60 protein-coding genes, 2 pseudogenes and 6 riboswitches (2 of these 68 running past the window's edge) are annotated in these 55,485 nt (G+C 43.5%); of the genes and pseudogenes, 21 read left to right on the top strand and 41 right to left on the bottom strand.

Annotated elements, in window-relative coordinates; genetic code table 11:
• A protein-coding gene (gene spo0E / locus ACFVP7_RS08035) for an aspartyl-phosphate phosphatase Spo0E (RefSeq protein WP_003232480.1) crosses the window boundary here: on the bottom strand, nt 1–185 show its 5' portion. It extends 73 nt beyond the left edge of the window; the window shows 185 of its 258 coding nt (coding positions 1–185); the start codon lies at nt 183–185; its stop codon lies beyond the left edge, outside the window.
• Between the two features lie 202 nt (nt 186–387).
• On the opposite strand from spo0E, the gene ACFVP7_RS08030 reads away from it, so the two are divergent.
• Complete coding sequence (locus ACFVP7_RS08030; protein WP_003232481.1) at nt 388–708, top strand: YkvA family protein; 321 nt, start codon at nt 388–390, stop codon at nt 706–708.
• A 40-nt stretch (nt 709–748) separates the two neighbouring features.
• Here ACFVP7_RS08030 and mtnD read toward each other — a convergent pair whose 3' ends face one another.
• The 5 genes from mtnD to mtnE all read right to left on the bottom strand — a co-directional run bounded on the left by mtnD (nt 749) and on the right by mtnE (nt 5,228).
• The gene (gene mtnD / locus ACFVP7_RS08025; protein ID WP_003232483.1) at nt 749–1,285 is read right to left on the bottom strand and encodes an acireductone dioxygenase; all 537 of its coding nucleotides are present in this window, start codon (nt 1,283–1,285) and stop codon (nt 749–751) included.
• A gap of 14 nt (nt 1,286–1,299) precedes the next feature.
• Nucleotides 1,300–1,929, bottom strand: a complete 630-nt coding sequence (locus ACFVP7_RS08020; protein WP_024572992.1) for a methylthioribulose 1-phosphate dehydratase — start codon at nt 1,927–1,929, stop codon at nt 1,300–1,302.
• A complete protein-coding gene (mtnX, locus tag ACFVP7_RS08015) occupies nt 1,887–2,594 on the bottom strand; it encodes a 2-hydroxy-3-keto-5-methylthiopentenyl-1-phosphate phosphatase (RefSeq protein ID WP_003232486.1) in 708 nt (235 codons plus the stop codon). Before mtnX ends, ACFVP7_RS08020 begins: the two co-directional genes overlap by 43 nt.
• Nucleotides 2,591–3,808 (bottom strand): 2,3-diketo-5-methylthiopentyl-1-phosphate enolase, encoded by a 1,218-nt coding sequence (gene mtnW, locus ACFVP7_RS08010; protein WP_339231919.1) that lies wholly within the window; start codon nt 3,806–3,808, stop codon nt 2,591–2,593. Before mtnW ends, mtnX begins: the two co-directional genes overlap by 4 nt.
• Nucleotides 3,809–3,892: 84 nt before the next feature.
• Nucleotides 3,893–3,993: riboswitch (SAM riboswitch) on the bottom strand.
• Between the two features lie 38 nt (nt 3,994–4,031).
• Entirely contained in the window at nt 4,032–5,228 is a 1,197-nt protein-coding gene (gene mtnE / locus ACFVP7_RS08005; protein ID WP_120028032.1) for a methionine-glutamine aminotransferase, read from the bottom strand.
• A gap of 94 nt (nt 5,229–5,322) precedes the next feature.
• Here mtnE and ACFVP7_RS08000 point away from each other — a divergent pair, with 94 nt between their 5' ends.
• From ACFVP7_RS08000 to mtnA, 3 genes are all read left to right on the top strand, one after another.
• Nucleotides 5,323–6,102, top strand: a complete 780-nt coding sequence (locus tag ACFVP7_RS08000) for a carbon-nitrogen family hydrolase (RefSeq protein WP_375060100.1) — start codon at nt 5,323–5,325, stop codon at nt 6,100–6,102.
• An 82-nt stretch (nt 6,103–6,184) separates the two neighbouring features.
• A riboswitch (SAM riboswitch) is annotated at nt 6,185–6,341 on the top strand.
• Between the two features lie 92 nt (nt 6,342–6,433).
• Nucleotides 6,434–7,627, top strand: coding sequence for an S-methyl-5-thioribose kinase (gene mtnK, locus ACFVP7_RS07995; RefSeq protein WP_326147518.1), 1,194 nt, complete (start codon nt 6,434–6,436; stop codon nt 7,625–7,627).
• Nucleotides 7,628–7,634: 7 nt separating this feature from the next.
• Nucleotides 7,635–8,696, top strand: coding sequence for an S-methyl-5-thioribose-1-phosphate isomerase (gene mtnA / locus ACFVP7_RS07990; protein ID WP_338733496.1), 1,062 nt, complete (start codon nt 7,635–7,637; stop codon nt 8,694–8,696).
• A 33-nt stretch (nt 8,697–8,729) separates the two neighbouring features.
• Here mtnA and ACFVP7_RS07985 read toward each other — a convergent pair whose 3' ends face one another.
• The 3 genes from ACFVP7_RS07985 to kinE form a co-directional block, all read right to left on the bottom strand.
• Nucleotides 8,730–8,855: a hypothetical protein gene (locus tag ACFVP7_RS07985; protein ID WP_003232500.1), complete on the bottom strand. Its 126-nt coding sequence runs from the start codon at nt 8,853–8,855 to the stop codon at nt 8,730–8,732.
• A gap of 90 nt (nt 8,856–8,945) precedes the next feature.
• Complete coding sequence (gene ogt, locus ACFVP7_RS07980) at nt 8,946–9,443, bottom strand: methylated-DNA--protein-cysteine methyltransferase (protein ID WP_003232502.1); 498 nt, start codon at nt 9,441–9,443, stop codon at nt 8,946–8,948.
• Nucleotides 9,440–11,656, bottom strand: coding sequence for a sporulation two-component system sensor histidine kinase KinE (kinE, locus tag ACFVP7_RS07975; protein ID WP_003232504.1), 2,217 nt, complete (start codon nt 11,654–11,656; stop codon nt 9,440–9,442). The genes ogt and kinE overlap by 4 nt, the downstream gene beginning before the upstream one ends.
• A 252-nt stretch (nt 11,657–11,908) precedes the next feature.
• Here kinE and ACFVP7_RS07970 point away from each other — a divergent pair, with 252 nt between their 5' ends.
• Complete coding sequence (locus tag ACFVP7_RS07970) at nt 11,909–12,931, top strand: acyltransferase family protein (protein ID WP_015252222.1); 1,023 nt, start codon at nt 11,909–11,911, stop codon at nt 12,929–12,931.
• Nucleotides 12,932–12,971: 40 nt separating this feature from the next.
• Here ACFVP7_RS07970 and ACFVP7_RS07965 read toward each other — a convergent pair whose 3' ends face one another.
• The 4 genes from ACFVP7_RS07965 to htpX form a co-directional block, all read right to left on the bottom strand.
• Nucleotides 12,972–13,148 carry a hypothetical protein gene (locus ACFVP7_RS07965; protein WP_003245411.1) on the bottom strand — a complete coding sequence of 59 codons (177 nt, stop codon included), beginning with the start codon at nt 13,146–13,148 and terminating at the stop codon, nt 12,972–12,974.
• 2 nt (nt 13,149–13,150) lie between these two features.
• A complete protein-coding gene (locus ACFVP7_RS07960; RefSeq protein WP_003232510.1) occupies nt 13,151–13,306 on the bottom strand; it encodes a hypothetical protein in 156 nt (51 codons plus the stop codon).
• Nucleotides 13,307–13,459: 153 nt separating this feature from the next.
• Nucleotides 13,460–14,809 (bottom strand): Ktr system potassium transporter KtrD, encoded by a 1,350-nt coding sequence (ktrD, locus tag ACFVP7_RS07955; protein WP_338733491.1) that lies wholly within the window; start codon nt 14,807–14,809, stop codon nt 13,460–13,462.
• 173 nt (nt 14,810–14,982) lie between these two features.
• Nucleotides 14,983–15,879, bottom strand: coding sequence for a protease HtpX (gene htpX / locus ACFVP7_RS07950; protein ID WP_003232513.1), 897 nt, complete (start codon nt 15,877–15,879; stop codon nt 14,983–14,985).
• 170 nt (nt 15,880–16,049) lie between these two features.
• On the opposite strand from htpX, the gene htpK reads away from it, so the two are divergent.
• Nucleotides 16,050–16,751: a transcriptional regulator HtpK gene (htpK, locus tag ACFVP7_RS07945; RefSeq protein WP_122894600.1), complete on the top strand. Its 702-nt coding sequence runs from the start codon at nt 16,050–16,052 to the stop codon at nt 16,749–16,751.
• A gap of 130 nt (nt 16,752–16,881) precedes the next feature.
• Nucleotides 16,882–17,076, top strand: coding sequence for an acid-soluble spore protein SspD (gene sspD, locus ACFVP7_RS07940; protein WP_338733485.1), 195 nt, complete (start codon nt 16,882–16,884; stop codon nt 17,074–17,076).
• A gap of 10 nt (nt 17,077–17,086) precedes the next feature.
• Here the strand turns inward: sspD and rsgI are convergent, their stop codons facing one another.
• The 4 genes from rsgI to ACFVP7_RS07920 all read right to left on the bottom strand — a co-directional run bounded on the left by rsgI (nt 17,087) and on the right by ACFVP7_RS07920 (nt 20,964).
• On the bottom strand, nt 17,087–18,232 hold the full coding sequence (gene rsgI, locus ACFVP7_RS07935; RefSeq protein ID WP_338733483.1) for an anti-sigma-I factor RsgI: 1,146 nt from the start codon (nt 18,230–18,232) through the stop codon (nt 17,087–17,089).
• Nucleotides 18,229–18,984 (bottom strand): RNA polymerase sigma factor SigI, encoded by a 756-nt coding sequence (sigI, locus tag ACFVP7_RS07930; protein WP_003245855.1) that lies wholly within the window; start codon nt 18,982–18,984, stop codon nt 18,229–18,231. The genes rsgI and sigI overlap by 4 nt, the downstream gene beginning before the upstream one ends.
• Before the next feature lie 263 nt (nt 18,985–19,247).
• Nucleotides 19,248–20,222 (bottom strand): TerC family protein, encoded by a 975-nt coding sequence (locus ACFVP7_RS07925; protein WP_009967096.1) that lies wholly within the window; start codon nt 20,220–20,222, stop codon nt 19,248–19,250.
• Nucleotides 20,223–20,298: 76 nt separating this feature from the next.
• Entirely contained in the window at nt 20,299–20,964 is a 666-nt protein-coding gene (locus tag ACFVP7_RS07920) for a DedA family protein (RefSeq protein ID WP_029726984.1), read from the bottom strand.
• 179 nt (nt 20,965–21,143) lie between these two features.
• Between ACFVP7_RS07920 and ACFVP7_RS07915 the strand changes: the two genes are divergently transcribed.
• From ACFVP7_RS07915 to ACFVP7_RS07905, 3 genes are read left to right on the top strand one after another with little or no spacing between them, the layout of a single operon-like run.
• On the top strand, nt 21,144–23,546 hold the full coding sequence (locus ACFVP7_RS07915) for an EAL domain-containing protein (RefSeq protein WP_375060102.1): 2,403 nt from the start codon (nt 21,144–21,146) through the stop codon (nt 23,544–23,546).
• A 36-nt stretch (nt 23,547–23,582) separates the two neighbouring features.
• Nucleotides 23,583–24,518: a Ku protein gene (locus ACFVP7_RS07910; protein WP_031600437.1), complete on the top strand. Its 936-nt coding sequence runs from the start codon at nt 23,583–23,585 to the stop codon at nt 24,516–24,518.
• Nucleotides 24,519–24,521: 3 nt separating this feature from the next.
• Nucleotides 24,522–26,357 (top strand): DNA ligase D, encoded by a 1,836-nt coding sequence (locus ACFVP7_RS07905; protein WP_396583150.1) that lies wholly within the window; start codon nt 24,522–24,524, stop codon nt 26,355–26,357.
• 25 nt (nt 26,358–26,382) lie between these two features.
• Here ACFVP7_RS07905 and ACFVP7_RS07900 read toward each other — a convergent pair whose 3' ends face one another.
• On the bottom strand, nt 26,383–27,396 hold the full coding sequence (locus ACFVP7_RS07900; protein WP_396583149.1) for a glycosyltransferase family 2 protein: 1,014 nt from the start codon (nt 27,394–27,396) through the stop codon (nt 26,383–26,385).
• 12 nt (nt 27,397–27,408) lie between these two features.
• Entirely contained in the window at nt 27,409–29,103 is a 1,695-nt protein-coding gene (locus ACFVP7_RS07895) for a DUF6044 family protein (protein WP_396583148.1), read from the bottom strand.
• A gap of 192 nt (nt 29,104–29,295) precedes the next feature.
• Between ACFVP7_RS07895 and ACFVP7_RS07890 the strand changes: the two genes are divergently transcribed.
• On the top strand, nt 29,296–30,108 hold the full coding sequence (locus tag ACFVP7_RS07890) for a metallophosphoesterase (RefSeq protein WP_003245342.1): 813 nt from the start codon (nt 29,296–29,298) through the stop codon (nt 30,106–30,108).
• Between the two features lie 27 nt (nt 30,109–30,135).
• Here the strand turns inward: ACFVP7_RS07890 and ACFVP7_RS07885 are convergent, their stop codons facing one another.
• The gene (locus tag ACFVP7_RS07885) at nt 30,136–30,687 is read right to left on the bottom strand and encodes a YkoP family protein (RefSeq protein ID WP_031314982.1); all 552 of its coding nucleotides are present in this window, start codon (nt 30,685–30,687) and stop codon (nt 30,136–30,138) included.
• Nucleotides 30,688–30,778: 91 nt separating this feature from the next.
• Between ACFVP7_RS07885 and ACFVP7_RS07880 the strand changes: the two genes are divergently transcribed.
• The gene (locus ACFVP7_RS07880; RefSeq protein ID WP_396583147.1) at nt 30,779–31,900 is read left to right on the top strand and encodes a glycosyltransferase; all 1,122 of its coding nucleotides are present in this window, start codon (nt 30,779–30,781) and stop codon (nt 31,898–31,900) included.
• A 14-nt stretch (nt 31,901–31,914) separates the two neighbouring features.
• Here the strand turns inward: ACFVP7_RS07880 and ACFVP7_RS07875 are convergent, their stop codons facing one another.
• The 3 genes from ACFVP7_RS07875 to ACFVP7_RS07865 all read right to left on the bottom strand — a co-directional run bounded on the left by ACFVP7_RS07875 (nt 31,915) and on the right by ACFVP7_RS07865 (nt 32,937).
• Nucleotides 31,915–32,379, bottom strand: a complete 465-nt coding sequence (locus tag ACFVP7_RS07875; RefSeq protein WP_003232536.1) for a MarR family winged helix-turn-helix transcriptional regulator — start codon at nt 32,377–32,379, stop codon at nt 31,915–31,917.
• 132 nt (nt 32,380–32,511) lie between these two features.
• Nucleotides 32,512–32,694, bottom strand: coding sequence for a stress response protein YkoL (ykoL, locus tag ACFVP7_RS07870; RefSeq protein ID WP_003245766.1), 183 nt, complete (start codon nt 32,692–32,694; stop codon nt 32,512–32,514).
• An 87-nt stretch (nt 32,695–32,781) separates the two neighbouring features.
• Nucleotides 32,782–32,937: a hypothetical protein gene (locus tag ACFVP7_RS07865; RefSeq protein WP_003232538.1), complete on the bottom strand. Its 156-nt coding sequence runs from the start codon at nt 32,935–32,937 to the stop codon at nt 32,782–32,784.
• A 194-nt stretch (nt 32,938–33,131) separates the two neighbouring features.
• Between ACFVP7_RS07865 and tnrA the strand changes: the two genes are divergently transcribed.
• A complete protein-coding gene (gene tnrA, locus ACFVP7_RS07860; protein WP_003232541.1) occupies nt 33,132–33,464 on the top strand; it encodes a MerR family transcriptional regulator TnrA in 333 nt (110 codons plus the stop codon).
• Between the two features lie 42 nt (nt 33,465–33,506).
• On the opposite strand, the gene mgtE is transcribed toward tnrA, so the two are convergent.
• From mgtE to ykoG, 7 genes are all read right to left on the bottom strand, one after another.
• Nucleotides 33,507–34,862, bottom strand: coding sequence for a magnesium transporter (gene mgtE, locus ACFVP7_RS07855; protein ID WP_003232543.1), 1,356 nt, complete (start codon nt 34,860–34,862; stop codon nt 33,507–33,509).
• 17 nt (nt 34,863–34,879) lie between these two features.
• Nucleotides 34,880–35,002 (bottom strand): hypothetical protein, encoded by a 123-nt coding sequence (locus tag ACFVP7_RS07850; protein ID WP_009967087.1) that lies wholly within the window; start codon nt 35,000–35,002, stop codon nt 34,880–34,882.
• 91 nt (nt 35,003–35,093) lie between these two features.
• A riboswitch (M-box (ykoK) riboswitch) is annotated at nt 35,094–35,259 on the bottom strand.
• A 107-nt stretch (nt 35,260–35,366) separates the two neighbouring features.
• Complete coding sequence (locus ACFVP7_RS07845) at nt 35,367–35,504, bottom strand: transcriptional regulator SplA domain-containing protein (protein ID WP_003218541.1); 138 nt, start codon at nt 35,502–35,504, stop codon at nt 35,367–35,369.
• Between the two features lie 82 nt (nt 35,505–35,586).
• A complete protein-coding gene (locus tag ACFVP7_RS07840) occupies nt 35,587–36,099 on the bottom strand; it encodes a PepSY domain-containing protein (RefSeq protein ID WP_014479606.1) in 513 nt (170 codons plus the stop codon).
• Between the two features lie 91 nt (nt 36,100–36,190).
• Nucleotides 36,191–36,871 carry a PepSY domain-containing protein gene (locus ACFVP7_RS07835; RefSeq protein ID WP_070548873.1) on the bottom strand — a complete coding sequence of 227 codons (681 nt, stop codon included), beginning with the start codon at nt 36,869–36,871 and terminating at the stop codon, nt 36,191–36,193.
• Nucleotides 36,868–38,232 carry a two-component system sensor histidine kinase YkoH gene (gene ykoH / locus ACFVP7_RS07830; protein ID WP_396583146.1) on the bottom strand — a complete coding sequence of 455 codons (1,365 nt, stop codon included), beginning with the start codon at nt 38,230–38,232 and terminating at the stop codon, nt 36,868–36,870. Before ykoH ends, ACFVP7_RS07835 begins: the two co-directional genes overlap by 4 nt.
• Nucleotides 38,233–38,235: 3 nt before the next feature.
• Nucleotides 38,236–38,922, bottom strand: a complete 687-nt coding sequence (ykoG, locus tag ACFVP7_RS07825) for a two-component system response regulator YkoG (RefSeq protein WP_038428855.1) — start codon at nt 38,920–38,922, stop codon at nt 38,236–38,238.
• Between the two features lie 101 nt (nt 38,923–39,023).
• Nucleotides 39,024–39,136, top strand: a riboswitch (TPP riboswitch).
• A gap of 96 nt (nt 39,137–39,232) precedes the next feature.
• Here ykoG and thiU point away from each other — a divergent pair.
• The 4 genes from thiU to thiX are packed head-to-tail and all read left to right on the top strand — an operon-like array spanning nt 39,233 to nt 42,805.
• Nucleotides 39,233–39,835, top strand: a complete 603-nt coding sequence (gene thiU, locus ACFVP7_RS07820) for an HMP/thiamine ABC transporter substrate-binding protein ThiU (protein ID WP_396583145.1) — start codon at nt 39,233–39,235, stop codon at nt 39,833–39,835.
• A gap of 1 nt (nt 39,836) precedes the next feature.
• The gene (locus tag ACFVP7_RS07815; RefSeq protein WP_003232554.1) at nt 39,837–40,436 is read left to right on the top strand and encodes an ECF transporter S component; all 600 of its coding nucleotides are present in this window, start codon (nt 39,837–39,839) and stop codon (nt 40,434–40,436) included.
• Nucleotides 40,423–42,066, top strand: coding sequence for an ABC transporter ATP-binding protein (locus tag ACFVP7_RS07810; protein ID WP_396583144.1), 1,644 nt, complete (start codon nt 40,423–40,425; stop codon nt 42,064–42,066). Before ACFVP7_RS07815 ends, ACFVP7_RS07810 begins: the two co-directional genes overlap by 14 nt.
• On the top strand, nt 42,041–42,805 hold the full coding sequence (thiX, locus tag ACFVP7_RS07805; protein WP_396583143.1) for an HMP/thiamine ABC transporter permease ThiX: 765 nt from the start codon (nt 42,041–42,043) through the stop codon (nt 42,803–42,805). Before ACFVP7_RS07810 ends, thiX begins: the two co-directional genes overlap by 26 nt.
• A gap of 30 nt (nt 42,806–42,835) precedes the next feature.
• Here thiX and rsbRB read toward each other — a convergent pair whose 3' ends face one another.
• Entirely contained in the window at nt 42,836–43,669 is an 834-nt protein-coding gene (gene rsbRB / locus ACFVP7_RS07800) for an RsbT co-antagonist RsbRB (protein WP_003232560.1), read from the bottom strand.
• 222 nt (nt 43,670–43,891) lie between these two features.
• On the opposite strand from rsbRB, the gene isp reads away from it, so the two are divergent.
• Nucleotides 43,892–44,851 carry a serine protease Isp gene (gene isp, locus ACFVP7_RS07795; RefSeq protein WP_014479598.1) on the top strand — a complete coding sequence of 320 codons (960 nt, stop codon included), beginning with the start codon at nt 43,892–43,894 and terminating at the stop codon, nt 44,849–44,851.
• A 132-nt stretch (nt 44,852–44,983) separates the two neighbouring features.
• Nucleotides 44,984–45,139, top strand: a riboswitch (SAM riboswitch).
• A 127-nt stretch (nt 45,140–45,266) separates the two neighbouring features.
• Nucleotides 45,267–47,555: a 5-methyltetrahydropteroyltriglutamate--homocysteine S-methyltransferase gene (metE, locus tag ACFVP7_RS07790; protein WP_375060108.1), complete on the top strand. Its 2,289-nt coding sequence runs from the start codon at nt 45,267–45,269 to the stop codon at nt 47,553–47,555.
• A gap of 38 nt (nt 47,556–47,593) precedes the next feature.
• On the opposite strand, the gene ACFVP7_RS07785 is transcribed toward metE, so the two are convergent.
• The gene (locus ACFVP7_RS07785; protein WP_375060109.1) at nt 47,594–48,220 is read right to left on the bottom strand and encodes a histidine phosphatase family protein; all 627 of its coding nucleotides are present in this window, start codon (nt 48,218–48,220) and stop codon (nt 47,594–47,596) included.
• A gap of 134 nt (nt 48,221–48,354) precedes the next feature.
• Here ACFVP7_RS07785 and guaD point away from each other — a divergent pair, with 134 nt between their 5' ends.
• Complete coding sequence (guaD, locus tag ACFVP7_RS07780; RefSeq protein WP_003245084.1) at nt 48,355–48,825, top strand: guanine deaminase; 471 nt, start codon at nt 48,355–48,357, stop codon at nt 48,823–48,825.
• Nucleotides 48,826–48,874: 49 nt separating this feature from the next.
• Here guaD and ACFVP7_RS07775 read toward each other — a convergent pair.
• Both ACFVP7_RS07775 and ACFVP7_RS07770 read right to left on the bottom strand, forming a co-directional pair.
• Nucleotides 48,875–49,052, bottom strand: a pseudogene (locus tag ACFVP7_RS07775) (hypothetical protein).
• A 26-nt stretch (nt 49,053–49,078) separates the two neighbouring features.
• A complete protein-coding gene (locus ACFVP7_RS07770; protein WP_003232570.1) occupies nt 49,079–49,489 on the bottom strand; it encodes an organic hydroperoxide resistance protein in 411 nt (136 codons plus the stop codon).
• Between the two features lie 142 nt (nt 49,490–49,631).
• Between ACFVP7_RS07770 and ohrR the strand changes: the two genes are divergently transcribed.
• Nucleotides 49,632–50,075, top strand: a complete 444-nt coding sequence (gene ohrR / locus ACFVP7_RS07765) for an organic hydroperoxide resistance transcriptional regulator OhrR (RefSeq protein WP_396583142.1) — start codon at nt 49,632–49,634, stop codon at nt 50,073–50,075.
• 30 nt (nt 50,076–50,105) lie between these two features.
• Here the strand turns inward: ohrR and ACFVP7_RS07760 are convergent, their stop codons facing one another.
• The 7 genes and pseudogenes from ACFVP7_RS07760 to ACFVP7_RS07730 form a co-directional block, all read right to left on the bottom strand.
• A complete protein-coding gene (locus ACFVP7_RS07760; protein ID WP_396583141.1) occupies nt 50,106–50,531 on the bottom strand; it encodes an organic hydroperoxide resistance protein in 426 nt (141 codons plus the stop codon).
• Between the two features lie 126 nt (nt 50,532–50,657).
• Entirely contained in the window at nt 50,658–51,905 is a 1,248-nt protein-coding gene (gene proA / locus ACFVP7_RS07755; RefSeq protein ID WP_396583140.1) for a glutamate-5-semialdehyde dehydrogenase, read from the bottom strand.
• An 11-nt stretch (nt 51,906–51,916) separates the two neighbouring features.
• Nucleotides 51,917–53,014 carry a glutamate 5-kinase gene (gene proB / locus ACFVP7_RS07750; protein WP_396583139.1) on the bottom strand — a complete coding sequence of 366 codons (1,098 nt, stop codon included), beginning with the start codon at nt 53,012–53,014 and terminating at the stop codon, nt 51,917–51,919.
• A 350-nt stretch (nt 53,015–53,364) separates the two neighbouring features.
• A complete protein-coding gene (gene purU, locus ACFVP7_RS07745) occupies nt 53,365–54,267 on the bottom strand; it encodes a formyltetrahydrofolate deformylase (RefSeq protein ID WP_021479442.1) in 903 nt (300 codons plus the stop codon).
• Between the two features lie 70 nt (nt 54,268–54,337).
• Nucleotides 54,338–54,655 (bottom strand): multidrug efflux SMR transporter subunit YkkD, encoded by a 318-nt coding sequence (gene ykkD, locus ACFVP7_RS07740; protein ID WP_014476583.1) that lies wholly within the window; start codon nt 54,653–54,655, stop codon nt 54,338–54,340.
• A complete protein-coding gene (gene ykkC, locus ACFVP7_RS07735) occupies nt 54,655–54,993 on the bottom strand; it encodes a multidrug efflux SMR transporter subunit YkkC (protein WP_003232583.1) in 339 nt (112 codons plus the stop codon). Before ykkC ends, ykkD begins: the two co-directional genes overlap by 1 nt.
• Nucleotides 54,994–55,069: 76 nt before the next feature.
• A riboswitch (guanidine-I (ykkC/yxkD leader) is annotated at nt 55,070–55,181 on the bottom strand.
• Between the two features lie 32 nt (nt 55,182–55,213).
• Nucleotides 55,214–55,485: pseudogene (locus ACFVP7_RS07730) on the bottom strand (GNAT family N-acetyltransferase) (it continues 245 nt past the right edge of the window).

Raw genomic sequence — 55,485 nt, 5'->3', positions numbered from 1 at the left:
ATCCCTTGGGAATGTTCGTTTTCGTGCATAAGCTGGTGATATTCATTTATTAAACAATCCAGCTCCTGACTGTGCCTGATCGTGTCATGCCCTGTAAATCCCTGCTTTCTAGCGGCATCTATCATTAACTTTCTTTTTTCATCAATAGACACCAACAATCTTTCTTGTTCAGAAGAACCGCCCATTCACTTCACCCCTCGCCGCTAAGAAATAGGAAACAAGTTTGATTGGGTTATTGTGCATTATTACAGATTATACTTTATTTGTAAACATATTTTCATTAAATAAGTTAATTTTTCAGGTATAATAGATATATTGATAGGATTAGAAGAACAATACCCAGGTGAAGAGTATCTTAAACACGCCGCCAGGCAGGAGGTATGCCCAATGAAGAAAAAGAAAGCAATTATGCTCGGAGCGGCAGGCGGAAAAGCAATTTTGAAGAGGAAAAACCGAAAAAAATGTATTCAGCACATCACTACTTTTTTTCAGATGCTTCGCGATTGGCGAAATGGCGACTACCCTCGTTCACAGGTTAAAACACTTTTGCTGTTAACTGCCGCAATCCTGTATATCGTCATGCCGCTCGATATCATTCCAGACGTAATCCTCGGTCTTGGATTCATTGACGATGCAGCTGTTTTAGGTTTGATTTGGACACTGATTAAAAAAGAACTGTCACAGTATGAAAAGTGGCGTTTGCAATAAATATAAAAAGCCCCGTTCGATGAACGGGGCTATCTCATGCTTATTGATTCACGCTGTCTTTTTCATAAATCGGAACCCAGCCTTCAGTTGTGACAAAAATTCTCACCGCGACAACTTTGCGGTCCTCCTGAAGCGTGAAGTAATGGCGGATATTCTCAGGCACAGAGATTAAATCTCCAGGGTTTAAACGGACATCAAAAAACGTGCCGTCCTTGCCTTGAATGACAAAAATACCGTGTCCGCTTACAATAAAACGAACCTCATCGTCTGTATGGTGATGCTCTCTTTTAAAGTTTTCAAGCAGTTCATCAAGTTTCGGATTGCTGTCTGACAATGAAATAACATCCTGGGCTTTATAGCCGCGGCGGGTTGAGATATCTTTAATTTCAGTTTCGAAGGTATCAAGAATTTGCTGTTTTTCTTCTTCTGTCAGGTCATATTTCTCTGAGAGATGTTCCGGAAGCTTCGTGATATCCCATTGCTCATAAATAACCTCTTGACTGTCCAGAAAGCTTGCCACTTCCTCTTGATTTTCAATCGTTGTATTTGCCTCATCATGAATTCGAATTGTAGCCATTTCAATTCCTCCTTTTATTTAACCAGCTGATGCTGGAGTGTTTTCAATTTCAAATGGTAGCTGAACAAAAATTCATACGCTTCAAGCACTCTTTTTGCCTCAAATGCTGTTCTCCCCCAAGCCGTAATACCATGATTTCGGATCAGAACAGCTCCTGAATCTTCTGAAATCTCTTCCGCAAACAGTGCCGCAAGCGTCGGGATATGTGCCGGATTTTCTATAATCGGAATGGTCACTTCTGCGTTCTCTTCCCACAAGCCGAGTGCTTTTATAATTTCCTGGCCTTTGAATGTGATTTTCTTTTGGTCTCCGTATAACTCTGAAATCACATTATTGTTTACCGTATGGACATGCAGGCAGCATCCGGCATTGGTTTTATTGTACAAATGTGTATGCAAAAGCGTTTCTGCTGACGGTTTCAGAGAATGCCCGCTTTCAGCAGGCTCTCCGTTTTGATCAACCAGCAGAAAATCTTCAACCGTCTCTTTGCGTTTATCTTTTCCGCTTGCAGTGACGAGAAATGTTAAAGGATCATCTGTAACCTTAATTGACAGATTGCCGCTAGTCGCCGGAAACCAATCTCTCTCTGCCAATTCCCTTTTTACTTCAGCGAGCTCTCGCCAGCGTTCTTGTTTTGCAGCCATTCCTGTACCTCCTTTACATTCTCAATTTCCTTTCTGATCTCATAAAAATCTTGATACGGAAGATGATTGAGGTTTTGCTCCCGGCATTCGTTTAATAAATAATCCCTTGCAAAGCATAGGTCAGACAGCTTTGCTGCCTCCACATCTGTAACCGAATCACCGATCATGATGATATATTGGTTCGGTTCAGAAAGTTCATGGATGACCGACGGCTTACAGCACCCGCATTGATTGCTGCATGTGCCCTTGCAGGAATGAGGCCAGTCAATATGGATATAGTCATTGTCAAATGAAGCATGGTTGCAATAAATGCGGTCTTTCTCCACAATGCCTTCAAGCAAAGGATATACAAAGAAGTCCATTCCACCGCTTATGACATAAAACGGAATCTCGTGCTCATTGATAAATGCTACAAATTCCCGAAAGCCTTCCCTGATTTTTGCATCTTCTAATACAAAACTTGTAATCTCTTCTTTTAAACGGCTGGGCAGAAGGCCGAACATCCGCCCGACACCTTCCTTGATCGACAGCGTTTTGGAAAGTACGCCGTCTTTTAATGCCACCCACTCTGGGGGAGCAAATGTTTTCATGATATTTATAATGTTGTCGTTCATCGTGATGGTTCCGTCAAAATCACAAATAATAAAAGGTTTTCGAGTCGTCATACGGCTTCAACCTTTCCCCATTTATCTAGCGCAAGCTTAAGATCCTTGCATTGTTCGGCTTTTTCATCAATCGGCTGGGCCTCTAGGACCGCATCAATAATGGCTCTGAACGCTCGCCCCCCGCCTTGGGCACCGTTCGGATGTCCATGTACGCCTCCTCCGGCGTTAATAATGTGGTCTATGCCGTAATCACGCATTAATAGCGGAACCATGCCGGGATGAATGCCTGCTGACGGAACCGCAAATGTTTGGTTAAAAGCATCCTCTCTCACACATTCTTCATGAATCGCCAGTGCGTCTGCTCTTGGAAGCGCAACCGAACCATATGGAGACGGAAAGAGGCTGAAGTCAGCACCGCAATATCGGTTTAATTTTCCGAGTAAAAGAGCGTGAGAAAAACCGTAAAACGGAGAAGACGTAAACGCTCCGCTGACCGCTGGATGCGCCATAATCGGAACTGGGATTTCAGGATCTTCCGCAAGGCCTTGCATAACGTCCAAGCCGTAAGCGAAGACATTAAACAAAAGCGCATCCGCTCCCAGCTCGGCGGCGCGTCTCGCTTTGTCTTTCAGATCAGCCGTACGTCCAGTCAAATTCACCGCATACAGCGTTTTATGTCCGGTTTGCTCATACGTTTCTTTCAATATTTGCTTTCCTTCTGCAATTCTTGTTTCAAAAGGCGCTAGACCTGTCTCAAAGAAAATTTCATCGTCTTTAATCAAGTCAACTCCGCCAAGCGCCTGCTGCCGGAGCTGTTCTTTAATATCACTCAGGTCCCTTCCGATTACGCCTTTAAATATGCTCATTAACAGCGGTCTCTCAAACTCTCCCAGCAGCTTCCGGATGCCGTATACGCCAAACTTCGGTCCCGGCAGTACACGCTTAAATGCTTCAGAGAAGTGAAGATCGATTAATTTGATTTTTCCGTCCAGGGACAGCTTGCCAAACACTGTTGTCAGCAAAGCCGGAATATCCTGAGAGAAATTGATTTCAGGATAGGCAATTGTGATGACCGCTTGTTTTTCTGATGCAGGAGTTCCCCCTCTCTCCTCAACTTTTATCACCCGCCCCTTATGCTTTTGCATTTGCTCCTGTTTTACAAGGGGCAGATCAGTCCAGGAGCCTACTGTCAATCCTGTTGCGATTTGTTCTGCTTTCTTCTCTGTATCGGCTCCCGGTTCGGTCAGGAGATATGTCGCTAATAACTCACTCATGCCAGAGCTCCTTTCATTTTCATCCATATCAAAAAACCTCTTCAAACTGCAATCGCGTCTAAAGAGGTTTCGTTTCTCGTCCGAATCTTATCTCTCAGCCGCTAGCTGCAAGAATTAGCACCGTGCTTTATAAGTCGGTTGCCGGGCTTCATCGGGCTCGTCCCTCTGCCTGCTCTTGATAAGAAAATATAGATTTTATAAATTATTTTGAATTATCCCATCGTTATAAGGTCTTGTCAATGCTTTTTTGGGTAAACAGGTTCAGTTTGCCAATTCGATAAGCGGCCTCCTTAAGTCTTTCTTCACTTGTTAAAAGTCCGACTCTGACGTAGCCCTCGCCATATTTACCGAAGCCGTTTCCAGCCGCAACTGCCACATTCGCTTTTTCCAGCAAAAGATCTGAGAACTGCTCAGAAGTATAGCCTTCAGGCACAGGCAGCCATGCAAAAAAAGAACCTGCGGGAGCTGTTACATCCCAGCCGATTTCCCGGCATGCCGTGATCCAAGCGTTTCTCCTGCTCTCATACCTGGCATTTTGCTCTGCCACACACGTCTGATCGGCTAACAGTGCCTCTGCTGCAGCCTCCTGAGTCGCTCTGAAAAGACTGACAAACATATGATCTTGATAAAGATTGATCGCTTCAATGACCGAAGCGTTTCCGACGGCAAAGCCAACCCGCCATCCTGCCATATTATACGTTTTTGACAGCGTGTAAATTTCAATTCCGATATCCTTCGCACCTTCAGTCTGCAAAAAGCTTAAAGGCTTGCAGCCGTCAAATCCTACAGCGCCGTAAGCAAAATCATGAACGACGCAGATTCCGTTTTCAGCCGCAAAACGCACGGTGTCTTCAAAGAACTCAGAAGTAGCAACAGCTCCGGTCGGATTATTCGGATAATTCAAATACATCAATTTCGCCTGTTCCCTTACTTCAGCGGTTATGCTGCTGTAATCAGGGAGAAACGCCCTGTCCTTTACGAGCGGCATCATTTCCATCTTTGCTTTTGCAAGTGTGACACCCGACCAGTAATCTGGATAACCCGGATCGGGAACTAAGATCGTATCACCGGGATTCAACAAGCATTGCGGGAGCTCGACTAGACCGGCTTTTCCGCCGAATAATACAGCGACTTCGGTTTCCGGATCCAGATCAATGCCGTACTCTCTTTTATAAAATGCAGCAGCCGCTGACTTCAGACGGTATGAGCCGCGAAAAGACGAATATTTATGATTCTCAGGATCAGCAACAGCTCGTTTCATCTCCTCAACAATATGTTCAGGAGTCGGCTGATCTGGATTTCCCTGTCCTAGATTGATAACGTCATGTCCTTCTGCGAGCTTTCGGTTCACTTTCTGCACCAAGGAAGCGAAGAATTGTTTAGGCAATTCCTTCAATACATGAGACTGTTCAAATTTCATCTATTCTCACCTTCTAAAAAAATCTTGAAATGATAGTCCATCATCATATATGGTTAAATGAAAAAAGTAAAGAAAAATTTGGGGTGTTAAAAAGATGAAATGGACGATATCTTGTCTTCAATTTGATATTTCATACGGAAAACCTTCGGAAAATATAAAAAAAGCTGAATTTTTCATCGAAAAAGAAAGCAAACATGCTGATGTTCTTGTTCTGCCTGAATTATGGACGACCGGATATGATCTGGCCAATCTTGATGAACTCGCTGATGAAGACGGCCGCTCCGCTCAGAGCTGGCTGAAGAAAACGGCAAAAAAACATGGTGTTCATATTGTCTCCGGATCGGTCGCTGTCAGGGAGAATTCTGATGTTTATAATACAATGTACATCGCGGATAAGAAAGGGCAAATCATTAAAGAGTACAGAAAAGCCCATCTTTTTCAGCTGATGGATGAGCATCTGTATTTATCAGCCGGTTCCGAAGACGGATACTTTGAGCTTGACGGCGTCAAAAGCTCTGGATTGATTTGTTACGATATCCGTTTTCCGGAATGGATCAGAAAACATACGACAAAAGGCGCCAACGTGCTGTTTATTTCTGCGGAATGGCCTCTTCCCCGCCTTGATCATTGGAAAAGCCTGCTTATTGCGCGGGCCATTGAAAACCAATGCTTTGTCGCAGCCTGCAATTGTACCGGTTCAAATCCGGATAATGAATTTGCAGGACATAGCCTGATTATTGATCCATGGGGGCGTGTACTTGCTGAAGGCGGCCGGGAAGAAGGCATAGTCCGAGCGGAAATCGACCTTCAAGAAAGCGCAGAAGTTCGGGAGAGCATTCCTGTTTTCGATGATATCAGAAAAGATTTATATTAAAAATATATTGACAACTAACTAAATTACCTGTTACCATGTTCATCAACTGATAAATTAGAATTGTCAAACAAGTGAATATATTCTTTTATCGAGAGTTGGGCGAGGGATTTGGCCTTTTGACCCCAACAGCAACCGACCGTAATTCCATTGTGAAATGGGGCGCATCTTTTTCGCGCCGAGACGCTGGTCTCTTAAGGCACGGTGCTAATTCCATTCAGATCTGATCTGAGAGATAAGAGAGGCGGACATAGATGTTAAGCCTCCTTCTCTCTGAGAAGGAGGCTTTTTTACGGCCACATATTAAGTGATTACATAATTGGAGGTTATGATGATGGGAGTCACAAAAACACCTTTATACGAAACGTTAAATGAAAGCTCCGCTGTGGCGTTGGCGGTGAAGCTTGGCCTATTTCCAAGCAAAAGCACGCTGACATGCCAGGAGATCGGAGACGGCAACTTAAATTACGTTTTTCATATTTATGATCAAGAACATGACAGAGCATTGATCATTAAACAGGCGGTTCCGTATGCAAAAGTGGTGGGAGAAAGCTGGCCGCTGACAATCGACCGTGCAAGAATCGAAAGCAGCGCTCTCATCCGTCAGGGCGAGCATGTGCCTCACCTGGTTCCAAGAGTTTTTTATTCTGATACGGAAATGGCGGTTACCGTCATGGAGGATCTCTCTCACCTCAAGATCGCAAGAAAAGGACTCATTGAGGGTGAAAACTATCCTCATCTGTCGCAGCACATCGGTGAATTTTTAGGAAAAACACTTTTCTACTCATCAGATTACGCGCTTGAACCTAAGGTGAAAAAACAGCTTGTTAAACAGTTTACAAATCCAGAGCTATGCGACATTACGGAAAGACTTGTTTTTACAGATCCTTTCTTCGACCATGACACAAATGATTTTGAAGAAGAGCTTCGTCCTTTTGTCGAAAAGCTTTGGAATAATGACAGCGTTAAAATCGAAGCCGCTAAGCTGAAAAAGTCATTTTTAACGTCTGCAGAAACGTTGATTCATGGTGATTTGCATACAGGAAGCATTTTCGCAAGTGAGCACGAAACAAAGGTGATTGATCCTGAGTTTGCTTTTTACGGACCGATCGGCTTTGATGTAGGGCAATTTATCGCCAACTTATTTTTGAACGCACTCAGCCGTGACGGGGCTGACAGAGAGCCGTTATATGAACATGTCAACCAGGTCTGGGAAACGTTTGAAGAGACGTTTAGTGAAGCCTGGCAGAAGGACAGTCTGGATGTTTACGCCAACATCGACGGTTACCTCACTGATACGCTCAGCCATATTTTTGAAGAAGCAATCGGATTTGCGGGCTGTGAGCTGATACGACGCACGATCGGCCTTGCCCATGTAGCTGACCTGGATACGATCGTGCCGTTTGATAAACGAATCGGCAGAAAACGCCTGGCACTCGAAACCGGCACAGCCTTTATCGAAAAACGTTCAGAATTCAAATCGATAACAGATGTTATTGAATTATTTAAGTTACTTGTAAAGGAATGATCCATTCATGACCCATTCATTTGCTGTTCCACGTTCTGTTGAATGGAAAGAAACAGCTATTACCATTTTAAATCAGCAAAAGCTTCCTGATGAGACGGAATATTTGGAGCTGACGACGAAAGAGGATGTATTTGATGCGATTGTCACGCTCAAAGTAAGGGGCGCTCCGGCGATCGGCATTACGGCTGCCTTCGGACTGGCGCTTGCTGCCAAAAACATTGAAACAGATAATGTCACGGAATTCCGCCGCAGACTGGAAGACATCAAACAATATTTAAACAGCTCACGGCCTACCGCCATTAATTTGTCATGGGCGCTTGAGAGACTGAGTCATTCGGTCGAAAACGCGATTTCCGTAAATGAAGCAAAAACAAACCTTGTCCATGAAGCCATTCAGATTCAGGTCGAGGATGAGGAAACGTGCCGGTTGATCGGCCAAAACGCCCTGCAGCTTTTCAAAAAAGGCGACAGGATCATGACAATCTGCAATGCCGGCTCAATCGCGACAAGCCGCTATGGAACGGCGCTAGCTCCGTTTTACTTGGCCAAACAAAAAGATTTGGGATTGCACATTTATGCCTGTGAAACAAGGCCTGTCCTGCAAGGTTCACGCCTTACTGCTTGGGAGCTGATGCAGGGGGGCATTGATGTCACTCTGATCACAGACAGCATGGCCGCCCATACGATGAAGGAAAAACAAATTTCCGCTGTTATCGTCGGATCCGACCGAATTGCAAAGAACGGTGATACGGCAAATAAAATCGGCACATACGGTCTTGCTATTTTAGCAAACGCCTTTGATATTCCGTTTTTTGTCGCCGCACCTTTATCTACATTTGATACAAAGGTCAAATGCGGCGCTGATATCCCGATAGAGGAACGGGATCCCGAGGAAGTCAGGCAGATTTCCGGAGTTCGGACCGCTCCATCCAATGTGCCTGTCTTTAATCCCGCTTTCGACATTACACCTCATGATCTCATTTCAGGAATCATCACAGAAAAAGGGATTATGACCGGAAACTATGAAGAAGAGATTGAACAGCTGTTTAGAGGAGAAAAGGTGCATTAAAAAACCGCTGGACTTTGCTCATTTGGAGCCGAGTCAGCGGTTTTTTTGTTTCTTTTTGTTAACATTGATGATTTCATCTTTTTGAGCGCTTGATAAGATATGCAGTTTCACAAACAGTTCGGCAAAAACGGCAAGTTTCTCAGAGCGGCTCGGCTTCAATTGCTTTGTCCTCCTTTTTCATCAGACCAACTTTTTTAACTTAATAAAATGATATGTCGGCCGTGAAAAAAAGGGAACGTGCCATATGTTTTATTTTTCTTTATAGGAGATTCGCTCGATGTTTAGCAAAAATGCTTTGATCTCCGTTTTGCTTCCGGCGTATCCTGTTAACGCACTGTTTTTGCCGATCACTCTGTGGCACGGGACAAAAATCGGCAGGTCGTTACGTTTATTAGCCTGTCCGACAGCGCGCACCGCTTTCGGACTGCCGACCGCAGCGGCAATATCCGCATAGCTTCGGGATTCACCATACGGAATCCTCTCCAGCGCCTGCCACACTTTTTGCTGAAAAGGAGTGCCCTTTTGGCTGAGCGGCAGGGAGAATGTCTTTCTTTCGCCTGCGAAATATTCTTGAAGCTGTTGTTTCGCTTCTGCAAGATTAGGTGTTTCCTTGTGCTCAGTATTCTGAACCGTTTCTTTCCAGTCCACCCAATCTTCCTGACTGAGAAATAGACGAGTGATCCGGTCCTCCTCTTCGGCAATGATAAGTTCACCGAGCGGCGTTTCGGCTGTCGTATAGTAGTTCATTCATCATTCCTTCTTTCTTCAGCATTCTGTCTGACAGGAAGCGTAATATGGAAAACGGTGCCCTTCCCTTCTTCACTTTCTACCATAATCTCGCCTTGATGTTCTTCAATAATTTTATAGCTTACCATAAGCCCAAGTCCAGTTCCCCGTTCCTTTGTCGTATAAAACGGTTCACCAAGGCGCTTTAATTTATCTTCTGTCATTCCGATTCCCTCGTCTTTTAAGGAGATAAGAACATGATCTTGATCCAATGCCTTTATCGTTACAAAAATATTTCCGCCGTCAGGCATCACTTCGATGGCGTTTTTTAATATATTGATAAAAACCTGTTTCAGCTGATTCGGTTCACAGTAAATCGGGGGAATGTCGTCAATTAAATCAAGTTGCATTTGTACATTGCTGAGATTGGCTTGCGCATTTAGAAGGTCTATCGTGTCCCTCATAATTTGGGTAACATGTTTTTCCTCATACATAATGGCCTGGGGCTTGGCTAAAATCAAGAATTCGGTGATGATGGATTCGATGCGCTTTAGTTCTGAGGTGATCACGTTGAAGTAAAGGGCGTAGTCTCCCTCGACACTCCCTTTCAGAAGCTGAATGAAGCCTTTAAGAGCAGTCATCGGATTTCTGATTTCATGAGCAATGCCTGCTGCGAGTTCGCCGACAACATGAAGGGTATCTGATTTGCGCAGGCGCTCCTCCAATTCTTTTCGCTCTGTTACGTCTTTAAAGATAGCCAAGTTCATATTTTGAATAATATTCCGTTTAAATGAGAATTCGAGTTTTCTGTTATCACCGCTGCTCAGCAAAAATGGAATTTCGTTGTCCATTTCATCAAAATTAATCTGCCTTGCCGGTGATGCCAGATTTTCTATTTCATAAGCAGAAATAATGTCTAACAGGCTGTGCTGTTTGATCTCTTCATGTGACAGGCCCAAAATATGGCTTGCTAACGGGTTTGCGTCGATGATCCTGTATTGATTGTCGAACAATACATTGCCGTCCATTGAGCCGTTGAACACTTTTCTGAATTTCAGCTCGCTTTCCCGCAGCTCCTTTTCCATCCGCTTTCTGTCGCTTACATTTCTTAAGATCGTCAAATGCTGATTTTCAAGGATTGTCCGTTTTGAAGTAAATTCAAGCTCTTTGAATTGCCCGTTCCCCATTTGAAACAGCAGCTCTTCTCTGATCTCTCCGTATTTTGCGTATTTCCTTTTCGTTATGCTGTATTTCTGCTGCGAGTCAACGAGAAAATCACACAGCTTTCTTTTCAACAGCAAATTCATCGGCAGCTCAAAAATTTTACAGGCTGATTGATTCGCTTTTACGATTCTTCCGTCATTCGACCAGATGATGATGGCGTCCATTGCATTTTCAAAGATTTCTCTGAAGCGCTCCTCACTTTTAAAGAGCTGCAGCTCCATAGACCGCTTCTCTGTGATATCCCTCATAATGGACATATAAAAACCGCTGATGATGTTTGATGTAATCGTGAATTCAAATAGTTTTTGAACTCCTGAACGAAGCTTGACAGGCAGCTCCCCCTTCGCTTTTCCCTTGCGGTTGAGCGCCTTCCAGATATTGTCGAAATCTTTTCGTGAGCCGCTGTCTATGAACTCATACAAAGATAAATGAGACAGCTCATTATGATTGATTTCAAAGCTTTTACAAAAGGACAAATTGGCATCAATAAAACCGCCATCTTTATCAAACAGGACGATTCCGTCAACTGCTCTGTCAAACAAGTCCTTAAAAAGCTGTTCATTCATAGAGAATTCCCGCTCCAGAATCTTCTTAGAAGATATGTCCCTCATGACAACAAAAAAGAAATCCTCACCAATGCCTCTTTTGGCCAGAAACTCTATGTATTTTGTTGCCCCGCAATCAAGCCTGATCGGAACCTCCTTCCACAGAAAGCCTTTTTTAAAAAACTTCTTTACGGAAAGATTCAGTTCATCCTTTGGGATTGAAAACAAAAAATCCAAAACAGAACGCTTTTTCAAATCTTCCGAGTCAACTTGAAGCATCCTTTCTGTTGCTTCATTTGCCTGAACAATCCGCATTTCGTTATCACAAATAAAAATAGCATCGAGCGTATTGTTGACAATCACTTGATGCTGATTCAATTCCTTTTTCAGTCGCGCGTTTTCTTCTTTGAGGCGATTCAGTTCCTCTCGCAGCTCCGAGTTTGTCTGGACACCAAGAGTTTCCATGCATGTACACTCCTTCTTCAAAACCTATCCCTCAATATTTCTACAAAATGCGGGAACTTCCTTCATTTGCCCTATAAATTTCAGAAAATTTCAGCGCCATTACATTACGAAGACATTTTCTACGATCCTTACCGTCACTTTACATCGACCTAACAATCAGCATTTTTTTAGATTCCTTTTTCATCTTTTATTTTAAAATATGTACCAGCAGGGAATAATCTCTTAGTGACTGATGAAAGAGAAGGTGATGCTATGAGTAAATCGCGGGACAGTTATTTCGATAACGCAAAATTTTTATTGATATTCCTTGTTGTATTCGGTCATATCCTTCGTTCCTTTATTAATGATAATCATTTTATGCTCTACCTCTACAAGTTCATTTACACATTCCATATGCCTGCATTTATTCTTGTATCCGGTTATTTCGCGAAAGGCTTTAAACGGGCGGGATATGTAAAAAAGCTGGCGGTCAAGCTGATTATTCCGTATTTGATTTTCCAAATCATTTATTCCGTCTTTTATTACATTATGCAAGATGAAAGCATGGCAAATGTGAACCCGATTGATCCGCAATGGTCGTTATGGTTTCTTGTAAGCTTATTCTTTTGGAACCTGCTCCTATATCCTTTTTCAAAGCTTTCAAAGCAGTGGGCGCTGTTTGTCAGCTGCGGAATCGCCGTGCTGATCGGTTATCTGGACTTTGTCAGCAGCACGCTGAGCTTGTCACGGACATTCGTATTCTTACCGATGTTCCTTGTCGGTTTTTATTTAAATAAACATCATTTTGATTTATTGAGATCAAAACGCGGCAAACAAATTGCGCTCGGAGTGCTTGCCGCAGTATTCGTCATCTGCTGGGGCATCGATTTTGACTATTCTTTTCTGTTTGGTTCAAAACCGTATTCTTCATTTGGAGACGTTACCCTTGTAAGCGGACTATCCCGAATCGGCTGGTATGTACTCGCCTTTGGGGCAACCTTCAGCTTTTTAGCGCTTGTTCCGCAAAAACGGTATTTCTTTACCAGATGGGGAACCCGGACATTTTACGTGTATCTGCTTCACGGGTTTATTATTAAAACATTACGGCAGGTCGGGCTTGAGGATTGGCTTACTGACTATCAAAGCTTAGTGATCCTCTTGCTTTTAACAGCAGCCCTGACATCAGTCCTCTCCAGCAACTTTGTTAAGACAGTCGCTCAGCCCTTCATTGAGCTGAGGATGACCAGCTTATTGCAATTTGTCAGAGGAACGGGCAAAAATGCTTATTTAAAATAGAAAAGCACCTCTTAAGCGGACGCCGCCTAAGAGGTCTTTTTTATTGTTGTTTTTTGTTTTTTTCTTTTTTCTTTTCAGGCTTAGTGACTTCCAGCGTTTCGATGATCTTTCCGGCATTGTAATCACCAAGTTCACTTGAGAATTCTTCCTCCAGCACCTTTTTATTCATAGGCTTTTTATGATTTTGCATGTCTCTGCTATGACGGTTTTTCTTCACAATTACATGCCTCCCTGCTGGCCCTGTTTGGAATTGCGGTTTGCCCCTCTAAAATTGGGGTCGTCATGATATTGTGTCTTATATGAATTGGGGTCCATGCTCTCGGTAGGTGTATTGTTATTTTTAATGGCTTCATTCACTTCAGCTTTACGCTTCATACGAATCCTCCTCGCCAGTTTTCAGACATTTTACTCACTTCAAGATGCAGGAGCGTTAATTGCACCTGTCGAAGTTAGGTTCTCCAACTGAACAGGAGGCACACATCTTTTTTTTGGCAATCAAAAAACACCGCAAAGTATGCGGTGTTTTGCCTATCCGATAATCACTCTTTCCTTCGGATAGTGATAATTCGCTTCAATTTCCTTTCTTCCGATCAGATACAGGAAGGTCAGGATGCCGATTCGCCCGATAAACATGACAATCATAATGACGCATTTTCCAACACTGCTCAAATCTGCCGTAATTCCAAGCGACAGGCCGGTTGTACCGAATGCCGAGCACACTTCAAACAAAAGCTCCAGCAGGGAATGCTTTTCTGTAATGGTCAGAATGAGGGTCGCGCCAAAAACGAGCAGGATCGCCATCATCGTGACAACAAGCGACTTCATCAAGTCAGCAGGGTGTAGCTCCCGTTTGAATACCTTTACGGCCTTATTACCGCGGGCAAAATGAAACAGCGCAAGAAGGTTCAAAGCAAAAGTCGTTGTCCGTATGCCTCCCCCGACTGAGCTTGGCGACGCTCCGATAAACATCAGCGCACAAATAAAAAAGAGTGTGGAATCTGATAATTGGCTGATATCGATTGTTGCCAGTCCCCCGCTTCGGGTTGCCGTTGATTGAAACAAGGACAAAAACAAAATATCATGCCATGATTTTCCTGCGAACGCATGGTTTGCTTCCAGAGCAAAGATGCCAATGGCTCCAAACAAGACAAGTAAGCCGAACGTAATCGTCGTGATCTTTGTAAAAAGCGTAAATGGATAACGCCGATGCTTTGAAAACAGGAAATCCTTTACTTCAACAAGCACAGGAAATCCAATCGCTCCAAATATAATTAAAAGCATTGTAATAAACTGCACAAAGTAATCGTGGCGAAATGGAATCATCGAATTACCGGTAATATCAAATCCGCCGTTTGTCGTTGCACTGATACTGGCAAAAAACCCGTGTAAATAAGCTTCCTGATAGGAGTCATAGTAGGTTAAGAAATATGTGCCGAGTATCAGCCCGCCAAAAAATTCAATCCACAAGATCAGAAACAGTACTTGCTTCATCAGATTGACAATTCCTGAAAACTGGGATTGGTTTTGATCAACCATAATCAGTTTCCGTTCTTTCAGCCCGATTCGTTTTCCCATGATCAGCCAAATGAACGTTCCGAGCGTCATAATTCCGATTCCGCCAAATTGCAGAACAAATGCTAATATAAAAATCCCTATTGTGCTGAATGTATCAGCTGTATCAACTACCGTCAGCCCCGTTACGCTGACTGAACTGACAGCTGTAAAAAGCGCATCAATAAACGTCCAATCCGCCCCCGGTTTATGGGCCGCCGGCAAACTCAGCAATATAACGGCCACAGTAACTGCAAGAAAATAATATAATGCGATCAGCTGGGCCGGTGACAAGGCCTGTATCAATTTTCCAAACTTTAATCTCATGTAAAATCCTTCTGCCTCTCTTTTTAAGTACGGTAATTATTCTAAAGATATTAGGTCCATTTTTAAAGGCTTTTACGAAACATTTTCTTAACTTGCTTATTTTTTTATGATTTTAGTCAATGGATAAAATAAAAAACCTCTGAGAATTATCTCAGAGGAACAATGTGTTTGTATTATTTAGCTTCCAGCCGTCTGATTCGCTCATCTAAATCAGGGTGAGTAGAGAAAAGTGAAGAGCGCTTCTTGCCATTAATCTTTAACGTTTGGACAGCTGTCTGATCGTCTTCCATAATCCGGGAAGAATAGCTTTTAAGCGTCCGCAGCGCATGAATCATCTTGTCCTTGCCGGCAAGATCCGCTCCTCCCCTGTCAGCATGGAATTCACGATGGCGTGAATACGCAAACACAACCAGGCTGCCAAGTATCGAAAAGACAATCTGAAAAATAATCATTGCAATAAAATGAACGATCGGCGCTAGATCTTCTTTGACAAAACGGCTTGCTATCCAAGCGGCGATACGCGATAAAAAGACGACAAAGGTATTAACGATACCTTGTAAAAGCGTCATTGTTACCATATCACCATTTGTGATATGCGCGACCTCGTGGGCAAGCACACCTTCAACTGCTGCGTCATCCATCTGCTCCAGCAGCCCTGACGATACTGCGACAAGTGAACGGCGTTTTGACGGTCCAGTCGCAAACGCGTTTACTTCAGGTGAACGGTAAATCCCGACTTCCGGCATTTTCGTTAAACCGGCAGAGCGGCTTAATCTGTGAACACGATCAACCAATTGCTGTTCCTCATAGCTGAGCGAGTGTTTTTTCGGATTCAGCACTCTGACGCCCATCATCGTCTTTGCCATCCATCTGGACATCGCAAGAGACGTAAAGGAACCGACAAATCCAACGACTAAACTGAACACAAGAAGCGCCATTGGATCGATACCGCCATCAGCTGTAAAGTACGTCCCGACTCCTGTAACAGAGCTTAAAACAGACAAAACGATCCCGATTGTTGTAAGCACCAAAATATTCGTTAGAATAAACAGAAAAATTCTTTTCGCCATAACAACCTCCGTTATTTTAAGTTCAAAAGAACCCGTATATTTAAATTATAAAACATCCATTTGAAAATGCAAGGAATTCGACGTATGATGTTAATGTAATTTGCTGACGCTTGAATTTTGAACTTATACATAGACCTATATCCGCGTCAAATTGTTTAAAGAGGTGAACAATGAACATTTTTAAACTCTCTCGAACCGATATGGTGCGGCTGCTCTATTCCCTAAAAGGACAAGGAGAACATAGCCCGCTCGACATTCTCGTCCAATCAGCGAACATGTCAGCAGAAAAAGCAGCCAATCATCTAGAAATTCCTGAATTTCTTACAAGATACGAACGAAAAAAACAGAAAAAAGAATACGGTCTTTCTACAAATGAAATCGTAGAGCTTGGCAACTTATGCGAGCTGACTTCGTTAAAGTCAACCGCGATTCAAAACTGGGTAAAGCGTGATATCAAAGATCTGATCGGACACCCTGAGCTAGGCAAAAAATACTCAATTGAACAGGCAGTTATTCTTTTAATTGTACGTGATTTAAAATCCATTTATGACTTTGAACACATACGGGCTATTTTAAAAGTGGCCTTTAACACAATCTCAGACAGATCTGATGATGTCATCAGCCCGATTGCTTATTATGAAAGCTGCGCATATGTGCTTGATGCCATCCATCACCAAGATACTCCTTCTATGAAAGAATCAAATCTGCAGGAGATCGCCGAACAGGAGACAGAGCGTCTCCGTCACCGTTTTGAAGAACTGAATGACAACCAATGGCTTAAAATCAGACAAATTATCGCCATTACAGTCCTCTCCATTTTGACGTTCCATATTCAGGCAACTGCACATAAAATGACAGCAGACATTCTATAGTCTGCGTCACCCCGGCTCAGAAGCCGGGGTTTTATTTTTCTCCACAACAATTGCCAGCATAAATAAACCCCGTATATTTCAAACTAAATACGCGTTAAGAATTTCTTTATCGAAAAAGGAGATGAAAAAGATGGCGAGCAGAAATAAACTCGTTGTTCCAGGGGTGGAGCAGGCACTAGACCAATTTAAACTCGAAGTGGCTCAAGAATTCGGTGTGCACCTTGGTTCTGATACAGTCGCACGCGCTAACGGCTCTGTAGGCGGAGAAATGACAAAGCGGCTGGTACAGCAAGCACAATCACAATTAAATGGCACAACTAAATAAATTCAGGTCTTTATTCGCCGGGGGCACTCGGCGAATCTTCATTTTGAGCTGAATTATTATCACTGCTGTAGCCGTTTGGATTACGTCGGTCTGAAGCGTTATCCCTTCTGGACGAAGAACGGTTCCTGCCTTGTTCACCATTGTTCCAGTCCCTGTGATATTGGCTTTGACCCTTGTCAGCGCCGTTATTTTCATTTCCTTTATCTTGAGGATCTTGTATTGGGGTTTGCTCATGGTCCCCATCTTTTTCGATATTTGTGTTTTCATTTGGTTCCTTTATATTTTTATCTTTGTCACTATCATCAGTCTGGTCATCCGCTTTCTCTTCTTTCTGGTCTCCGGAATCCGCATCATTCAGCTGTTCATTATCTCCTTGCTTGCTGTCCTGGGTGTCAGTTTGATCGGTGTTTTCATCCTCATTTTCATCACTCTTTTGATCCTCTTCCCCGGATGGTTTGCTGGAGTCATCTTTTAAATCTTTATTGTCATTCTTTTCATTTGATTTGATGTAGCTGCCTGTTGAGACGCCTTCTTTCTTCGCTTTTTCCCTCGTTTGCATATCTGACTCGAGAGATTCCATGCGGTATGTTGTTTTATATTTTTCAGTCACATCATTCAGCTGTTTTTTCACAGCCTTTTTATATGTATTGTCTTCTGTGTTTTCATAAACAGTGGAAATCAATATTTCTTTCGATTTCTTTACATACCCGTGTTCACTGCAGTCGGTTATAATATCGTCAATCACCTTTTTAAAATCAGTCTTCTCCCAATCATCTATATCATTCACGACTTTCTGTCCCTCATCGTTTAGAGGCGTCAGTTCAATCACTTCATAATCGCTGTTTAACGCCATTTCGACGCTTGGATTGATATCGATTGTCATATACGCATAGGCCTTATTATTAGAAAAAACGGGGAGAACTATAAAAATAAAAAGCATAATAGCAGTCATCGTAAAAATCCCCATTTTGAAAGGGCGCAGTTTAAAAAAATCAAAAAAGCTGGCCCTTCTGCCCATGCGTGTTTCACTCGGAAGCATGATTTCTTCTCCGATTTCATAGCTGTGTCGATCATTTTTGGCTTTTAAAAATTGTCCGTCAGGGGTCAGCAACGTGACGAATTTTTTATTTTTCTCTACTATAATCCCTCTTCTCATGAGTGCAGCACCCCTTTAAGATAATCTTTTAAATAAATATAATCACCCGTAATGATAATACACATCGCAATAATATATTTTCTGTTTCTCTCAATCGTTTTTCGGCTTACAGAGACAAGCTGTTCCAGCTGTTTGACCGGAAGCTGCTTCTTTGTATACAGGATAGCGGCCAATTCTTCATGTTCAACAAGCGTCATTGCCACCTTTATGGCGTTTTGCCTTGCATCCGTGTGCTTTGGAGAATTTTCAAGCAGTTCTTTAAACGATAAACCATAATCCTTGAGCTGCTTTTGAAAATAGAGGATTTCCTCCCGCCTCTGCTCCTGTTCAATCTGACGACGGTATTCATCTATGGAAAGCTCGGCTTCAATCAGGCTTTGTGATGACTCCTGATCGTCTCCTTCCTGTAAATCGATATTTATATTTTGTGCGCTTCTGGCTTCTTTTCTAATGTAATCAATGACTTTTCTTTTTATAATAAGCTCAGCAAATGCGAGCAGAGAATTTCCTTTTTCAGGTGAATATTTTTCTATAGCTTCATTAAATGCGATCAGTCCAATACTGAACTCATCGTCTTTTTCATCTATATATCGTTTACAAACGGATGAAACCGTCTTTGCGATAAATGGCTTATATTGCTGTATTAATTCATTTTGCAGATCTTTATTGCCTTTTTGTATACTCTCAACAGCTTTTTCAAGTGTTTGCTTCTTTTTTCCCAATTTAAACAAAAGGCTAAGCACTGGTTTCACCTCAGTTCCTCCCTATAACTACTCATTAATGATAGCTAATTTGATAGGGATTCGCAAAGGAGAAAAAGAAATATTGATTTCCAATGTCTCAATTATGACAAACCATTCTGACGTCCTATACATGATTTCGTGCCTTTCTAAAGAATTAAGGGGGTTTTATGCGTGTTTTTTGTAACAAAGATGTTATAAAAATGTTATTTTATTTCGCTTATGAAAACGCTTCAAACACAAAAAGACTCTGCTTTTAAGCAGAGTCTTTCAGATTACGCCCGTTCACGGGTGCTGTTTTTTTGTTCGTTTTGTGCGCCCTCCGGCTGTTTTTTCCCACCTGACATAAACCAGCCGCAAACCGCGATTGCTGCTAAGACACCCCAGAATATCAGCTTCCATGTTCCAGAATGGATAAAGTGCTCAGAAACAACCGCTATGTCGCGATGGGCAAGCGTATATAAAGCAAGCTTCACTCCGACCCAGCCGACTATCACAAAGGCTGCTGTTTCTAGGCTTGGACGTTCCTTTAATAACTTCACAAACATGGAAGCCGCAAACCGCATGATCACCAGTCCGATGATACCGCCGGCCAAAATGACGAGAAATTGTCCTCCGTCAAGTCCGCCGATCTTCGGGAGTGATGTCCCAGGAAGTGTAACCGCCAGCGCTACTGCTGCTAAGATGGAATCAACAGCAAACGCGATATCCGCCAATTCAACTTTTAAAACAGTCGGCCAAAAACCGCTTTGCTTCGTCTCTTTATGTGTGTCTTCTTTCTTAAATACATATCTTTTCAATAAGTGGCTTGCTGAGATATACAGCAAATAGATCGCGCCAATCGCTTGAACCTGCCATACGTTGACCAAAAATGAAATGGCGAATAAAGAGCCAAATCGCAGAACAAAAGCCCCTGCCAATCCATAAAATAACGCTTTTTTTCTTTTTTCCTCCGGCAAATGTTTTACCATTACCGCCATAACCAGCGCGTTATCGGCGGCTAAAATCCCTTCCAGCCCGATCAAGACGAGAAGAACCCAACCATACTCTAATAATAATGCTGCATCCATAAATGATACCCTCCCAAAAAAGTTGTTTTCTTTCTCTTCATCCGATCTTATGCCGGCCGGACCATGCAAAAAAGACCTTTGCCGACATAAGGCAAAGGTCTTGCTAGACATGAATTCAGGCATGCCAACAAAGCCGATGGATACAATCCATGAAATGACGACTTTGTTTCCGGAATACATTCCGGACGCTACTCCCCTTTGGGATTTCAAGAAATATGATTTTATACGTCAATGATATGCGCAGTGCAATGATTTGTCAACGTTTATTTTTCAAAAATACAGATAATTGTTCGGAGTGCGTGCGTTTCTTCCTCTTTTTCATCAGTAAGTAGAGCAGGAACAGCGCCAAAATCGCTATCCCGATCGGAAGCATATATTGATCAAGAATAGAGCCGACTTCCTTCCAATTTTCACCGAGCTTCACACCGAGATAAACATATACAAATGTAATCGGAAGCATAGCAATGAATGTATAAAGCGAAAACACCCAAACATTCATTTTTGCAATTCCGCACGGTATGGAAATCAATGTCCTGATGCCAGGCAAGAAACGGCCGCTGAACGCGACAAAGCCCCCATGTTTTTTGAAAAATTTATCTGACTTATCAAGCGCTTCAGGTTTAATAAAGAGATACTTCCCAAAACGTTCAAGAAACGGCCTTCCTCCGTAACGGCCTATCCAATACAGCGTAAGCGGACCGGCCACTCCCCCAAGCGATCCTGCCAAAACAACGCCGGCAAGTGTCATATCGCCTTTAGATACCCAATAGCCCGCAAGCGGCAAGACGACTTCGGCCGGGATAAACTCAATACTGAGCGCTAGAAATATTCCAAAATAAGATAAGCTTTTAAATGCTTCAATCCATGACATAACCAGCTCTTCGATAGCCACCAACTCCCTTGTTTCATGTTTATGTATCATACATTTTTGTCTTTTCGGAAAACATCAAGATGATTTTAACACATTTTTCACGGTCAGTTGAACTAAAAATAGATCTCCCTCGTATTTCTATCGTCTTGAAGGCTGAAACTCTGCGGTTAAGCAGCCGATAATAAAAAGAGTCAACAAGACTGGAACACACGATACGGGGGAATCTCCATTTGGAAATACACGTTACATATAATACGACGCTCATATGTTTATCTATTCTAATTGCCTGTACCGCCTCGTATATTTCCCTTGAACTTTCAAGGAAAGTCACCATCAATACAGGCTTAAAAAGTAAAATTTGGCTGATCGGCGGCTCACTTATTATGGGATTCGGTATTTGGTCAATGCATTTTGTAGGGATGATGGCCGTCCATATGGAAATGCCGATGGAATATGAATTCATGCCTTTAATGGCAGCCATTGGCGCATCTGTTTCGGGATCATTTGTGTCATTATATTTTGTCAGCCGGCACATTCTTACATATTCCAGACTGCTTACCGGATCAGTTGTGCTTGGCGCATCTATTGCTTCTATGCACTATATCGGAATGTCTGCCATTTCCCGGGTAATGATTATTTACGAACCGATTTTATTTACAGTTTCAATTATCATTGCGATTGCAGCCTCTTTCGTCTCGTTAAAAATATTCTTTGACTTGGCCGTGAAAAAACATTCTGAGCATCTTATATTCTATAAAGTCGTCAGTTCAATTGTAATGGGCATTGGGATTTCGGGCATGCACTACACAGGGATGCTTGCGGCAACTTTCCATAAGGACACGGCTCCGCCCGGAAGCCATATGGAGGTGCAAACGTTTCATTGGTCAATTTTTGTTACTTTAATTATTTTTTGTATCCAAACGTTATTGTTATTCAGTTCCCATGCAGATCGAAAGTTTATTAAACAGAGCGAACGCATAAAGGATAACGAACAGCGATTTCAGTCTTTAATCGTCCACAATATTGATGCAATCTTTATTTTATCATTAGAAGGAGACATAATATCTTCCAATCACGCTGGTGAGGAAATGATCAGCAAATTTGGCTTCAGCATGCATGACTGGAGGAATTACACATCACAGAAGATTAAGCGCCTTTTTGAGCAAGTTAAAAAAGATAAACAAGCGATGAACAGCGATAGCGATCTTATCACTGAAAAAGGCCAGTTTCACTTAAATATTACGCTTATACCTGTTGAGGTCAATCAGGAACTAGACAGCATTTATGTCATTTGCAAAGACATGACGAAGCAGTACAAAGCAGAAAAAGAAATCCATAGAATGGCTCATTATGATTCGCTTACAGACTTACCTAACAGAAGACATGCCATCTCTCATCTAACAAAGGTGCTGAATCGCGAGCATACCTTGCATTATAACACCGTTGTTTTCTTTCTCGACTTAAACCGGTTTAAAGTGATTAACGATGCATTAGGGCATAATGTCGGCGATCAACTGCTTCAGTTTGCGGCTAAACGTTTGTCATCTGTAGTCCCTGATAACGGATTTATCGCCCGTCTTGGCGGTGATGAATTTATTATTATATTAACAGACGCCAATACAGGAACAGGCGAAGCAGATGTTTTAGCAAGAAAAATTATCCAAAAATTCAAAAAACCTTTCAAAATTCAAGATCACACCCTTGTCACATCTGTCAGTATCGGGATTGCGATATCTCCAAAAGACGGGACGGATGGACTTGAATTGATGAAAAAGGCTGATATGGCGATGTATGCGGCTAAAGAACGAAACAAAAGCAAATACAGATACTATTCTTTTTCAATCGGCAACAAAGAAACCATCAAGCTTAACCAAGAGATGGTACTCAGAGAAGCAATCGAAAACGATAGATTTGTCTTGCATTATCAGCCGCAATTCAGTGTGAAAAAACAAAAAATGACAGGAGCAGAAGCACTGATACGCCTTGTGACACCAGACGGGCAACTGCGTCCGCCCGGAGAATTCATCGGTGTTGCAGAAGAAACGGGACTTATTATTGATATCGGAAAGTGGATTATAGATGAAGCATGCAAGCAGGCAAGGATTTGGCATGACAAAGGCTATGATCTTTCTGTCGCCATTAATATTTCCGCCAGACAGTTCCAATCCAAAGATCTGATTCCCCTCATCAAGGATACGCTTAATAAATACCAGCTTCCTCCGCAGCTTCTTGAAGTGGAGGTGACGGAAAGCATGACAATGGACAATCTCGATCACTCCAAAAAGGTTTTGTCATCCCTAACAGAATTAGGAATCAGAATCAGTATTGACGATTTCGGTACTGGTCACAGCTCTCTTAGCTATTTGAAGGACTTCCCGATTCACAGGCTGAAGATTGACAAATCATTTATTGACGATATTCAGACCCATCCTAAATCAGAGCAAATTACCGGAGCTATTATTGCCATGGGGCATCAGCTGTCTTTGCAGGTGATTGCCGAAGGTGTGGAAAATGCAGCTCAAAAGCAGCTTCTTTTTGAAAAAGGCTGCGATCATTTGCAAGGCTTCTTTTTCAGCAGGCCAATACCTCCGGAACAATTCGAACAATTCATTATTGAACAGCCGTCGCAATAACAGCGCCGGCTTTTTTTCACCCATAAGTTACTACACATGAATCGTACTCCTTCTCTTCACACTAAAGAAAAAAAGGGGTTTATCAATATGCATACAATGTGGAAGGGATCGATCAGCTTCGGATTAGTAAACATCCCCATCAAGCTATATGCGGCCACAGAAGATAAAGATATTAAACTGCGCAGCCTCCATAAAGAGGATCACGCACCAATCAAATACGAGAAAGTTTGCACAAATTGCGAAAAAACTCTTAGTCCTGATGAAATTGTGAAGGGATATGAATATGTAAAAGGGAAATATGTAGTGCTGACAGACGAAGATTTAAAAAGCTTAAAACAGGAGCATGAGGAGAAAGCAGTTGAGATTGTTGACTTTGTTCAGCTTCAGGAAATTGATCCGATTTATTTTAACCGCTCCTACTTTGTCGGCCCCGGGGATAATGGGACGAAGGCCTATACCCTGCTGCGTGAGGCGCTGCGCTCAACCGGAAAGATCGGTATCGCCAATATGACAATCAGGTCAAAGCAGCAGCTGGCGATTCTCCGTGTTTATGAAAATTGTATCGTCATGGAGTCTATCCATTATCCCGATGAGGTCAGAAGCGCCGCTCATGTCCCAGGTGTACCTGATCAATCGAATGTAAACGATAAAGAACTGCAAACCGCTATCACATTAATAGATGAACTGACTGCTGAGTTTGAGCCTGAGAAATATGAAGACACGTACCGACAGGCGCTGCTGCAAAGAGTCAACGACAAGCTTGAAAATAAAGAAACAGCCGTCACTCCTGATAAAGCGCCACCACGTGAAGATGTCATTGACCTGGTAAGCGCTCTGCAAGCCAGCATTGACCGAACCAGAAGGCCGAACCGGGAGACACCGGCTGCCGCACCTGCACAAGCCGCTGAACCGAAAGGAGCCGGAGATAAAAAGCGAAAAACAACTAGAAAAAAAGCCTCCGGCACGTCATAGCCCATGGCGTTTACCATGCAGCCGGTCTTAACTTCGTCACCGCCAATCGGAGCAGAATGGCGTTACGAAGTAAAATATGATGGGTACCGCTGTATTCTCCGCATCCATTCTTCAGGTGTGACCTTAACCAGCAGAAATGGTGTGGAGCTCAGCAGCACCTTCCCTGAAATCACACAATTCGCCAAAACTGCCTTTCAGCACATGGAAAAAGAGCTTCCGCTGACACTTGATGGTGAAATCGTATGTTTGGTGAATCCTTGTCGTGCAGATTTTGAACACCTTCAAGTGCGGGGGCGTTTGAAAAGGCTAGACAAGATTCAGGAATCGGCAAACGCGCGGCCGTGCTGCTTTCTCGCCTTTGATTTGTTAGAGCGAAGCGGAGAAGATGTAACGCTTCTTTCGTATTTGGACCGCAAAAAATCTCTGCGTGAACTCATATCCGCAGTAAAGCTTCCTGCATCTCCAGATCCTTACGCAAAAGAAACCATTCAATCCATTCCCTTTTATGATCATTTTGATCAACTCTGGGAGATGGTAATAAAATATGACGGAGAAGGAATTGTAGCGAAGAAAACAAACAGCAAATGGCTTGAAAAGAAGCGGTCGTCCGATTGGCTCAAATATAAAAACTTTAAACAAGCTTATGTTTGCATAACAGGGTTCAACCCTAACAACGGGTTTCTGACGGTATCAGTGTTAAAAAACGGAATAATGACACCGATTGCCTCTGTCTCGCACGGAATGCGCGATGAGGAAAAAAGCGCTATACGCGAGATTATGGAACAGCACGGACATCAAACACCCTCAGGCGAATTTACGCTTGAACCTTCGATTTGTGCAGCTGTTCAATACTTAACAATTCTCCAAGGCACATTAAGAGAGGTATCGTTTATCGGTTTCGAATTCCAAATGGACTGGACCGAATGCACGTATGCGCAAGTCATACGACACTCCAAACCGGTTCACCCAAAGCTCCAGTTCACAAGCCTGGATAAAATCATATTTGAAAAGAATAAAAAAACAAAAGATGATTTTATTCAGTATATGATTGAAGTCAGTGACTACCTGCTCCCATTTCTGAAAAACCGGGCTGTCACCATCATCCGCTATCCGCATGGATCTAGGAGCGAATCATTTTTCCAAAAAAACAAGCCGGACTATGCGCCGGATTTTGTTCAATCTTTCTATGATGGAAGCCATGAACATATTGTCTGTGAGGATATGTCTACATTGCTATGGCTTTGCAACCAGCTTGCTTTGGAGTTTCACGTTCCTTTTCAAACCATTAAAAGCAGGCGTCCGGCTGAGATTGTCATTGATTTAGATCCGCCTTCGCGAGATGACTTTCTTATGGCCGTGCAGGCCGCAAATGAACTGAAGCGGCTGTTGGATTCCTTTGGCATCACATCGTACCCGAAGCTGTCCGGCAACAAAGGCATCCAGCTTTATATTCCCTTGTCTCCCGAGGCGTTTACGTATGAAGAAACACGCCAATTTACGCAGTTGATCGCAGAGTACTGCACCAATGCATTTCCCGAGCTATTTACCACTGAACGCTTGATTAAAAACAGACACGGCAAATTGTATCTTGATTATTTGCAGCATGCAGAAGGAAAAACGATTATCTGTCCCTATTCGACGAGAGGAAATGAGCTTGGGACTGTCGCAGCCCCGCTCTACTGGCATGAGGTGCAATCATCTTTAACACCCGCTCTGTTTACAATTGATACGGTCATCGATCGAATTAAAAAGCAGGGCTGCCCATTTTTTGATTTTTACCGCAACCCGCAAGACGAACCGCTTAGCGCCATATTGCATCAGTTGAAGAAAAAGAGCTGACTAATGAAGTCAGCTCTTTCCGTGTTTAACTGTACTTTTTTTCCAACCGCTCTTTTTCCTGGCGCTGAAGCGGGCTCAGCTGCTCATTATACAAATCAATATCAATCGCGTATTTCGGCCGTCTTTTCACTTCAGAAAAAATCGTTCCAATATACTCTCCGATGATGCCAATTCCCATCAATTGCAGCCCGCCCAAAAACCAAATGGATATGATGAGAGACGCCCAGCCTGCATTCGTATGGCCGAGCAGCTTTTGAATAAACGCGCCAACCCCTGCCACAGCGCTGAGGAAAAACAAAACAAACCCTAAAAGCGTAAAGAATCGAATTGGTGCGACACTGAATGAAGTAATCCCGTTAAAAGCGAAGGATAGCATCTTTTTCAGGGGATATTTCGTTTTGCCGGCAAAGCGTTCCTTGCGATCATACAAAACTTCGGCCGATTTAAAGCCGATCATAGGGACAATACCTCTTAAAAACAGATTCGCTTCCGGATAACGCTCAAGCTCTTCGAGGGACCTTTTATTCATTAAACGAAAATCAGCATGATTATAAATTAATTTAATCCCAAGCTTATTCATGAGACGATAAAACCCTAACGCGGTCGTGCGCTTGAAAAAAGTATCGGTTTTTCTGCTCCGGCGTACACCGTAAACGATCTCGCATCCCTCATGATATTTCAGCATAAAATCCCGGATCACAGAGATGTCGTCCTGAAGATCAGCATCGATCGAAATGACGCAGTCTGACCTATTCTTCGCTTTATGCAGTCCGGCTAAAAGCGCTTTTTGGTGGCCGACATTGCAGGCTAATTTTAAGCCGGTAACCTTCTTGTTTCTAATGCTCTCCATAGCAATTAAAGCCCAAGTGCGGTCTTTGCTGCCATCATCGACAAACAGAATTTTACTGTCTTCGGCAATTAATTTTTCTTCAATTAAATCATCTACAACCTCTGTCAACTGACGGCTTGTTTCTAGAAACACTTCCTCTTCATTGAAACACGGGACGACGATGGTTAATACTGGCTGTGACTGTTTCAATCGATATCCTCCTTATCTTGTTTCATATAAATAAATGCGCCAGGCGGAATCTTTATGGTCAAACGTCTTTACGAGCGCGAGATGGTTTTGTTCAGCATTCATGATCGGAACTGAAGAAAAAATGTACCGTCCGCCCATTTTTTTAAATACATCTGTATTTAATTGAAGGTTGTTGATCGTTTTCTTCGAGTTCTTTTTGAAATCATATCGTTTACCGAGTTCATCGACAAAAAGGTAGCAGCGGCTGCCCCATTCATCAAAATATTGTTTCAGCCGAGCATTTTTTTCCAGCTCTTTTTCGATGATTTTCCTAAATTCATATTTATATGAGAGCGGATATAGATTGTTATACGTATCTAACGTATAAAACCCGTTATATTGGGCGATAGACGGATGCAGTCCGATGCTCGCCACCCTGTACGAATCCTGCGGACGTCCGATATATTCCTTAATCTCTTTGAATTGCTCCGATGCATAAAACTCCCTGAATGTCGGCGCGTTGTAATGAACGCCATACGTATATTCTTCATTAAAAGGCGCCAACACCATCAGCTGTGCAGCGACTGCGGCGTACACAAGCCATTTCCACCCTTTCCCCATCCGCCAAATGAGATATAAAGCAAGCGCAAAGCTCACATATATAACAAGCGGCCGAAGAAAATGAAAACGGGCAAAATTAAATTCTGCTAAAAAGGCAAATTTCTGCTTTGGAACAGCCCAAATTTTGTTGAACCAAAACGCATACCATAATGACAATCCGTAATTAAGCACACATAAAAACAGATAAACATTTTCTGGCTTTGTCCGATTTCGTTTGAACAGCAGAGCAGCAAATACGACCATCAGGATCGGAAGGATGACAACGGTATGAACGGTCATCACATGATTATGGCCAAAGACAAAGTTTTTTACGGATAGCCGAAGAGAATGCCAAACGTCATGCCTGGATGAGATAAATTCGATACGATGCATCGGTGCGTGCTCAAACAGCATCGAATAGACAAGCCGATATTCAACGAAAAGATAGATACTCGTCATAAATGCAATACTGCCTAAGAACATCAAATTCCATCTTCTTTTTGTAATGGCATCATACAGCCAAAAACACGCCATCCCTGCCAGGAAAAAGAAGAAGCCTAGAACAAAGCTTGAGTATAGAGGGAGCAAGCCCAGCGTCAGCCACTCTCTCCATGAGACATCCCCTTTTCGGATATTTAAAAAAGCCCACAGTGCCAAAGGGTACCCAAGCGTACTCAGCATTCCCGAAGGCCAGAACGGTGTTAAGGCAAATGCAAGCGATACGCCAATTCGGATGAAAGCCGCTTTTGGTTCCGGGATTATATGTTTCTTCAGCAGCACATACATTCCAAAAAAAGCGACAACTCTTGTAACCGTCTGGCTTATTGCATAGGCGGTCATGGAAGAAAAGAAAGCATGGAGCCAAACAATTCCGCTCCACTCGGTGCCAAAGGCATCCCGGGGCAGCCCGTTAATGATTTGCGGAATGGCAGCGTCAACCTTGCCGACGATTTCTCCGCTATCGGCCAGAACCTTGTACCAAGCGATGTTGGAATCTAAATTATCGTGGACCCGGATATGGGCATCTTCCTTTAAAATAAAAAGCGGGGATACATACAATAAAAGAAGAAATAATGCGATCCAGAGATAATATGTTTCTTTTTTTTGTTGTCTCATCAATCGTAACATTGCTTACACATCCATTTGTTATTCTGACTCCGTCGGCATGTTCTGCCTCATGTGTCAAAATTTATTATCCCTTTTCCCTTCCAAATCATTCATCATATGACAATCCGTTTTTCAACCTGTCTCTACCCATTAATTCCCGCTATCCATAGGGCTTGATCACTTACTATACTGATAGAAGGGAGGGGATATATTTTGTTTACAATCTTACTTTCATTGGCCATACTCGTATTTGTGCCATTTCTATATAAAGCGAACCGCAATACAAAAGATGTGAAAGTCAACACCATTTCAATCGACCAAAAAGACGGCCTTCCAGCCAGAAAAAAATTAAATATCCTTCATTTATCAGATCTTCACTTGGAAAACATTTCAGTCTCACCTGAGGAGCTGTATCATTTAACAAAAGATCAGCCTGTGGACATCATTGCTCTTACCGGGGATTTTCTTGATCGGAAACGTAATATTCCGAAGCTGGCAGGTTACTTGAACGCCTTGCAAAAGCTAAAGCCTGCATATGGAATGTACGCGGTGTTCGGTAACCACGATTATGTATTGAAAGAAGAGGACTTTCAGAGATTGAAGCGAGTTTTAGAGGAAAACGGCTGTATCACGCTGCAAAATGAACATGTTCGAATCGAGACGGCTGCAGGGCCAGTCAATATTATCGGCATTGATGATTACAGTACGAATCGGAGTAATATCACCGGCTCTTATCAAAGTCTGGAAAATGGCTATCATCTTGTCTTAACACATGACCCAAATATTATTCTGGATATGAAAGATGTTCATTATGATTACCTGCTGTCAGGGCATTTTCACGGCGGGCAAATTCACTGGCCAAAACCGTATCATTTGGTGAAAATGGGAAAGCTCGTGCGAATGAACATGATTAAAGGTCTTCATTATCATCACGATAAACCATTTTATATCAGCGAAGGCTTGGGACAAACCGGCGTAAATATCCGTGTCGGAAGCCGCCCTGAAGTAACATTTCATCAGATTTAATCAAAAAAGACTGTGCTGACCGAGGCATCAGTCTTTTTTTTGATAGGTTTTCTGCAGCTTTTCTTTTGAGATAAACAAATAGGATGAATTCGGTAAATGCCGCAAGCTCACAGGCTTTGAAGTCAAATATAAAATCGGCACATGGGACACTTTTTTAAAGCATCTGTAAAAAGGATTCACCGGGGTGATCACATCAAAGCCGAGCCTTTCCACACCTTTGTCAAGCATTGTAATCCCAATGATTCCTTTGATTTTCTCGCTTTTTTTATGATTGTTAATATAGTCAAGAAGAAGCGGCATCGATTGATATACTTTCTGATAAATAATGATTCCCTTTCTGACTGCGCTCTCAATGCTTTGCAGCTCCCTGATCAGCTTTATGTTATGCAGGTGGATTTTAACGAGCACATCATTTTTTCTTATATGCGTTCCGTCGCTAAGCACGACATGATGTCCTTTGTACTTCGTCAGCCTGACTCGAAAGACGCTTTTACGATCTTTGTCAACCAAGGTCAGTCTTGAAAAAAAGAAATAAATCGGGTCAACCACTCTCCATATGGAAAGGAAACAGGTTTTCATCTTTTCACCTTCCTCATAATCAAAAACACCCTTATATTTTGTGAACGTTCTCCTCAAAATATAGTTGCCATATTTTTTTAGGAGGACTGTCATGAAAAACATTCTCATTTTTCCTTTTTTAAGCATTTCCACCGGCCATCATCATGTGGCTGATGCATTGCAGGCTGAATTAGAGTCTCAAGGGCTGGCAGCTGAAAAGATTGATATCTTTTCACATGCGTATAGCCGGTTAGAAAAATTGTCCTCCGTGGCTTATTTAAAATGGATTCAATATTTCCCGAAAACGTACAGCGGCATTTACAGGCTCCTCGCCTGCGGAGAATTTCAGCATGACAAACGCTATTTCATGTACGAATGGCTGTTCACACAGCAAATGAGACACATCCTCCAAGAAAAACAGCCTGATATCGCCTTCTGCACACATGCGCTGCCTTCTTATCTGCTGAACCGACTAAAGCCTGAATATCCGAATCTGACGGTTGTGAATGTATACACTGATTTTTTCGTGAATCAATTATGGGGACGGAAGAACATTGATTACCATTTTGTTCCGAGCACGGAAGTAAAGAAGCAGCTAATATCAGAGGGGATCGATCAGAACAACATATACTTGACCGGCATTCCAGTTCACCGAAATTTTGAAATGGAATCAGCAGATACCTTGCAGCACCATCCGCCATATACCATCATCATCACAGGGGGCAGTATGGGGGTCGGCGGGATTTTAAAATGGGTGCAGGAACTGTCGCCAGGCGGAAAGATCTTATACAAAATATTATGCGGCAGAAACGAAAAGCTCTACTCCTATGTCAAAAGTTTACACCACCCCTTGATTGAGGCGATTCCTTACCTTCACAGCAAAGCAGAGATGAACCGTTTGTACGAACAGTCGACAGGCATCATGACTAAACCAGGAGGCGTGACCATCAGTGAATGCTTACAGAAACGGCTTCCGGTATTTATTTATCATGCACTGCCGGGACAGGAGGAAATGAATTTAAACCTTCTACATGAAAAGAAACTCGTCACAGATATGAGAAACTGGGACATGCAGAAAGCAGAAGAGTATATCGCGGCATTTTTTCAATCGAACGAACAGATGAAGGAGTATAAAAAACACGTCAATGGATACCTTGGCGAAATGTCTGATAAGAAGATTGAAGATGTTTTAAAAAGAATCATATGGAAACAAAAAAACACTCTCCTGAAATAGAGAGTGTAGAATAGTTAACGAAACAGCAAATGCTGGCTGTGTATGCCTGCTTTCTTGAGCAGGACGATCAGCTGGTCCTGTTCATCAGGCGAAAGGCCTGAAAACGCTCTCGCAATACGCAGTGCATGAATCGGATAAATTTTATCCAAATACTCATTTCCCTTGTCAGTTAAATGTGCGTAAACAGAGCGTTTATCTTTCGGGTCCTGCTCCCTTACTAAAAACCCGTTTCTTTCTAGTTTGTCAATAACATATGTGACGTTTCCGCTTACAAGCAGAAGTCTCGACCCAATTTGCTGTAATTTTTGCGGGCCTCTTGTGTACAGGAGCTCCAGTACAGCAAATTCAGTGGGATTAAAACCGTGCTCTTTGCTATCACGGATACTATGTTCGGACACACTTTTGAAAGCCCTTGCAAAAACTCTGTACAAATTCATCGCACGCTCAACTTCTTCTTCGTTAAACGATAATCTCATCATATCTACCTCGTATATAGGATTTTTATAAAAAAATAATGAAAACCCTTACATATAATAAGAGTTCAGTCCCTTACTATACGTATTCGCTATAATTCGAGAAATTCCTTCTAAAAGCAAAAAAATCCTTATACATTATCTTGTATAAGGATAATTTTTATGATTTGTAATGCTTCGAAAGAAATAAGCGTATTCTTTCCGAAGCTCAGAAATCGTCATTTTGTTCATGACCTCTTTATTATAAACCCCAATCTGATAGAGTTTTTCAGAATAATGGCGTCGTTCTTTTTCTAAAGCAGATTTCAATAAATTACTCATAGCGTCCTCCTTCATTTTGAGGTATCCTATACAAAAGATACTCTTTTTAAATGAACGTGGTATGAATCTAATGTAAAGAATTTATGTTTACGAAGATTTTCGGTATTGTCCGTTTTGAACCGATCTTAATAATTGAAAAGCCTGTTCTCCGGCAAGCTGCATAAACGTCTCCAGCATTTCATCACGCTTGATATCCAACTCTATAATTTCTTTTGCCAGTGAGACCGCTTTTTCTTCCTCCATGATTATCCTTCCTCCTCGTTTGATTCGTTACATAAAGGATAAAACGCGCTTGGGTGTTACGCATTATTCTTGTTAATTTTTCTTCCGTATTTTTTCAAAAATCTTCTATTTGATGTTAGAAAATATGACAAGCGTCAGGTTTTTTCTCTTTGTTTTTTATATACTATTATCAAAAGACATCCAGGGGTGGAAAAATGACCACAGAAGATCATTCTTATAAAGACAAAAAAGTGATTTCAATCGGAATTGTGAGTGAATTGACAGGATTGTCCGTAAGACAGATCAGGTATTATGAGGAACGAAAGCTCATTTACCCGCAGCGTTCTTCAAGGGGGACAAGAAAATACTCCTTTGCCGATGTGGAGCGGCTGATGGATATCGCCAATAAGCGTGAAGACGGCGTACAGACGGCAGAGATTTTAAAGGATATGCGCAAAAAAGAACAGATGTTAAAAAACGATCCGCAAGTGCGGAAAAAAATGCTGGAGGGGCAGCTTAATGCTCACTTTCGGTACAAAAATCGTTAAATATTAAAAGTCCGGCTCCCAGTTGAGACGGACTTTTTACGTTTATAATGAGTGAATGAATGCAGTGGCAATGCCAAAGTAGATTAATAAAGATAAAATATCGTTTAACGTTGTAATCAGCGGTCCAGAAGCAATCGCCGGGTCCACTTTCAGTTTGTGCAAAATAATAGGGATAATCGTTCCTGACATCGTGCCGATGATTAAGGTTAAGAACAGTGAAGAGGCGACAACAAATCCCAAAAGCGCATTCCCCTGCCATATGATAGAAACAATCGCAATCAGCACAGAACAAACCGCTCCGATAAAAATGCTTGTTCTGAACTCCCGGAAGATCAGGCGCACAATCGTTTTTTTGTTCATTTCTTCTTTAGACAAACCTCTGATGACAACCGCAAGAGATTGTGTTCCCGTATTTCCTGTCATCCCTGACACCATCGGCATGAAAAACGCAAGCGCGACAACCTGCTTCAGCGCGTCTTCAAAATAGCTGATAATGCTTCCTGAAATCAGTCCGATAAACAAGAGTAAAATCAGCCATGGCAGGCGCCGGTATGCCGCCACGTAAGCTTTTGTGTCAAAGGTGATGTCTTTACCGGAAGCGGCAAATTTTTCGTAATCCTCATCAGCTTCCCGAATAACGACGTCGATAATATCATCGACCGTCACAATGCCGACAAGCACGTTGTTTTCTTCTACAACCGGTATTGCCAAAAAATCGTAACGTTCAATCAGGCGGGCAACTTCTTCCTGGTCCTGAAGAGCATCTGCTGATATGACGCGGGTAAACATTAAATCTTGCACCTTTTCTTCAGGTTCACCCAGAATCAAATCGCGGTAGGAAAGAACCCCAACCAGCTGTTTGCTTTCATTAATAACATATAAGTAGTTGATCGATTCAGCTATTTCAGCGAAGCTCTTCAGTTTGACGACCGCGTCTTTTACCGTGTAATGCTGAGGAATCCACACATACCGGTTTGTCATCATGCGTCCCGCTGAATCAGCCGGATAATTCATCAAGAGCTGTACAGCTTTTGACTCTGACGCTTCCATGCTGGACAAAAGCTGTTCCTTCAGTTCTTCGTCCATTTCTTCAAGCAATTGAGCGAGGTCATCGTTGTCCATTTTGTTCATCGCCAGTGTTGCTTTTGTTTTTCCGACTTTATTTAAGACGACAAGCTGAAATTCGCGTTCCAGCTCCCCGATCATATCAGTGATATCGTCTACAGTTAAATAAGATAAATAGCGGGCGCGGTGTTTTTCCGGCATTTCTTTAAAAATAAATGCCATGTCATAGGGCTGAAGCTCATCAATAACACTTCTGAAATCCCTGATTTTCCCGTCTCGCAGTAAAATAATGATGCGTAAAATGAGTTCGTCATAGGTCATGTTTTGAACCATCGGGACTCGTACCTCCTCTACGGAGACGTGCCGGCCTCGCCAGAAGGTGCGGCAGTTCGTCTCCTCATCGTGTAATCAATTGTCTTGCTGTCATAGTATATGGGTACTTCTTCAGATTGACTCGAATGGGGAGAATCCATACTCCGCACCTCCTTTGATTGGTTTCGTTTTAAAGGCATAAAAAAAGCCTTCGGGATTGAAGGTGAAAGAAGCACGGCAAAAAAAGCGTGCGGGCGCCTTCAATCGTAGAGCTTTAGCACTGTATGGCATAGGACAAGCATCCAGCTGCATTAAAAATCACCTTATGTCGATGATTTCTGTTGACCCATTGGCGTCTTTGGACATTTTTGGGCAGCAGCGTATCTCCATACAGGAGCCTCACCTAACGAAGTTCCTAATTGAATTGACACACTGAGATTACAGAAAAAAACAAGCTGTGTCAACTCAAAAAAGTAATAAATGCGCTTACATCACAATTACGGAACAAAACAAGGGCCTAAGCCCTTATTCTGTTGTTTGTGTCTCGTCATCTTCAGAAAGCAAATGATACGTTTCATGAAGAAATAAGGCATACTCTCCTTCCTTCGTCGGATGAGGGACATATTCAGCCTGATTGATGTATTGCTCCTCTTTCTTTTCCATGCGTTTCGCCTCCTTTTCTACTTAGATTGTCCAAAAGAAGGTTTCTTATCATGAAAAACCCCCGCTGCAGCGGGGGTTTTGATTAGTCATCTATCTCCTGTTTGATAATGCGTCCATCTTTTGCGGAAATTTCAAATTCTGTCTCAGTTCCTTGCTTCGTTTGGATTTCCATTTCATAGATGTAAGCACCGTCATCTTCGTCAAGCTTACTTTCTGTTACGGTTCCACCTGTTTGCTTTAAAGCAATTTCTTCAGCTTCTTCTTTGGTTATGGCGACTTGTTCTGCTTTCTCCTTTAACGGGTCATTAAGCGCTTGTTTTGTATGAATATCTACATAAACGTCGTAGTCTTCACCTTCTTTTTCAATCTCCACTTCATAGACTTCTTTGCCGTTGTAAAGGTCTCTGTCAATGTCTTCTACTGTGCCGTCAACAACTGTTTTAGCAATTGCTTCTGCTTCTTGTTCAGTGAGTGCATCCGTCTTAGAAGAAGCCTGTCTGTTTTCATTGTTTTCTTTGGCAAACGCGTTGTAGCTGAATCCTCCGGCCGCTAGGCATCCTGCTAAAAGACCGACCATCCATTTTTTCTTGAGCATTTGTGAGTCCTCCTTTGTTTTGTATGAGTACAGTTTACACACTCAACATGAAAGGAAAACGAGAGCAAGATGAGAATTTGATGAGAAACCGTCAGTCTTCATACACAATGTTAGCTACCTTTCCTGTGTAGGCATTGATTTTCACTGTCGCTTCCTTATTATCAGGAAGATCAACGTCTACTTCAAAGATGAGAGTGCCCTCACTTTCTTCGAGATCTGCGTCATCCGCTGTTCCGCCCGTTTTTCGCTCTGCAATTGTTTTGGCTTCTTTTTTCGTAATCGGCGTTTTTTGTTGATCTTTGCTGCTGATGTGATCGGCAGACAAGACTGTTTTTGCCTGCATGTCTACCTTCACTTCGTATGTTTTCCCGTCTTCTTTTTGTATGGTATAAGTGGCAACTTGACTTTGCCGTGTTTGTTTTTTGACCGTTCCCGGCACCCGCTCAAGCGCGAGGTGCTCAGCTTCTTTTTCTGTCATGGCAGATGGATTCACTGCTTTTACTCTATTCATTGAAAGAATGTCAGCCGATATTGCGTCTGCTTTTACAAAGTAAGTTCCCTTTGGATTTTCAAGGGTTATATCATATGTTTTTTTATCCTTTGATTGTGTTGCTTTCGTGACCCTGCCTTCATAAGAGGCTTCGACTTTTTTTACGACAGTCTCCTTTGACAATACGTTCTCATGGGTTTGCCGAATGATGAGAAACGTACAGATGATGACAACTAAAATGGCTGCTGCAGCAAAAGATACTGTTTTTATTGTTTTAGTCATCGGCCTCCCCCATTCTGTTCGCTGAATTGCATGGTGACAGCTGTTCCTTGTCCCGGCTTGCTTTTGACAGACAGCTCAATGCCATGCTCATCAGCGATTTGCTTGGCAATGGAAAGGCCTAAACCCGTTCCGCCTGTTTTTCTGTTTCGTGCCTCATCTGCCCGGTAGAACCGTTCGAACAAATGCGGGATATGCTCCTCAGGTATTCCAATGCCTTCATCCCTCACTGATAGAAACGGCCGTCCATTCCTCGTTCCGGCTGACATCTCAATAGGCTTTTCACTATACTTTATTGCATTATCAAGCAAAATGGTCAACAGCTGCTTGATGCGTTCTTCATCAGCCTTTACAAGCAGGCTCTCTTTATCTGTTTCAAGCAATATGTCACGCTGATAAACGGACTGGAGCGTTTGCATAACCGCGCGCGCAGCTTCAATCAGATCGATTGTTTTCAGATCAACCTCGAGTCCTTGATGGCTTTTGGCCAGCGCCAATAGCTGATTGGTCAGTTTTTTCATATGCACCGCTTCTGAGTGAATGGCTTCTATCGACTCCTCAAGCACCTCCGGCTTTTTTGCCCCCCACCGCTTCATCAGGCTGCTGTAGCTTTCTATAATGGTGAGCGGCGTTTTCAATTCGTGTGAAGCATCTTGAACAAATTGCTGCTGTTTATCATAGTGCTCCTTCAGCATCATTGCCATTTCATTAAATGTCAGCCCCATTTGATACAATTCATCGTTGGACTGTCCTTCTAAAGAAATCGTTTTAAATTCTTTGTCTCGCTGTATGTCTTTCATTGTGATCATTAATCGTCTGATCGGATTGATGATACGGCGGGCAAGCAAGCTGCCGGCAAAAAAAGAAGCAATGCAGACAGCAGCACTTGCAGCGATTAAGATGATTTTCAGCAGAAACAGACTCTCTTCTGGGTTCTCAAGCCTTTCAACCAGCTGAAGAGATACCACTTGTCCATCGGTCCAAATCACCGGAACAGCAGCCTCGGCAAACAGCTTGCCGTCATGTTTCCTCACATCTGCCGTTTCTCCGCTATGAAAAGAGAGAGGAAAACCTTTATAGGCTTTTTCTTTTGTGATCGTCATAACGGCTTTTTGATCACCATTCACTACACGCACCATGCCATTTGCCGGAAGATAGGCCTGCAGCATATCCTGCAAAGCCACTCCTTCTGTTTCAGCGGCACGCAGCGCTTCAGCAATGTTATCTGTCTCATCAGCAAGCCGGGATGCATCCTTTGATGTCAGCGCAGACGAAAAAATGAGATATACTGCGGTATGAACAAAAATTAATAAAATCAACAGTGATATTGATGTGTACAGATGAATCTTGGTCTTCAGCTTCATCGTTTACCCCTTAATGGCATAGCCGACCCCGCGAATCGTATGGATCAGCTGTTTTTCGTAAGGATAGTCCAGTTTTTTTCTGATGTATCTTATGTAGACGTCCACGACATTTGTATCACCGATATAATCAAACCCCCATACTGAGCTTAGAATTTGCTCCCGTGTCAGCACTTGCTGTGGATGTTTTAGCATATAGACGAGTAGATCAAATTCCCGCGGCGTTAATTCCACCTCTTTGTCTCCGCGTCTCACTTCACGGGTTTTTTCGTTCACCCGCAAATCGTCATATGTAAGAAAGGTGCCGATATCTTCAGTTTTTGTTCCATTTTGCCGCAGTGCCGCCCTGATTCTCGCAAGCAATTCCTCGATTTCAAACGGCTTGGTGACATAGTCATTTGCACCGATGTCCAGACCTGTTACCTTATCAGGAATACTGTCTCGCGCCGTTAATAATATGACCGGTGTCTGCGGATCCGTTTTTCTCAAGCGGCGCAGCACTTCCAGTCCGCTAAGCCCCGGAAGCATGACATCAAGAAGCACCAAGGAATACCCGCCTTCCGCTGCCGCATCCAGACCTTCTGTGCCATTGTGTTTGATGGTGACACTGTATCCTTCATATTCCAATTCAAGCTGAAGAACCCTGGCGATTTTTTCTTCATCTTCCACAATTAATATGTGTCCTTTTTCCAAATTTGATCATCCTTTCCCGTCCCTATATGAAAAAAATGATTTCGTTGTTTACAAAATGATTCTTATCATCTATTATGATGTCAAAATAAAAAATTGTATACGGAAAGCACTAGGGGTGCTGTTTTGGCTGAGATAAAGCGCGAAAGAAACGCGCTTTGATCCCTTATGACCCGATCTGGATAATACCAGCGTGGGGAAGTGCAGGTTGACCGAATGGTGTATTTTTTTGTGCGCTTAATCGATCTATGACTGCATATTCCCTTAGGATATGCAGTTTTTTATTTTACCAAAAAAACAGGAGGTCGAAGAAATGGAGCATATTTGCGGTACAAGCAGAATCGCCGGTTTTCGCTTCTCTTTATATCCGATGACGGATGATTTTATCAGTGTGATCAAGTCTGCGCTGAAAAAAACAGATACATCCAAGGTATGGACGAAAACCGACCATATCAGCACTGTGTTACGCGGATCGATTGATCATGTATTCGATGCTGCAAAAGCCATTTACCTTTATGCAGCAAACAGCGATAAACACATCGTCATGAACGGCACGTTTTCCATTGGATGCCCAGGTGACACACAGGGGGATACATATCTTTCCAAAGGTGATAAGCGTGTCAATGAAGATGCTGTCCGAGGCTTGAAGGCGGAAGCGCCGTGCCAATTTGCCCTTTATCCAATGAACGAGCCGGATTATATGGGATTGATTATGAAGGCTGTCGACATTGCAAAAGCCCAAGGCACTTTCGTACAGGGTGTCCATTACGCGAGCGAGCTTGACGGGGATGCGCATGACGTATTCAGCACATTGGAAGCCGTTTTCCGCATGGCCAAGCAGCAAACAAACCACATCACGATGACTGTGAATCTTTCGGCTAACAGTCCATCAAGAAAAAACAGAAAGCAGGGATAACATGAAAAGCTGGAAAGTAAAAGAAATTGTCATCATGTCCGTTATCAGTATCGTATTTGCCGTTGTTTATTTATTATTTACACATTTCGGAAACGTGCTTGCAGGTATGTTTGGGCCAATCGCCTATGAACCGATTTACGGCATTTGGTTTATCGTTTCTGTGATCGCCGCGTACATGATTCGAAAACCGGGTGCGGCGCTCGTTTCTGAAATCATTGCCGCTCTCGTTGAGTGCCTGCTGGGAAATCCGTCTGGCCCGATGGTCATCGTCATTGGCATTGTTCAAGGGCTCGGGGCTGAGGCTGTGTTTCTTGCAACACGCTGGAAAGCATACTCTCTCCCTGTCCTTATGCTGGCCGGTATGGGGTCTTCAGTAGCCAGCTTTATCTATGATCTCTTTGTTTCTGGCTATGCAGCCTATTCACCAGGTTATCTGCTCATTATGCTTGTGATCCGTCTCATTTCCGGCGCGCTTTTGGCGGGGCTTCTCGGAAAAGCTGTTAGCGACTCTCTCGCTTATACAGGTGTGTTAAACGGAATGGCACTCGGAAAGGAACTGAAAAAGAAACGGAAGCGGGCGTCAGAACATGCAAGCCTTTGATGAGCTTCTTAAGGTTGACGAGCTCAGCTTCTCTTATGAAGAAGACGAGAAACCGGTTTTTCAAGACATTTCGTTTGAGCTTCAAAAAGGAGAATGTGTTTTATTATTAGGACCGAGCGGGTGCGGTAAAAGCTCGCTCGCCCTTTGTTTAAACGGTCTATATCCGGAGGCTTGCGACGGCATTCAGTCCGGACATGTATTTCTATTTCAAAAGCCGGTCACAGATGCTGAGACCTCCCAAACGATTGCTCAGCATGCCGGGGTCGTTTTTCAGGATCCTGATCAGCAGTTCTGCATGCTGACGGTGGAGGACGAAATTGCATTCGGGCTGGAAAATCTGCAAATTCCAAAAGAAGAAATGACAGAGAAAATCAACACCGTATTAGAAAAATTGCGCATTACCCATTTAAAAGAAAAAACGATATCTACCCTTTCAGGAGGACAAAAGCAAAAAGTGGCTCTCGCCTGTATTTTGGCGATGGAGCCTGAGCTTATTATTTTAGATGAGCCGACCTCTCTTTTAGACCCTTTCTCAGCGCGGGAGTTCGTTCATCTGATGAAGGATCTTCAGCGGGAAAAAGGTTTCAGCCTCCTCGTCATTGAGCACCAGCTTGATGAATGGGTGCCTTGGATTGAGAGAACGATCGTGCTCGACAAATCAGGCAAAAAGGCGCTGGATGGCCTGACGAAAAATCTATTTCAGCATGAAGCGGAAACACTAAAGAAATTGGGCATCGCCATTCCAAAGGTCTGTCATCTGCAGGAAAAGCTGAGTATGCCGTTTACTTTATCAAAAGAGATGCTGTTCAAAGAGCCTATTCCTCCCGGGCATGTCAAAAAGAAGGAAGCTCCTTCTGGGGAGAGTGTGCTTGAAGTCAGCAGCCTTTCGTTCGCGAGAGGACAGCAGGCGATTTTCAATGACATCAGCTTTTCGTTGCGCGAAGGCTCCTTAACGGCGCTTGTCGGTCCGAACGGCACTGGAAAATCGACGCTCCTATCAGTTCTGGCCCGTCTCATGAAGCCGCACAGCGGCAAAATCCTTCTCTATGACCAGCCGCTGCAGAAATATAAAGAAAAAGAATTGCGTAAACGGTTGGGATTTGTTTTTCAAAACCCTGAGCACCAATTCGTCACCGATACGGTATATGACGAGCTGCTGTTCGGCCAGAAAGCAAATGCTGAAACTGAAAAAAAAGCGCAACACCTGCTGCAGCGTTTTGGTCTTGCGCATTTGGCTGATCATCATCCGTTTGCGATCAGCCAAGGGCAAAAACGGCGACTGAGCGTTGCTACTATGCTCATGCATGACGTAAAGGTTTTATTATTAGACGAACCAACCTTTGGCCAGGATGCCCGCACAGCGGCTGAATGCATGGAAATGATTCAGCGTATCAAGGCAGAGGGAACCGCTGTCCTTATGATTACACACGATATGGAGCTAGTCTCTTCGTATGCTGACAGCGTGCTTGTGCTTCACGATACGGGCCTGGCCTTTGACGGATCTCCAGCGCAGTTGTTTTCTCAAGAAACTGGGCTTGTCCAAAAAGCAAAGCTCACCCTTCCCCTTCTATATGAATGGATGGTATATCAAGAGGAGGTGCGTGATGAAGCAGCCGTTACATCTCATTAATCCGACTGTGAAAGCGGCGGCGGTTTTTTGTTGTGTCGTCATGCTGTCGTTTATTTACAACCCTTACACTCCGGCATGTTTTTATATCATCATCGTCGCGGGCGTTTTACTGGCGGCCGGAATCCCATTGAAAAAATGGCTGTTGTTTACGATTCCGTTTTTGGTTTTGGCATTCGGATGCGTGTGGACAGCCGCAGTTTTTGGAAAGGTGCCGACAACACCGGATAATTTTTTGTTTCAAGCAGGCCCTATCTCAATTAACAGCGATAATGTGTCTGTCGGCATCTCTCTCGGGTTTCGTATTTTATGCTTTTCCGCCTTATCGATGATGTTTGTTTTTACAACCGATCCGATTTTATTTATGCTGAGCCTTGTCCAGCAGTGCAGGCTCTCACCAAAGCTCGCGTACGGTGTCATTGCAGGCTTTCGCTTTCTTCCGCTGTTAAAGGATGAGATCCAGCTGATTCAGCAGGCTCATAAAATCAGAGGAGGAGCGGCGGAGAGCGGCATCATTAATAAAATCAGTGCGTTAAAACGATATACCATACCGCTATTGGCAAGCGCCATCAGAAAAGCGGAACGGACAGCGCTTGCGATGGAATCGAAAGGATTTACAGGAAGCAGAAACCGGACATACTACAGGACATTAAGCGTAAACCGGCGCGACTGGGTGTTCTTTTGCCTCGTCCTCTTATTATTCGCGGGATCTTTTCTCGTATCTTTATGTTTCGCATCATAAAAAATCCGCTATCACAGATAGCGGATTTTTTTATTGATGATAGTTTAATGCTTGGGCAAGGTTGGTTTTAATGGTAATATTCGAAAAGTCAATCCCCAGCTGTACAGCAGTTTGCGCAATTTCAGGCCTGATTCCTGACAGGGTTGACCGGACACCGATCAGATTAAGCGCCTCAATCAATTTAAAGATCTGGTGCGCCACCATCGTATCCACCACAACAACACCTGACAGATCGATTAACAGATGCTCCACACGTCTTTTCGCACAAGCTTGAAGCGTGTTTTCCAGAATAAACTTCGCCCGTTCGGTATCAATGTCACCGACAAGCGGCAGCAGAGCTGTTGATTTGCTCAGGGTAATGACAGGTGAGCTTAATTCCAATATCATTTCTCTTTGGGCGTTTAATTGCTGCTTGGCATTCATTTCAGCGTGATCAACGAATGTATAAATGGTGAAATCAAATACTTTTACAATCAAATCTGCCCATTTTTGCTTCTCTCCCGGTTCAAACGCTGACTCATTTTCTTCCGCGAACTTCTCAAAATACTTCGTATATAATCTCCTGTTTCTCATAAACTCCCGAATGACATACTGAACCGGTGTGTCAAGATGTTTTTGATCGTTGGTCAGCTCAATGACCCACTCTTGAAACTCTTCGAGAAATTGTTTTTCTGGTAAAACATACATGTAATTCAGATGCCGGTAAAATTCTCTGTCCTGCTCTTTCAATTCTTCCGTTACTGTTGCATTATGTAGGGCGTAAAGCGAATTCGGATCACTTTCCTCCATCGTTTCAATCCATTCCTCGGCCATTTGTTCCACATGCTCTGAAAAAAATGCATATAATTTTTCATTCAGTTTCATGACACTGCTCCTTTCCCCAACACTATTATAACTTGACTTACAGTTGAATCCCAGTCATACATGTCGAAGCCATCCAATATTTTGAAGATTACTAATTCTTTGGTGTGTATCCTATTTTTTCAAAATGCTTCAAATGGCTCTGTCCGAGCGCTTGCTTTTTTCATATAATATGAGGCAACACCCTTGAATCCACTTGCAAGCATAAAAAAGGAGGGCTTTTTTATGAATGGTGAAATCCGCTTGATCCCGTATGTGACGAATGAGCAGATCATGGATGTAAACGAGCTTCCTGAGGGCATTAAAGTGATTAAGGCGCCAGAAATGTGGGCAAAAGGGGTAAAAGGCAAAAATATTAAAGTTGCTGTATTAGACACGGGCTGCGACACAAGCCACCCTGATTTAAAAAATCAAATCATCGGCGGAAAGAACTTCACGGATGACGACGGCGGCAAGGAAGATGCGATTTCCGACTACAACGGACACGGCACACACGTCGCCGGAACAATTGCAGCTAATGATTCAAACGGAGGCATTGCCGGAGTCGCGCCTGAGGCAAGCCTATTGATTGTGAAGGTTCTTGGCGGCGAGAACGGCAGCGGACAATACGAATGGATAATTAACGGCATCAACTACGCGGTGGAACAGAAAGTCGACATCATCTCAATGTCCCTTGGCGGACCAAGTGATGTGCCGGAGCTGGAAGAAGCCGTGAAAAACGCAGTGAAAAACGGAGTGCTTGTCGTTTGTGCAGCGGGAAATGAAGGTGACGGCGACGAACGCACAGAAGAGCTTTCCTACCCCGCAGCTTATAATGAAGTGATTGCAGTTGGATCTGTTTCTGTAGCGCGAGAATTATCAGAATTTTCTAACGCAAATAAAGAGATTGACCTTGTTGCACCAGGAGAAAACATCTTATCCACCCTTCCCAACAAGAAGTACGGTAAGCTGACCGGCACTTCAATGGCTGCCCCTCATGTCAGCGGTGCGCTTGCTTTAATCAAAAGCTATGAAGAAGAATCATTTCAAAGAAAGCTTTCTGAATCTGAGGTTTTCGCACAGCTAATCCGCAGGACACTTCCTCTTGATATTGCAAAAACGCTGGCAGGCAATGGATTCCTGTATTTAACAGCTCCTGATGAGCTCGCAGAAAAAGCAGAGCAATCACATTTGTTGACCCTATAAGATTATTTTTCTTATATAATATACACCACATCATGCAAATAAAAATTTCAAATTCTATGTTGACAATGAATTTGAATTACTGTTAAGATTACCAACAAATGATTCAACTTTTCAAAAAATTAATAACATTTTCTCTTATCGAGAGTTGGGCGAGGGATTGGCCTTTTGACCCCAACAGCAACCGACCGTAATACCATTGTGAAATGGGGCGCACTGCTTTTCGCGCCGAGACTGATGTCTCATAAGGCACGGTGCTAATTCCATCAGATTGTGTCTGAGAGATGAGAGAGGCAGTGTTTTACGTAGAAAAGCCTCTTTCTCTCATGGGAAAGAGGCTTTTTGTTGTGAGAAAACCTCTTAGCAGCCTGTATCCGCGGGTTAAAGAGAGTGTTTTACATATAAAGGAGGAGAAACAATGACAACCATCAAAACATCGAATTTAGGATTTCCGAGAATCGGACTGAACCGGGAATGGAAAAAAGCACTTGAAGCGTATTGGAAAGGCAGTACTGATAAAGACACGTTTTTGAAGCAAATCGACGAACTATTTTTATCCGCAGTAAAAACACAAATTGACCAGCAGATTGATGTTGTGCCTGTTTCTGATTTCACACAGTATGACCATGTACTCGACACAGCAGTCAGCTTCAACTGGATCCCGAAACGTTTCAGACATTTGACTGACGCTACCGATACATACTTCGCTATCGCCCGCGGAATCAAAGACGCCGTATCTAGTGAAATGACAAAATGGTTTAATACAAATTACCATTACATCGTTCCGGAATATGACGAGAGCATTGAGTTCCGTCTGACCAGAAACAAACAACTCGAAGATTATCGCCGGATCAAACAGGAATACGGTGTGGAAACAAAGCCTGTGATTGTCGGCCCTTTTACGTTCGTTACGCTTGCTAAAGGCTATGAACCGTCTGAAGCAAAAGCGATCCAAAAACGCCTTGTGCCATTATATGTACAGCTTTTGAAAGAGCTTGAAGAAGAAGGCGTAAAATGGGTTCAAATCGATGAGCCGGCGCTCGTTACCGCTTCTAGTGAAGATGTCCGCGGCGCAAAAGAATTATTTGAAAGCATTACAAGTGAGCTTTCATCCTTGAATGTGCTTTTGCAGACGTATTTTGATTCTGTTGATGCTTATGAAGAGCTGATCTCTTACCCGGTTCAGGGAATTGGCCTTGATTTCGTTCACGACAAAGGCAGAAACCTGGAACAGCTTAAAACACATGGCTTTCCGACAGACAAAGTGCTGGCAGCCGGCGTTATCGACGGACGCAACATTTGGAAAGCGGACCTTGAAGAGCGTCTCGATGCCGTTCTTGATATTCTCAGCATTGCAAAAGTTGATGAACTGTGGATTCAGCCTTCCAGCAGCCTGCTGCATGTTCCAGTAGCGAAACACCCTGATGAGCATTTGGAAAAAGACCTATTGAACGGATTATCCTACGCAAAAGAAAAGCTGGCCGAGCTGACAGCTTTGAAAGAAGGCTTAGTATCAGGAAAAGCGGCGATCAGCGAAGAGATTCAGCAGGCTAAGGCTGATATCCAGGCGCTTAAACAGTTTGCAACAGGCGCCAATTCTGAACAAAAGAAAGAGCTTGAGCAATTAACTGATAAAGACTTCAAGCGCCCGATTCCGTTTGAAGAACGTTTAGCCCTGCAAAATGAATCTCTCGGCCTTCCGCTTTTGCCGACGACAACGATCGGCAGCTTCCCGCAGTCTGCTGAAGTGCGGAGCGCACGCCAAAAATGGCGGAAAGCTGAGTGGTCCGATGAACAGTATCAAAACTTTATCAATGCGGAAACAAAAAGATGGATTGATATTCAGGAAGAATTGGAGCTCGATGTCCTTGTTCACGGCGAATTTGAACGGACAGACATGGTCGAATACTTCGGTGAAAAGCTGGCCGGTTTCGCCTTCACTAAATATGCCTGGGTTCAATCATACGGCTCACGCTGTGTCCGCCCGCCAGTCATTTACGGAGATGTTGAATTTATTGAACCGATGACAGTGAAAGACACAGTCTACGCACAGTCATTGACTTCCAAGCATGTGAAAGGAATGCTGACGGGCCCGGTTACAATCTTAAACTGGTCTTTCCCTCGAAACGACATCTCGAGGAAAGAAATCGCCTTCCAAATCGGGCTTGCCCTTCGCAAAGAAGTTAAAGCGCTTGAAGACGCAGGCATTCAAATCATTCAAGTCGATGAACCAGCGCTGCGCGAAGGCCTTCCATTGAAAACCCGCGATTGGGATGAGTATTTGACTTGGGCGGCAGAAGCATTCAGATTAACCACTTCTTCCGTGAAAAACGAGACACAAATTCATACACATATGTGTTACAGCAACTTCGAAGATATCGTTGATACAATCAATGATCTTGATGCCGATGTGATTACAATCGAACATAGCAGAAGCCACGGAGGATTTTTAGATTACTTAAAAAACCACCCGTATTTGAAAGGGCTTGGCCTTGGTGTATATGACATTCACAGCCCTCGTGTGCCGTCAACTGAAGAAATGTACAATATTATCGTTGATGCGCTTGCCGTCTGTCCGACTGACCGCTTCTGGGTAAATCCAGACTGCGGATTGAAAACAAGACAGCAGGAAGAAACGGTTGCAGCATTGAAAAACATGGTTGAAGCTGCAAAACAGGCAAGAGCACAGCAGACACAGCTAGTATAAAATAGAAACCATCTGTCTTTGGCAGATGGTTTTTTCTATTAGAAAGCGGAAATCGGTTTCCGATGCTTTCCGTCCCCTTCTTTTACTATTTTGGCTGTTCCATTTTCATCAAATTTCACAAGGCTCAATGATGTATCATGTATGTAAGCAGAATTCCATATGTCGTTAACGCGTCTCCCCTTTATGATATTTAACAGCATTAATATAAAGACAGAATGGGTAACCAAGAGAACATTACCGGAAGAATGGCTGTCTAAAATCGTTTGGAGAGCCAGCCTGACCCGTTTTTCAAAGTCAAAAAACGTTTCACATCCCTGCTGGCGATAAGATTCGGGATAATGAAAATAAGCATGAAAAAGATCTGGTTCGTCCCTTTCAATATCCTCTTGTTTTTTCCCTTCCCATGAGCCCAGTGACATTTCTCTGAATATATGATCTATCACCAGCGGGGGCCTGCGCGATCCCAGTATGGTTTTTGCTGTCTCTTCTGTCCGCTTGCTCGGGCTGATGTAGACCTGATTCAATTCAATATCCTTTAGACGCTCCCCAAGAGCGCGGGCGTTGTACAGCCCAAGTTCTGTCAAATCAGAATCCAGCCAGCCCTGCATCCGTTTTTCTACGTTCCATTGGGTCTGTCCGTGTCTGGCAATATATAAATGCAGCATGTTTACCCCTCCTCTTTTCTCCTCTTATCTTAGCAAATCCCCCAATTACTTTGTTTATTTTGCACTTTTTTAAGAATGTTCTTTGCATTCTTTTCGGCTATACTAATAACACTCTATTGACAGGAGGGATTGGGATGAATCATGAAACGTTCTTAAAACGGGCTGTCACTCTCGCATGTGAAGGAGTGAATGCAGGAATCGGCGGGCCTTTTGGAGCCGTTATCGTGAAAGACGGAGCCATTATTGCAGAAGGACAGAACAACGTCACAACAAGCAATGATCCGACTGCCCACGCGGAAGTCACAGCTATTCGGAAAGCCTGTAAGGTGCTAGGAGCATACCAGCTTGATGACTGCATTTTGTATACGAGCTGTGAACCATGTCCAATGTGCTTGGGCGCCATCTACTGGGCCCGGCCTAAAGCCGTTTTCTATGCAGCTGAGCACACAGACGCTGCCGAAGCCGGGTTTGATGATTCATTCATTTATAAAGAAATTGATAAACCTGCTGAAGAAAGAACGATCCCCTTTTATCAAGTGACACTAACAGAGCATTTATCCCCGTTTCAAGCATGGCGGAACTTCGCCAATAAGAAAGAATATTAAAAGGATCAGGCATGTGCGGCCTGGTCCTTGTTATTTCTCCAAGTAGCCGCTATGCCCTGTGCAAATACAAAACAGCAATCATGCGCGCCGGAATTCAGCTTGGCAGACACCGAGCCAGCCGCCCCCCTTCATCTGTAACTTTTGGTTTAAAGGCATGCTTCAAACGCTTCTCTGAAGTTTTATCATAAATCTGTGCCCGCCCCGCATGCTCCGACACCAAAAAACATCCTGAGAATCCTCAGGATGCCGGTCATTATTTTAATTCTAGTTTTACATCAACATTTCCTCTGGTTGCCTTTGAGTAAGGACAGAATTCATGAGCGGCGTTGACAAGCTCTTGTGCCTTTTCCCGATCTAAATCTTTCGTGTTCACAACAAGTGTGACACCGATTTTAAACCCGCCGTCGCTCTCATCCTTCATGAGGCTGACCTGCCCTTCAATCTCCGAATCAATTTCGATATTCTGCTCTTTGGCTACGTGTTCGAGCGCGCCGCCGAAGCATGCAGCATACCCTGCCGCAAAGAGCTGTTCCGGATTTGTGCCGGTTTGTCCTTCTTTTTTGGCATTTGGCATGACAATATCAAAATCAAGAACACCGTCATCTGATGTAATATGTCCTGCCCGTCCGCCTCGCGCGGTTACTTTTGCTGTAAATAGTGCCATATTTCCCAACCTCCTTATTTGTATCTAGTTGTTATATTTCCCTTTCTGATCTTTTTAAACATGCTATGTTTGCCGAGAATAGGAAAAGTGAGGTTTTTCAGATACAATAGAATCGAATGACAAAAAAGAGTTGGTGAACAAAATGGCAAATGAATTCGATCATATGAAATTGGAGAATCAGCTTTGTTTTTTGCTATATGCGAGTTCGCGGGAAATGACAAAGCAATACAAGCCGCTGCTTGATAAGCTGAATATAACATACCCTCAATATTTGGCTTTGCTTTTGTTATGGGAACATGAAACGCTTACTGTCAAAAAAATGGGCGAACAGCTGTATTTAGATTCAGGAACGCTCACTCCGATGCTTAAACGAATGGAACAACAGGGTTTGATTACGAGAAAAAGATCTGAAGAGGATGAGCGGTCCGTGTTGATCAGCCTGACAGAGGACGGAGCGTTATTAAAAGAAAAAGCCGTTGACATTCCAGAGACAATTCTGGGGCTCTCAAAGCAGTCTGGGGAGGATCTCAAACAGTTAAAATCCGCTCTATATACATTGCTGGAAACACTTCATCAAAAAAATTGAGGATGCCTTGTACAGGCATCCTCTTTTTATTTATTCAGCAACTTCAAGTGTCACATCAATATTTCCGGAGGTTGCTTTTGAGTACGGGCAGACGCCGTGCGCTTTTTTCACAAGCGCCTCCAATTCTGATGCACTGACTCCTTCTCCTTTTACTTGCAGCGTCACACCCAGCTTATAGCCCTGGTCCGCTTCATCCTTTAACAGGCTAACATTCGCTGTAACCTCTGTCTCTACTTTTGCTCGTTCTGTTCTTGCGACAAGCTGCAGGGCGCTGTCAAAGCAAGCTGCATAACCTGCTGCAAACAGCTGCTCTGGATTTGTCGCTTTTTCTAATTTCTTGGCTCTCGGTGTCCCCGGCATTGCGACATCAAGCTCAAGAACGCGGTCTGATGAAATGACCTTTCCTTCTCTTCCTCCTACCGCTGAAACAGTTGCTGTAAATAATGGCTGACTCATTTTTCATTCCCCCCAATATATTTTATACAATTAAATTGTACACAATTAAATTTAAAATGTCAATTTTTCTCGTATAAAAAAGCTTACCTCGTAATGAGATAAGCTTTTTTATTGAACATTTCCCCGCTATTCACGGATTTGCCCAGTTCCTTTAATGATGTATTTTGTAGAAGTCAGTGCAGGAAGCCCCATCGGTCCTCTTGCATGAAGCTTTTGCGTGCTGATGCCGATTTCGGCTCCGTAGCCGAATTCAAAGCCGTCGGTAAAGCGGGTTGACGCGTTATGATAGACCGCGGCAGCATCGACAGCCGTTTGAAAATAAGCCGCGTTTTTGTCATCTTCAGTTAAAATCGCTTCAGAATGGTTGGTGCCATATTGTTGGATATGCTTCACAGCTTCTTGGACGTTTTCAACCGTCTTTACACTGAGGACAGGCGCTAAAAATTCGGTTTCCCAATCTTCTTTTGATGCTTGTTTGCTTGAAGGATGAAGTTCACATACCAATTCATCACCGCGAATTTCAACTCCCGCGTTTTCCAGCTGGTCCAGCAATTCTTTCCCATGCTGTCTTGCCCAAGCCTTGTGAATCAGCAATGATTCAATCGCGTTGCATACGGAAGGGCGCTGCGTTTTGGCATTTACGACAACCTTTTCTGCCATTTGCGGTTTGGCTGTTTCGTCAATGAATATGTGGCAGTTTCCTGCTCCCGTTTCTAATACAGGAACTGTTGATTCTCTCACAACGAGATCAATCAGTTTCTTGCCTCCGCGCGGAATCAATACGTCTAAGCCATCATTTAACGTAAAGAGCTCTTTTGCTGTCTCTCTGCTCGTATCCTCAATCAGCTGCACAGCGTTAATCGGAAGCGCTGATTGCTCAAGTGCTCTGTGAATGACACTGACAAGCGCTTTGTTGCTGTGGATGGCTGAGGAGCTTCCCCGCAGCACAACCGCGTTCCCTGTCTTCAGGCAAAGGGTAGCCGCATCAACTGTGACGTTTGGCCTCGCCTCATAAATCATTCCTACGACACCGAGCGGCACACGGATTTTCTCAATAAACAGGCCATTTTCTTTTTCGATCGCTTCAAGAGAGTCGCCGACCGGGTCCGCTAAGTCGATTAAGAGCTCCACCGCGTCCGCGATATCGCGTATCCGTTTCTCATCCAGTGTGAGACGGTCAATGATGTCCGGTGTTAAACCATTCTCTTTTCCGTTCTCAATGTCTTTTGCATTCTCCGCCAAGAGAAAATCAAGTTCTTTGCGGAGTCCGTTTGCAATGAGGCTGAGCGCCTCATCCTTCTCGGCTGTTGTTTTCATGATCATTTCGGCTGCTGCTTCTTTCGCCAGCTTCGCTTTTACAGAAACTTCACTCATTTTTCCGCCTCCTAGTCGTTTACATTGACCCAGTCATTCCTATGAATAACCTCAAACGTTTTCTCAAAATCAAGTTCGTCACTGCGTTTGCCTTTGGCCTCCATAATCTCCTCAGAGGAGTAATGGGTTTGGCCTTTGCCGATCACGCCGCCCGGTCCCCTGACTTCCACAACCGCCCCTTTCGGAAAGCTTCCGTTCACACCCACAACGCCAGCGGGCAAAAGGCTGCTTCCATTATGGATCATCGCCTCCTCGGCACCCGCATCAATGATAATTTCTCCCGATATCGGCGAGTGGAACTGAATCCACTGCCTTGTGTTGTTAACCGAAGATAGTTCTTTGTCTCCGATATAAGTGCCGTCTCCCCTGCCGTCCAAAATGTCCGCAAGTTTTTGCTCTCCGCTGCCAGTTCCAATGAATACTTTCACTCCCAGAGACAGCGCGGTTTGTGCGGCTAACAGCTTTGATTTCATTCCGCCGGTGCCGACCTTTGATCCAGCTGAACCTGCATATCCAAGCAATTCAGGCGTGATCTCCGGCAAATAATCAAATCGTTTCGCCTCAGGATTTTCATTTGGATTGGCATCATACAGTCCGTTAATGTCGGTGAGAATCATGAGCTGGTCCGCGTGAATCAATCCGCTGACTAACGCAGAAAGCATATCATTATCTCCGAATGTCAATTCTTCAACAGATGTAGAATCGTTCTCGTTGATAATCGGAATGACGCCGCGTTCCAATAATTCCATTATCGTAGCATACGCGTTTCGGTACCGTTCTCTTTTCGAAAAATCATTTCTCGTTAAAAGGATTTGTCCCGGAGTCAGTGAGTATTGTTTAAAATGATTCATATATTGCTGCATTAACAATGTTTGTCCGACCGCGGCCGCCGCCTGTTTTCCTTTGATGGTAACGGGACGGGACGGATAACCGAGGCTGGAAAACCCCGCCGCTACGGCACCCGAGGTAATCAGAATCATTTCATGCCCCGCTTTTTTTAACACGGAAATCGCCTGAACATGCTCTCTGATTTTTGCCTCATCAATGCTTCCTTTGCTATTTGTGAGCGAACTGCTTCCTATTTTCACTACTATTCTTTGTTTTTTCATTTATTCTCCTCCGCGGATCTTCTACAATAAAAAAACCCATTTCATCCTGATTCATAAGGACGAAATGGGTTTCCGTGGTACCACCTTGATTGAACGCGCTTGTGCACGCTCCGCTCTCCTGTAACGCCAGGTTATGCGCCTAGGTTTTCCCCCTAGGACTCCAAGGCAGGTTCGGCAGGTTTCATGCGGCAAAATGTTTCAGCGATTCATTTTGCTCTCTGTCACAGAAAGATCTGCTTACTAATCCTCTTCAACGCTCAATGATTTTTTTATATTATGCAAAGAAAAAAGACACTTGTCAAGGTTTTTTGTCATCAAAAATAGCCCGCATTGAGCGGGCCTCTTGCAGTCTAGTTAAAGACGATTGTTTTATTTTCATGAACGATGACACGGTCTTCCAAATGCCATTTCACAGCACGGGCAAGCACGCTGCGCTCAATTGTTCTTCCGATGTTTTTCAGCGCTTCCGCATTATCGCGGTGGTCCACACGCTCAATATCCTGTTCAATGATCGGCCCTTCATCAAGATCGTTTGTCACATAATGAGATGTCGCACCGATCAGTTTCACGCCGCGCTCGTAGGCCCGTTTGTACGGATTCGCACCGATAAAAGCTGGCAGGAATGAATGGTGGATATTGATGATGCGATTCGGATGAGCCGAAACAAAATCAGGAGTTAGAATCTGCATATAGCGTGCGAGCACGATGACATCAACATCGTACTGCTCCAGCAGTTCAAGCTGCTTCTTTTCGACTTCCGCTCTGATGTCTTTGTTCGCTTTCATATAGTGGAATGGAATGTTCAGGCGCTCAACCAGCTCTCTCGCTTCCTCATGGTTACTGATGACAACAGCGATCTCCGCCATCAGGTTGCCGGTTTGCCATTCCCAAATCAGCTCATGCAGGCAGTGGAGCTCCTTTGAAACGAAAATGGCGACACGCTTCAGTTCGCTTGCCAAAGTTAAGCTCCATGTCATGTCGAATTTTTCCGCAACAGAGGCAAACGCCGCCTGAAGTGATGTTTTTTTCTCACGAATGCCTGCGCAGTCGAATTCGATTCTCAGGAAGAACCGGCCGCCTTCAGGGTCTGTCGTATATTGATTTGATTCTATAATATTGGCACCGTGTTCAAATAAAAACGCGGAAACTGCAGAGACGATGCCCGGCTGATCGGGGCAGCTGACCAAGAGCCGCCCTTTATCCTCATTTCCGTCACGGTATTCGTCCAACCGCTGAGTCATATATGATTTCATGAATAATCCCTCTTATCTTTGTAAGTCTAAACTATTTATCCATTATACTGAAGATTTGATAAAAATCAATTTATGACAGAATTTTTAAACCAACCGCTGAGCATAAAATCAACGCGATAAAGAAGATCCGTTTGGCGTCTTTCTGCTCCTTGTAAAAGAGGATGCCGACAAGCGCCCCGCCGGCGGTGCCAATTCCTGTCCAGACCGCGTAAGCCGTTCCCATCGGAATGGTTTCCATTGCGTACGACAGCAAGGAAAATGAAGCGGCAAAACCAACAATGATCAACAGCACCCATTTTACGCTTTTTTCTTTCGCATATTGATTCATAAGGGCCACGCCGGCCATTTCTAAACAGCCCGCGCACAATAAACTGATCCAGTGCAGCATTATGCCTCGCCTCCTTTTTCCTCTGTCTCATCCTGTGTCACAAGCTTCAACCCGATTACACCGATTAAGAGCACGCCAATTAACAATAGCTTCGGCCATCCAACCGGTTCATGAAAAAGAACGATTTCACTAAGTACTGTTCCCGCTGTGCCGAGCCCGGTAAAGACGGCATACACGGTACCAACAGGCAGACTGTGAGTCGCCTTCATTAGAAGGTAAAAGCTGAATATGATGCCGATGGCAGTGCCGCTCCATGTTAAGGCTGAGTCAGCGTGCTTTAAGCCTATCACCCAAACAACCTCGAAAACAGCGGCAAGCACGACCAATCCCCATTTCATTTTGAGTCATTCCTTTCTATCTATAGGATTCTCCGAAAACAAAAAAACCCCGGACAGTCGTCTCACATGAGATTGACTCTCCCGGGCTTTTTTCCCTCCGTGTGCATACGCGCTTCTATTTACGCGTATGTGTTTTCTCTCGGACCAGTCCATGTCAATTGACATGCGGAACCCTAGAAAACTTTACATGATATCATGATACTAAACTCAGCTCTATCTTTCAATTGTAAGATTTTCTTTCATATACCGCGATCTGTTTATTCCATTTTCTGATCGTGGCTATGATGCATGCCGATTTTCTCCGCTACCCGTATGGACGCTTTGTTACCCGGATCAATCAAAGCCGCCATTTTGCCGAACTGCCGCTCGTTAAAGCCATAGTCCAGACAGGCCCGAGCCGCTTCTTGCGCATAGCCGTTCCCCCAGTGGCGGCGGGCAAACATATAGCCAATTTCCATTACGGTTTGATTTTCGATCTGCTGGGGAACGATG

It is taken from the genome of Bacillus sp. SG20033 (assembly GCF_044570195.1).
Taxonomy (GTDB): Bacteria; Bacillota; Bacilli; order Bacillales; family Bacillaceae; genus Bacillus; species Bacillus subtilis.
Note: the sequence above shows the minus strand (reverse complement) of the source record. Positions and strands in the feature narration are given on the sequence as shown.

Excerpts from the sequence above, each read along its gene's own strand:
- ACFVP7_RS08030 (WP_003232481.1), top strand. The coding sequence starts at position 388 with ATGAAGAAAAAGAAAGCAATTATGCTCGGAGCGGCAGGCGGAAAAGCA.
- mtnD (WP_003232483.1), bottom strand. The coding sequence starts at position 1,285 with ATGGCTACAATTCGAATTCATGATGAGGCAAATACAACGATTGAAAAT.
- ACFVP7_RS08020 (WP_024572992.1), bottom strand. The coding sequence starts at position 1,929 with ATGGCTGCAAAACAAGAACGCTGGCGAGAGCTCGCTGAAGTAAAAAGG.
- mtnX (WP_003232486.1), bottom strand. The coding sequence starts at position 2,594 with ATGACGACTCGAAAACCTTTTATTATTTGTGATTTTGACGGAACCATC.
- mtnW (WP_339231919.1), bottom strand. The coding sequence starts at position 3,808 with ATGAGTGAGTTATTAGCGACATATCTCCTGACCGAACCGGGAGCCGAT.
- mtnE (WP_120028032.1), bottom strand. The coding sequence starts at position 5,228 with ATGAAATTTGAACAGTCTCATGTATTGAAGGAATTGCCTAAACAATTC.
- ACFVP7_RS08000 (WP_375060100.1), top strand. The coding sequence starts at position 5,323 with ATGAAATGGACGATATCTTGTCTTCAATTTGATATTTCATACGGAAAA.
- mtnK (WP_326147518.1), top strand. The coding sequence starts at position 6,434 with ATGGGAGTCACAAAAACACCTTTATACGAAACGTTAAATGAAAGCTCC.
- mtnA (WP_338733496.1), top strand. The coding sequence starts at position 7,635 with ATGACCCATTCATTTGCTGTTCCACGTTCTGTTGAATGGAAAGAAACA.
- ogt (WP_003232502.1), bottom strand. The coding sequence starts at position 9,443 with ATGAACTACTATACGACAGCCGAAACGCCGCTCGGTGAACTTATCATT.
- kinE (WP_003232504.1), bottom strand. The coding sequence starts at position 11,656 with ATGGAAACTCTTGGTGTCCAGACAAACTCGGAGCTGCGAGAGGAACTG.
- ACFVP7_RS07970 (WP_015252222.1), top strand. The coding sequence starts at position 11,909 with ATGAGTAAATCGCGGGACAGTTATTTCGATAACGCAAAATTTTTATTG.
- ACFVP7_RS07960 (WP_003232510.1), bottom strand. The coding sequence starts at position 13,306 with ATGAAGCGTAAAGCTGAAGTGAATGAAGCCATTAAAAATAACAATACA.
- ktrD (WP_338733491.1), bottom strand. The coding sequence starts at position 14,809 with ATGAGATTAAAGTTTGGAAAATTGATACAGGCCTTGTCACCGGCCCAG.
- htpX (WP_003232513.1), bottom strand. The coding sequence starts at position 15,879 with ATGGCGAAAAGAATTTTTCTGTTTATTCTAACGAATATTTTGGTGCTT.
- htpK (WP_122894600.1), top strand. The coding sequence starts at position 16,050 with ATGAACATTTTTAAACTCTCTCGAACCGATATGGTGCGGCTGCTCTAT.
- sspD (WP_338733485.1), top strand. The coding sequence starts at position 16,882 with ATGGCGAGCAGAAATAAACTCGTTGTTCCAGGGGTGGAGCAGGCACTA.
- rsgI (WP_338733483.1), bottom strand. The coding sequence starts at position 18,232 with ATGAGAAGAGGGATTATAGTAGAGAAAAATAAAAAATTCGTCACGTTG.
- ACFVP7_RS07925 (WP_009967096.1), bottom strand. The coding sequence starts at position 20,222 with ATGTATTCCGGAAACAAAGTCGTCATTTCATGGATTGTATCCATCGGC.
- ACFVP7_RS07920 (WP_029726984.1), bottom strand. The coding sequence starts at position 20,964 with ATGATACATAAACATGAAACAAGGGAGTTGGTGGCTATCGAAGAGCTG.
- ACFVP7_RS07910 (WP_031600437.1), top strand. The coding sequence starts at position 23,583 with ATGAATCGTACTCCTTCTCTTCACACTAAAGAAAAAAAGGGGTTTATC.
- ACFVP7_RS07905 (WP_396583150.1), top strand. The coding sequence starts at position 24,522 with ATGGCGTTTACCATGCAGCCGGTCTTAACTTCGTCACCGCCAATCGGA.
- ACFVP7_RS07895 (WP_396583148.1), bottom strand. The coding sequence starts at position 29,103 with ATGTTACGATTGATGAGACAACAAAAAAAAGAAACATATTATCTCTGG.
- ACFVP7_RS07885 (WP_031314982.1), bottom strand. The coding sequence starts at position 30,687 with ATGAAAACCTGTTTCCTTTCCATATGGAGAGTGGTTGACCCGATTTAT.
- ACFVP7_RS07880 (WP_396583147.1), top strand. The coding sequence starts at position 30,779 with ATGAAAAACATTCTCATTTTTCCTTTTTTAAGCATTTCCACCGGCCAT.
- ACFVP7_RS07875 (WP_003232536.1), bottom strand. The coding sequence starts at position 32,379 with ATGATGAGATTATCGTTTAACGAAGAAGAAGTTGAGCGTGCGATGAAT.
- ykoL (WP_003245766.1), bottom strand. The coding sequence starts at position 32,694 with ATGAGTAATTTATTGAAATCTGCTTTAGAAAAAGAACGACGCCATTAT.
- ACFVP7_RS07865 (WP_003232538.1), bottom strand. The coding sequence starts at position 32,937 with ATGGAGGAAGAAAAAGCGGTCTCACTGGCAAAAGAAATTATAGAGTTG.
- tnrA (WP_003232541.1), top strand. The coding sequence starts at position 33,132 with ATGACCACAGAAGATCATTCTTATAAAGACAAAAAAGTGATTTCAATC.
- mgtE (WP_003232543.1), bottom strand. The coding sequence starts at position 34,862 with ATGGTTCAAAACATGACCTATGACGAACTCATTTTACGCATCATTATT.
- ACFVP7_RS07850 (WP_009967087.1), bottom strand. The coding sequence starts at position 35,002 with ATGGATTCTCCCCATTCGAGTCAATCTGAAGAAGTACCCATATACTAT.
- ACFVP7_RS07845 (WP_003218541.1), bottom strand. The coding sequence starts at position 35,504 with ATGGAAAAGAAAGAGGAGCAATACATCAATCAGGCTGAATATGTCCCT.
- ACFVP7_RS07840 (WP_014479606.1), bottom strand. The coding sequence starts at position 36,099 with ATGCTCAAGAAAAAATGGATGGTCGGTCTTTTAGCAGGATGCCTAGCG.
- ACFVP7_RS07835 (WP_070548873.1), bottom strand. The coding sequence starts at position 36,871 with ATGACTAAAACAATAAAAACAGTATCTTTTGCTGCAGCAGCCATTTTA.
- ykoH (WP_396583146.1), bottom strand. The coding sequence starts at position 38,232 with ATGAAGCTGAAGACCAAGATTCATCTGTACACATCAATATCACTGTTG.
- thiU (WP_396583145.1), top strand. The coding sequence starts at position 39,233 with ATGGAGCATATTTGCGGTACAAGCAGAATCGCCGGTTTTCGCTTCTCT.
- ACFVP7_RS07815 (WP_003232554.1), top strand. The coding sequence starts at position 39,837 with ATGAAAAGCTGGAAAGTAAAAGAAATTGTCATCATGTCCGTTATCAGT.
- ACFVP7_RS07810 (WP_396583144.1), top strand. The coding sequence starts at position 40,423 with ATGCAAGCCTTTGATGAGCTTCTTAAGGTTGACGAGCTCAGCTTCTCT.
- thiX (WP_396583143.1), top strand. The coding sequence starts at position 42,041 with ATGAAGCAGCCGTTACATCTCATTAATCCGACTGTGAAAGCGGCGGCG.
- rsbRB (WP_003232560.1), bottom strand. The coding sequence starts at position 43,669 with ATGAAACTGAATGAAAAATTATATGCATTTTTTTCAGAGCATGTGGAA.
- isp (WP_014479598.1), top strand. The coding sequence starts at position 43,892 with ATGAATGGTGAAATCCGCTTGATCCCGTATGTGACGAATGAGCAGATC.
- metE (WP_375060108.1), top strand. The coding sequence starts at position 45,267 with ATGACAACCATCAAAACATCGAATTTAGGATTTCCGAGAATCGGACTG.
- ACFVP7_RS07785 (WP_375060109.1), bottom strand. The coding sequence starts at position 48,220 with ATGCTGCATTTATATATTGCCAGACACGGACAGACCCAATGGAACGTA.
- guaD (WP_003245084.1), top strand. The coding sequence starts at position 48,355 with ATGAATCATGAAACGTTCTTAAAACGGGCTGTCACTCTCGCATGTGAA.
- ACFVP7_RS07770 (WP_003232570.1), bottom strand. The coding sequence starts at position 49,489 with ATGGCACTATTTACAGCAAAAGTAACCGCGCGAGGCGGACGGGCAGGA.
- ohrR (WP_396583142.1), top strand. The coding sequence starts at position 49,632 with ATGGCAAATGAATTCGATCATATGAAATTGGAGAATCAGCTTTGTTTT.
- ACFVP7_RS07760 (WP_396583141.1), bottom strand. The coding sequence starts at position 50,531 with ATGAGTCAGCCATTATTTACAGCAACTGTTTCAGCGGTAGGAGGAAGA.
- proA (WP_396583140.1), bottom strand. The coding sequence starts at position 51,905 with ATGAGTGAAGTTTCTGTAAAAGCGAAGCTGGCGAAAGAAGCAGCAGCC.
- proB (WP_396583139.1), bottom strand. The coding sequence starts at position 53,014 with ATGAAAAAACAAAGAATAGTAGTGAAAATAGGAAGCAGTTCGCTCACA.
- purU (WP_021479442.1), bottom strand. The coding sequence starts at position 54,267 with ATGAAATCATATATGACTCAGCGGTTGGACGAATACCGTGACGGAAAT.
- ykkD (WP_014476583.1), bottom strand. The coding sequence starts at position 54,655 with ATGCTGCACTGGATCAGTTTATTGTGCGCGGGCTGTTTAGAAATGGCC.
- ykkC (WP_003232583.1), bottom strand. The coding sequence starts at position 54,993 with ATGAAATGGGGATTGGTCGTGCTTGCCGCTGTTTTCGAGGTTGTTTGG.